Genomic DNA, 56,519 nt, shown 5'->3' on the forward strand with positions numbered 1-56,519 from the left:
TGAAGAATTGCCCGATATGAAAACGGGCCGGCAACACCTGCCGGCCCGCTTCAGATGAAAGGTTTGCGAATTCCGTTCAGTCGCGATCGCCACCGTGCTGGCGGCTGTCACGGCGGCCGTCGCCGTCAAAGTCGCGCGTGTCGCTCATGTCGCGCTTGTGCTGGCGTTCCGCGTAATGGTGGCGATCCCGCTTGCCGTGCTCGCCGGCGCGTTCGTGCGTGACCTGACCTGTTCCTGGCGCAGCAACGCGTTCGCCGTTGCTGGCTTGGGCCACCGTCGCGAGCCCGATAACAGCCGCCAGTGCGCCGAAAATGATGGTTTTCCGCATCGTCCGTCTCCTGTTTCCGCGCGGGCCGGCGATTCGGCCCAGGCAAGCCGGACCCTGCGCTTCGGCCGCTGACGGACGCCTGTTGATCCATGTCAGCCAATTGTCAGGTCGCGTCGGGCATGGTGCTTTGTCTCCCAAAGGACTCGCCACATTGCGTTTGCGGTACCCTGCCACGGTCCTGACAGCGGCTTTCGTCGTCGCGGCGCTGCTTGTCGCCGTGCCGCTGGCGCAGGCGCGCGATCACGACGACCGGCAACGCGACCAGGTGCGCCGCGCCGTCGAGGCCGGCGAGATCCGGTCGCTCGCCGACATCATCGCCGGCGTACGCGACAAACTGCCGGGCGCGATCGCCGGCGTCGAGATCGAGCACGACGACGGCCACTGGATCTACGAATTCCGCGTCATCGACGCCGGCGGCCGCTTGTTCGAGGTCTATATCGATGCCCGCAATGGCACGATCGAGCGGATCAAGGAGAAGTAATGCGCCTGCTGCTCGTCGAGGACGACCAACGCATCGCTGCCGACATCGAGCGCGCCCTCACCGCCGCCGGCTATGTCGTCGAGAGTGCGCGCGACGGAGAGGACGCCTGGTTTCGCGGCGACACCGAGGACTATGGCGCGATCATCCTGGATCTCGGCCTGCCGGGCATGGATGGACTCGCGGTGCTCAAGCGCTGGCGCGCGAACGGGCGGCAGATCCCGGTACTGATCCTGACGGCACGCGGCAGTTGGGCCGAACGCGTCGATGGCATCGACGCGGGCGCCGACGACTACCTGCCGAAACCGTTCCGCATGGAGGAATTACTGGCGCGGCTGCGCTCGATCGTGCGCCGTTCCGCCGGTCACGCCTCGTCCGTGCTCAGCGCCGGTGACATCACGCTCGACGAGCGCCAGATGAAGGTGAGCCTGCGCGGCGTGCCGGTGACGTTGTCGCCGCTCGAATATCGGGTCGTGGCGTATCTGTTGCGGCACAAGGGACGCGTCGTGTCGCAGCACGAGCTCGACGAGAATATCTACGGCCCTAATGAGGATCACGATTCCAACGCGCTCGAAGTACTGATCGGCCGGGTCCGCAAGAAGCTCGGCGCCGGCCTGATCGAGACCCGCCGCGGCTTCGGCTACCTGGTCCCGGAGCCGGGGCCAAAGGAATCGGCACCATGAGGGTCGGCTCGCTGCGGCTGCGGCTGATCGCCGGCGGCATCGTCGCGATCCTTGTCGCCTTGAGCATCGCCGGCTTCGGCTTGATCGTGCTGTTCCAGCGCCACGTCACCCGCACACTGACCGACGATCTCGAGGTTCATCTCAAGCAACTCATCGCCGGCATCGATGTCGATCCGCAAGGCGCTTTGACCATTACACGGCCGCCCGCCGATCCGCGCTTTTCCGATCCGCTGTCGGGGCTTTATTGGCAGGTCGCCGGCGCCGGCGGCCAGTTGCTGCGCTCACGTTCGCTATGGGACATGACGCTGAAGCTGCCGGCCGACGAATTGGCCCGTGGCGACATGCATCTGCACGAAGTGCCCGGTCCCGGCGGCTCGCGACTTCTGGTCGCCGAACGCAGCGTGGTGTTGTCCGGCGGCGGCGCGAAATCCTCGGCGCGCATCGCCGTTGCCACCGATCTCGGCCGCGTCACCGCCGCCACCACGGCGTTCGGTCGGGATCTGGCCGTGGCGCTCGGCGTTCTCGGGCTCGTCCTGGCGGCCGCGACGTCTATTCAGGTCGGCCTCGGTCTGCGCCCGCTCGACAATTTGCGCCGCGGCGTCGCCGATATCCGCGCCGGCCGGCGCCGCGATCTGCCGGCGTCGGTGCCGGCCGAGGTCCAGCCGCTGGTCGAGGAAGTCAACGCGCTCCTCGAAGCGCAAGCCGGCGAGATCGAACGCTCGCGCGGACGCGCCGCCGATCTGGCGCACGGTCTGAAGACGCCGCTGGCGGCGCTCGCCGCAGACGTCGTGCGCTTGCGCGCCAGCGGTCAGGAAGCGGTCGCCAACGATATCGAGGCGATCGGCGATGCCATGAGCCGGCACGTCGATCGCGAACTGGCGCGCGCGCGCGTGCGCGGCCGCGCTCGCTCGCGCACGGATGTGTCGACCGCGCTCGCGCCGTTGGTGCGCTCGCTGGTCGCGACGGTGGCGCGCACCCCCGCCGCGCAGCACTTGTCATTCACCGTCGACATTCCCGCCGGCGCGCTGGCGCCTTTCGACCGGACCGACCTTGCCGAGGTGCTTGGCAATCTGATCGAGAACGCGGCCCGCCATGCCCGCGAACAAGTCCGGATCACGGCGGACGCCGGCGCCAATGCCGTTATCGATGTCGAGGATGATGGCGCGGGCATCGCCGAGAGCGAATGGCCGCGCGTGTTGCAGCGCGGCGTTCGCCTCGACGAGCGCGGCGGTGCGGGTCTCGGCCTTTCCATTGTGCAGGATGTCCTCGCCGCCTACCGGTGGCGGCTCACGCTCGCGCGGTCACCGCTCGGCGGGCTCAAGGCGAGCATCATGCCCGACGAGGCGCAAGTCTAAACCAACCGCAAAATCCCCGGCGCGCGGGCACCGGGGATTTGCGTCGAACCGCGCAGTCTGTCGCCGACTCAGCGCGACATCAGGCCGACCATGCTGCGGTCGAACAGCATCATCAGCTTGCCGTCGTGCATGAAGAACACGGTGCCGCGCGGCACTTCCTGGGCGCGCGCCATCAGTTCGGCCGACGGCGCCTTCATCGTGGTGGTCATCGCCTTGCCCGTCATGTCGACGTAGTAGGCGTGGCCGGTGCCGAGGCCCCATTCGCTGGCGTCGGAAGCGTAAGCGGCGGTGCCGAGCGACAGCGCCAGGCCGGCCGCGATCACGGTCTTGGTCAGGATCGACATCATGTTGGTCCTTGTATCGAGGGGAAATCGCGAACCCGTCGCGACGTCATCGGTGGATGACGGCGCGGACCCTAGGGTGCCGGAGCGCGGCCGGATAATGCCGAGATGCTATGAATTCGATAGCCGTCCGGGGCCGGCCGCCGTGGTATCAATTGCGGCCGCGGCGACGACAGCCGGCGCCGGACTGACGAGATCGATCGTGGACGAACGCGACACATTGCCGGAGACGACGGCGCAGGCTTTGGCGCTCGTCTCCGCCATGCCGGGCGACCTGCGCGACCGGCTGATCGCTTATCGCGCGCACAGCGGGCGGCTCAATCCGGCCGCCGCCGCCGCTTACGACCGGCTGGTCGCGCACCTCGGCGCGATCTACACCGGCCAGGTCGGGCCGGCCGTCGGCGAGCCGATGCCGGATTTCCTGCTGTCGAACCAGAACGGCGAACTGCTTTCGCTCGAGCGCTTCCTCGACGACGGCCCGCTCGTCGTCAGCATCAACCGCGGCCATTGGTGCCCGTACTGCAAGCTCGACGTGCGCGCGCTGGCGGCCATCACGCCGGACATTCGCCGGCTCGGCGCGCAGGTCGTGTCGATCATGCCGGAGACGGCGCGCTTCACCAAACAGGCGATCGCGAGCAGTGCGTTGCCGTTCCCCGTTCTCAGCGATGTCGATCTTGGCTACGCGCTGACGCTCGGCCTGGTCTATTGGGTCGGCGAGGAAGTCAAACAACTCTACGACCAGCTCGGTCTCGACCTCGAGCGCTTTCAGGGCCACGCCGGCTTCTTCCTGCCGATCGCCGCCAAGTTCATCGTCGGACGCGACGGCATCGTGAAGGCGCGGCAGGTCGATGTCGATTTCCGTCAGCGCATGGAGCCGGCCGCTATCCTCGACGCCTTGGCGAAGCTCTGACCGTTCACGCGGACGGAGCCGGCCGTGCCACCGGCAGCAAGGTCGTCCAGTCGGCGGCGCGCAACAATTTCATCAGCCCGTTCGCCGCCGCCGAGCGGCTGCGCCCCGCCACGGCGTAGAGCGACACCGAGCGCCGCAGCCGGATGCCGTCCACCGCCACGCCGCGCAGTGCGGCATGGCCGCGCGCCGATTCCGGCATCAGCGCGATGCCGACATTGGCCTCGAGCAGGCTGAGCATGTCCTGGTCCGACAGGATGTGATCGCCGGTCTTCTGTTCGATGCCGGCGGTCCGCAACACGGCGTCGAGTTCGTCGGCCTGCTCGCAATAGGGCCGCGAGATCAGCCGCGCGTCCGCCATTTCGGCGAGGCTGACGCGGTTTCGCATGGCCAGCGGATGCGTCTTGCCGACGACCAGTTCGTAGCCCTCGTCGAACAGCGGCCAGGCATCGAGCCGCTCCCAGGTTTCGCCGAGGGGACCGGCGACCGCGAGTTCGGAGCCGCCGCTCTTGAGACGGTCGGCGATGGCTGGGCCGTCGCCGCGGAAGAACTGCAGTTCGAGGCCGGGAAACGCCTTGGCGAGTTCGGTCAGCGCCGGCACCAGCAGCGCCAGATTGACGGTGTGTGACAGCGCCAGCCGCAGCGGCGCCGTGGCGCCCTTCTTGTGGGAAGCCGCCAGCGACTTGGCGGCGACGGCGCTGTCGTGGCACTGCGTCAGCAGCGGCAGCATCATGCGGCCGAGATCGGTGAGATGGGTGAGCGCGCGCTCGCGAACAAACAGCGCGCCGCCGAGTTCGTCCTCGAGCCCCTTGATCGCCCGGCTCAGCGACGGCTGGGCGACATTGCAGTCGCTGGCGGCCTGGGTGAAGTTGAGCACCTTGGCGACTGCCAGGAAGTAGCGAACTTGGTGCATTTCCATCGAAAAACCCGCCGCCCGCCCGGGCTCGTCGCCCAGGCCAGAAAAACGCTGCGCCGCCCGGTTCCCTTTTATACCGCCTGCCTATGGAAACCATAGCCGGCCGGCATTGGCCGTACCGGCACGGGCGGCGCGATAGTCCGCCCTGCCCGCTGTCCGATACCCGGTGCCGCCATGACCCGCCTGACGCTCGCCGCCGTCAACGCCAGCCCGAACGCGCCGCCGGCGCCCGGCTGGTCGCACGATATTGCCCACGACATCCGCAATGCGTTGGCCGTGAGCACGCTGCACCTGGAAACCCTCGAGCGGCTGGCCGGGCCGGAGGGACGCAAGGCCGCCAGTGCCGCGCAGGCGGTGCTCGCACGCGCCGCCGCGATGTGCTCGGCCTCGCTCGCCGCCGGCCGGCGTGCCGACCGCGGCGCGCAACGCCGCGGCTTCGATCTGATCAAGGTCATTCGCGAGATCGCCGCCACACTGGCGCCGACCGCGCCGGCGGGCTTTCGCATCCTGACGCCGCCCGAGGCGCAATGCGTCGTGCTAGCCGAACCGGACGACATCTTCCGGATCATCTTCAACCTCGTGCACAACGCCATCGGTGTTGCCCGTTGCGGCGGCGCAATCGGCGAGGTCCGCATCGACATCCGACGCAGCGGCTCGAGCGTCGCGATCCATATCAGCGACGATGGCCCCGGACTGCCGGGCCCGGTTCGCGCCGCGCTGTTTCGGCGGCGGGACGGCGGAGCGGTGGCGGATCATGGTTTCGGCATTGCCATCGCGCGCGAGCTCGCCGAGCGCAACGGCAGCACGCTGCGCCTCGATCCCCGCGCCGGCGGCGCCGGTTACGTGTTCGAATTGCTGAGCGTCTGCGCCGTGGTGGCCATGGCGCCGGCCCGATAGCCGCGAGGACTGCCTGCCGGCTGCCCTACGGCGTTGCGACCACGAAATCCGTGCCGAGCCCGGTCTCGTCGCTCAGGCCGTTGTCCGACACGATCAGCGACGAGCCGGGCGTAAGCAGTTCGCCGATGCGGTCGACCGCTTCCTTCGGCATCTCGAAACGTTCGAGCGCGACATCGGGGCTTGGGGCATTGGCAAGATCGGCGGCGAGCTTGGCGCGGCGCTCGGTCTCGCGGGCGGACAGCTTCGCGGCGCGCTTGCCCTTCGACTCCGCCTTCGGCACGAAGCCGCTCGGAATGCTTAGCGCGGTCCAGCGCACCTGATCGTCCTTGATCTCCATCGCCGTGAAGATGTGTGTGCCCCACGGCTTGTCGGGCTCGGCGACGCTGACCGGCACGTCAAACAGCGGCTGGAAATCCTGGCGTACATAGAGCCGCCCGGTCTTGCGGCTGACGAATACCGATACCGGTCCCTTGCGCCTGGCGGTCTCGGCCTTCTTCTCGACCTTCGGTTCTCGCGCCGCGTCAGGCGCGGTCGCCGGATTGACACCGATGCTCGGCGCGGCGGCGTTCGTTTGCGCCTGCGCCAGCACGACCGGCGTCACCGCAACCGACCCGGTGGCGACGGGCACCTCGTCGGGCTGCTTTTCCGGTTTTTTGGGCACGAACAGCTGCGGGCTGGAAAACGCCACCGGCGCCACCGGATCGCGCGTGACGACGACGCGCGCGCCCAGTTTCGTGAAACCGAACAGGCTCGAGGCGAAGCTGCCCGGCATGCGGATGCAGCCATGCGAGGCGGCGTGCCCCGGCAACGGTCCTTCATGCAGCGCGATGCCGGACCAGGTGATGCGCTCCATATAGGGCATCGGCGCGCTGCTGTAGATGTTGGACTCGTGGTAGCGCGCCTTGGCGATGATGGCGAAGACGCCCAGCGGCGTCTCGTGGCCGGCGACGCCGGTCGAGACCGGGGCGGCGGCGATCTCCTTGCCGTCGGCGAACAAAGTCACGCGCTGCTTGGCGATCGACACGACGATGGCGATCGGTCCGGCTGGCTTGCCGAATTTTTTGGCATCCTTGTCGTATTTGGTGGAATGCGGGGCGCGGCGCCGCACCGGCGGCATCTCGTCAGGCATGACCATGGGCGGCGGCGGACTGAAGAAGCCCAGCGGATCGCCGAAGAAATCCGCCGCGGCCGGCTGCGGCGCCAGCACCGCGAGGCCGAAGGCGCCGGACAACACGAGGTAGGTCCAGCGCGCGGAACTTTTCAGCCATCCGAATTCCGACAGACTCACGCCCCGCTCCACTTCCATACGGTCCGATTCCCGTTTTCCCGCAAATGTGTTGACGCTTTGCTTCAATCCACGGGCCGGGCCTTCTTTGACCGTCACAGGCGCGTGAATGGCGCAACAATTCGGCTGTTCCGGCGCAGAGGTAACGGAAGGAACCTTAGCCCCCGCCCCTTCATTAGACCTGCACCAACAACGCAGGGGACGGAGACGGCCGCCATGAAGCAAACCCAATTTCCCAAAGAGCCGCGTAAGGACGAGGAACGCGACACCCAGAAAGCCATGGTCAAGGACGCGTCCAAGACCAACGAAGCCCGCCGCGACAAGGTCCACGGCGACGGCGATACCGTGGATCTCGATTCCAAGCCGCGTTAATCGAGGCCGAACATGTCTTATATGCGCTTCTGCCTGATGATCGCGGTCTCGACCGTGGTGATGTTCGGCATGATGTACCTGAATACTTACGAGTTCGACCACGTCATGTTCAGCCAGACGCGGACGTGGATGGCGGTGCTGATGGGCGCTGGCATGGCCATCATCATGATCGTGTTTATGTGGTCGATGTATCCGAACCCGCGCATCAACGCCGCCATCATCGGCGGCAGCGCCGTCGTGTTCGTCGTATCGCTGGCGCTGGTACGCAGCCAGGCGACCGTCGGCGACGTCAGCTATATGACGGCGATGGTACCGCATCACTCCATCGCTATCATGACCAGCCGGCGCGCCCACATCCGCGATCCGCGCGTGCGCAAGCTGGCTGACGGCATAATCGAGGCGCAGGTGCGCGAGATCGGCGAGATGAAGACCTTGATCGCCGATCTCAAGCGTAATCCGCCAGCGGACAACACGCCCGTCCTCCCGCCGGGGCAATGATCACGTCCGCACCCGCCATGAAGATCGCCACCTTCAACATCAACAACGTCAACCGGCACCTGCCCAACCTCACCGCCTGGCTGAAGTCGGCCAAGCCTGACGTTGTCTGCCTGCAGGAGCTCAAATGCGAACAGGGCGCCTTCCCGGCCGCGGCGCTGGCCAAGGCCGGCTACAAGGCGGTGTGGAAGGGCGAGCGCACCTGGAACGGCGTCGCCATCCTGTCCCGCGGGCCCGAGCCGGTGCTGACGCGTGACGAACTGCCCGGCGACAAGACCGACGCGCAAAGCCGCTACATCGAGGCGGCGGTCGACGGCGTCCTCATCGCCTGCATTTATCTGCCGAACGGCAATCCGCAGCCCGGGCCGAAATTCGATTACAAGCTGGCCTGGTTCAAGCGCCTCCACGCGCACGCGCGCAAGCTGCTCAAGTCCGGCGCGCCGGTGATCATCGCCGGCGATTACAATGTGGCGCCGACCGAGGTCGATATCTACCCGACCAGGTCATGGGACAATGACGCGCTGGTGCAGCCGGAAAGCCGCGCCGCCTATGCGCGTCTGGTCAAGCAGGGCTGGACCGACGCGCTGCGCGAACTCAATCCCGACGAGCGCATCTACACGTTCTGGCATTACTGGCGGAACAGTTGGCAACGCAATGCGGGCTTGCGCATCGATCACCTGTTGTTGTCACCCTCGCTGGCGCCGCGCCTGAAGGACGCCGGCGTCGATCGCGCCGTGCGCGGCAAGAAGGAGCCGAGCGACCACGCCCCGGTATGGGTGGAGATCAAGGACGCTGCGGCCAGAAGCAAGACGAAGCGCAAGAAGAAGCGCTAGCGGCGTCGGCCTTGCGGTTTGGGCGGTTACGACTTCGGCGTCGTATAGACAATATCGACCAGATCCTTGACCTGCTCATCCGACAACGGCTTGTCGATGAACTTGGCGCTGGTGGCACGCTGCATGACGTAGTCGAGGCTGAGCAAGGGACCGAAGCGCAGCGCCTCGCGCGGATAGAACGCGATGCCCTTCTCCGCCACATCGGGACTCACTTTGTTCATCTTGCCATACATCGCCGCTGCATCCGTGGGATGGGCGTAGGACCAATCGATGCAGCGGTCGAGCACTTCAAGGAATTTGCGCACCGTATCGCGATGCTGCTTGAGATAGTCGCCGCGCGCGATGATGACGCGGCCGGACACCTCCTTGAGCTTGGCCACATCGGCCCCGGTGAACAGCACCCTGATCTTGCCGGCGGCCACCTGGTCGAGCATCGACGGCGGGAACGCATAGCCGACGTCGATCTGTCCGGTCATCACCATGGTGAAGGTGGCATCCATCGCGCCGGTCGCCTTCGGCCTGATGTCGAGTTTGTGCTCGTTCTTGAAGTCGAGCAGCACGGCTTCGGTAGCGCCGCCCGGACGCGAGAAAGCGACGGTTTTGCCGTTGAGATCGGCCATGGACTTGATCGGGCTCGCCGCCGGCACATAGAAGAAGTTTTCGTCTTGGCCGATGCCTTCCGACGACACGATCTTGAGCTTGTGGCCATGCGCATAGGCGGCGATCACGGCGTCGATCCCGGGCGAGAAGCCGATATCGAGGCCGCCGGCGACCACGGCCTGCACGTTTTCGGAACCACCGCGGGTCGATGAAACCTCGACATCGAGCCCGGCTTTGGCGAATTCGCCGCGCTCCTGACAGAAGGCCGGCTGCGACGTGTCCCAGAGGCCGAGGCTGGTGGTGGCGACCTTCACCTTTTCCAGCGCCTGCGCCGAAGGAATTGTGAGCGCGGCCGCGACGGCGGCGATGACCAGGCCAGAAACTTTCATGGGGGCATTCCTCGTTGGGCGCGCGGCGTCACTCGACGCGCGCGGATGCTGACGCGGCCGGTCCGGCCTCCGGCCTCTTTGAAATTACACTACATATGTTAGTAATGTGCCATAGCTATTTTGCACGCGGCCATGCGCAGCGAACGGCGCGCCATGCTACCGTCGCTGGGGCGTTACACTCGATGAAAAAGGGGTGGGGCCAATGAGAGATCCCGCAACGGCCTCTCAATGACGGAAGCGACCTTCTCGGACACTCCGTCCAGGGGAGGTAACGTAAAGGCCTCTACATCCCCCGCCGCGCGCCGCCGGCCATCGCCAACGGCTCGAGGTCGCGCGCCGCCGGGTTCGGCACATAGAGCCCACGCTTCTCGGTCAGCGGCCTGAAGGCGTCGGTCAGGCCGACCACCGTCTCGGCGGCGCCGAGCGCGAGGTAGCCGTCCTCCGCGATCTGCCGCGCGATGCGGTTCAGAACCTGGATCTTGGTCGGCTGGTCGAAATAGATCAGCACGTTGCGGCAGAACACGACGTCGAAGCGGCCGAGCGGCGAAAAATCGTTGAGCAGGTTGAGCGTGCGGAACTGCACCATGGCGCGGATTTCCGGCGCGATCTGCCAGGTCTCGCCAACCTGCGAGAAATACTTGAGCAGGAGCTGGATCGGCAGGCCGCGCTGCACCTCGAACTGGCTGTAGATGCCGCTGCGGGCGCGCTCGAGCACATCGCCGGACAGATCGGTGGCGAGAATGTCGAAACGATACGCGGCGAGCGCCGGCTCCTTCTGCGCCAGCTCCCGGATGATCAGCGCCAGCGAATAAGGCTCCTGCCCGGTCGAGGCGGCTGCGCACCAGATGCGGATGCGTTTGTCGCGATCGTGCGCGGCGACCAGCGCCGGCAGAATGGTGTCCCGGAAATGATCGTACGGCAGCTTGTCACGGAAGAAGAAGGTCTCGTTGGTCGTCATCGCCTCGACGGTCGCAACCGCGAGCGGCGAATTCGGCATGACCCGAAGCTGCTGCACCAGATCGCCGAGCGAAGCGATGTTGTATTTGCGCGCCACCGGCAACAGCCGGCTCTCGGCGAGGTACTGCTTTTCGGCCGCAAGCACGAGGCCGGAGCGCTCACGCAGCATCTTGCGTAGGAAGTCGAAATCGTCCGGGGTCATGCGCGGTCCCCGGCAAACAGGCGGGACAGCTTCGGGCCGATGTCGTCGATCGGCAGCACTGCCGAACACAGGCCGGCCAGCGCCACCTGCCCCGGCATGCCCCAGACCACGCTGGTCGCCTCGTCCTGCGCAATGACGTGGCCGCCGGCATTGATGATGTCGTGCGCGCCGGCGAGTCCGTCGTGACCCATGCCGGTGAGCACCACGGCGAGCGCCCGCGCTCCCCAGACCTGCGCCGCGCTGGTGAACAGCGGATCGACCGCCGGCTTGCAGAAATTAATCGGAGCGCCGTTGCTGATCTCGATCACCGGCGCGCCGTTGCTCTGCGTCACGCTCATGTGGCGGCCGCCGGGGGCCATGTAGATGCTGCCGGCGACGATCTCCTCGCCATGCACCGCCTCGTGCACCGGACGCCGGGTCAGGCGCGACAGGTGTTCGGACAGGATCGCGGTGAAGGTCGGCGGCATGTGCTGGGTGATGAGCACCGGCGCCTGCGCGATGACGTTGTCGATGTTGGTCAGCACCTTGTTCAGCGCCTGCGGCCCGCCGGTCGAGGCGCCGATCAGGATGGCGCGCGGCGCCGTCAGCGGCATCGGCCGCAGCGTGATCGGGCCGTGCTGCTGCGCGTAATGCAGGGGCTTGGCCGCCGGCACGACCTGCGGCACCAGCGGCGGCGCCAGGATATGCGTCATCGGCTCGGCGGGCGGCGCCGGCGGCGCGGCGACCGGCTTGTGCGCGCGGCGGCCGAGACAGCGGATCTTCTCGATCAGGTCGCGATGGAAATCCGTCGCCGCGTTGATCTCGTTCTGGCTCGACGGCTTGGTGATGTAGTCGGTGGCGCCGAGCGCCAGTGCGCGCAGGCTGATCTCGGCGTTCCGCCGAGTCAGCGTCGAGGCCATGATCACGGTGACGCCGGGACGCTTGCTCAGCAGCTGCGGCAGCGCGGAGATGCCGTCGAGTTCGGGCATGTCGACGTCGAGCACGACGACGTCGGGCTTGACGCGATCGATGGCATCGACCGCCTCGCGGCCGTTGCGCAGCGACGCGATCAGCTCCAGATCCGGCTCGGCCTCGATCCAGCGCGCGAACAGGCCGCGCACCACGATGGCGTCGTCGACGATCATGACGCGCAGCCGGGCTCCGGCTGCGGTCGCCGCTTGGGCGGCTGAAAAGGCGGTCGTCATCGGGTCGGGCACGGTGTGACTCTGGATTGGAGAGAGGTCAGATGAGCCCGACTTCCTGGAACTTGGCCTCGACAATCTCCTTGTCGAACGGCTTCATGATGTACTCGTTGGCGCCGGCATGCAGCGCGCGCGCGATGTGCGCGACGTCGTTCTCCGTCGTGCAGAACACCACCTTGGGGCCGTCGCCGCCCGGCAGCCGGCGCAGCAGGCGCAGGAATTCGTAGCCGTCCATCTTCGGCATGTTCCAGTCGAGCAGGATCGCCTCGGGCAGCCGGCGGCGGCAGGCATCGAGCGCCTGTTCGCCATCCTCGGCTTCCTCGATGGTGAACTCGAGACCTTCCAGAATGCGGCGCGCCACCTTTCGGATGACGCTTGAGTCGTCGACGACCAAGCAGGTTTTCATGTCATGCCTCGTTTCGGGTTCGTGCCAATGTTCAGGTTCACGCGGCTGCGGCGCTGGTGTCGATAGCGAGCACGCGGTCGACATCGAGGACCAGCAGGAGTTGCTCTTCGAGACGGTAGATTCCGGACGACACGGCGGCGAGCCGCGGGTCGAGATTGATCGGATTGCGCTCCAGCGCCGCGGCGTCGAGGTTCATCACCTCGCCGACGCTGTCGATCAGAAGCCCGTACGACTCGCCGGCCAGTTCGACGCCGATCGCCATCGACGTTTCGCTGCGGCGCGACAGGCCGAGCCGGTAGGCAAGATCGACCAGCGTCACGATGCGGCCGCGCAGATTGATGAGGCCGCCGATCTCCGGCGACGCCAGCGGCACCTTGGTCAGGCGGTCGGGCAGGAACACGTCCTGCACGCGGCGGATCGGCAAGCCGAACAACTGGCCGCCGACCATGGCGGTAACATATTCGTTGAAGACCTGTTCGCTGTCGGTGTTCATGCTCGTGCTCTATGCCGCATCGCCGAGGCCGGCCTGTTCCATCAGCGCCGCGATCAGGCCCTGGCGGTCGAACTTGGCGACGTAATCCGCCAGACCGGCGCGGCGGCCGCGCTCGATCAGGTCGGGCGATACTTGTGACGACAGGGCGATCACCGGCATCTGCGCGCAGCGCGGATCGGCGCGCAGCGCCTCGGCCAGTTCGAAACCATCGACGTCCGCCATTTCGATGTCGGTGATGGTCACGTCGAAGACGCGGCCCTGGTCGATCAGCGCCAGCGCTTCCTGCGCCGAGCCGACGGCGGTGACGGCGTAGCCGGCCGCCTGCAGCACCGGGACCAGCATGTTGCGGAAGAACGGCGAGTCGTCGACCAGCAGCACGGTGTGTTGACGACGGCGTTGCGTCTGGTCCTTGCGCCGGAACCAGTCCTCGAAGGCGAGCGGCAGAAAATGCGCAACGTCGATGATCTCGGTGGCGCTGCCCTTGACGACGGCGGAGCCGAGCACGCCCGGCGTCGCGCTCGCCACCTGGATATCGAGATGGTCATCGACGATATCGACGATCTCGTCGACGACGAGCGCCATGGAACGCTGACCATCGGAGAATACCAGGAGCGGCTGCGCGCCTTCGCGCTTGACGCCGGCTTCGGTCATGCTGACCAGCGGCATCAACTGGCCGCGGTATTGCACCATGTGCCGGCCGTTCGACAATTCGATCTTGCGCGCGTCGATCTCTTCCAGCCGCGTGATGAGCGACAGCGGCACCGCCTTTGGCTGGCTCGAACCGGCGCGGAACATCAGCAGCGAGGTTGTGTCGTCGTCGGATTTCTCCAGCCGCTGCGGCTGGGTGCGCTCGGCGGCCGCCATCTGCGATACCACGGTGGAGCCGAACGAGCGGGCGACGCCATTGGGATCGACGATCATGATCACCGAGCCGTCGCCGAGGATGGTGTTGCCGGAGAACATCGGGATGTCGCGCAGCTTGCTCGACATCGGCTTGACCACGATTTCCTCGGTATGGAACACGCCGTCGACGACGATGCCGAAGGTCTGGCTGCCAACCTGGGTGACGACAATGAAGCCGCCGTCGATCTCGTCCTTGCCGTCGATGCCGAGCAGGCGCGACAGCCGCGCCAGCGGCAGCAGTTTGTCGCGCAGGCGCAGCACCGCGGTATCCTTGATGCGTTCGATGCGGTGGTCGCTGCCCTTGCGCGCCCGCACCAGTTCCACCACGGCCAGTTGCGGGATGGCGAACCGATTGCCGGCGACGTCCACGATCAGCGCGGCGATGATCGCCAAAGTGAGCGGGATCTTGATGGTGAAGCAGGCGCCCTGTCCGGCCACCGATTTGACGTCGATGGTGCCGCCGATCTGATCGATATTGTTGCGCACGACGTCCATGCCGACGCCGCGGCCCGACACGCTGGTGACGGTCTGCGCGGTGGAAAAGCCCGGCGCGAAGATGAACTTGTGAATCTGCGCGTCGTTGAGTTTGTCGGCGTCGGCTTCGCTGACCAGCCCCTTGGCGATCGCCTTGGCCTTGATGCGCTTGGTGTCGAGTCCGCGGCCGTCGTCGGAGAACTGGACGATGATCTGCCCGCCTTCGTGATAGGCGGCGAGCCTGATATGGCCCTGGGACGACTTGCCGGCGGCGCGGCGCTCCGCCGGCTTCTCCAGGCCGTGGTCGGCGGAGTTGCGCAGCATGTGCGTCAGCGGATCCTTGATCAGGTCTAGCACCTGACGATCGAGCTCGGTCTCCGCGCCCTGCAATTCAAGCTCGATCTCCTTGCCGAGATCGTGGCTCAGGTCGCGAATGATGCGGGGAAACTTCTGCCATGCATTGCCGATCGGCTGCATGCGCGTCTTCATGACGCCTTCCTGAAGTTCGGCGGTCACGTTGGACAACCGTTGCAGGGGCGCCTTGAATTCGGAATCGTCGTGGCGGCGAACGATCTCGAGCAGTTGATTGCGCGTGAGCACCAGCTCGGACACCATCGTCATCAATTGCTCGATGGTGTCGACGGTGACGCGGATCGATTGCGCGCCGGCCTTCGCCGCTTCGTCATCCTTGGTGAGGTCTGCCTTCGCCCGCTCTTCGACCGGCGCGGGCTTCGGCTTGCGGACGGGCTGCGGATCGACCGGCGTCTCGCGGAAAGCGCGCTCGAGCTCGTCAAGCGACACCTCGCCGGGGCGCAGCGGACGACCGAGCGCCTGTTCGGTGCTGCCGCTATGCACAGGCGCCGCAGCCGCCTGAACGCTGTCGGCGATGCGCTCGAGATCGGCGATCAGATCGGTATCGGCGCCATCCGGTTCGGCCTGATCGCGCTCCAGCGCCGCCAGGATTTCCTTGATCCGGTCGATGGTGGCGAGAATGACGGTAACGGCCTCTCGCGTTGCCGGAAGGCCATCGCGAAACTTGCCCATGAGCGATTCAGCGGCGTGCGCCAGCGTTTCGAGCCGCGGCAGGGCAAGAAAGCCGCAGGTACCCTTGATCGTGTGAACGAGACGAAAAATATTATTGAGAATGACCGCGTTGTTCGGGTCCTGCTCGAAACGCACGAGTTCGACGTCGACCACGTCGAGACTCTCGTTCGTCTCGGTCACGAATTCCCGCAGCAGGTCGTCCATGGACATTGGCCTTCGTCGACGGGCGAAGGCCCGCGCGTCAGCTTCCCGTCGGAAGCGCCGCCAGTTTGGTCGATGAAGGGTTTAATTTTGGTTTCGCAACTCTAAACGACGCGGCCGTTTAGACTTTGTTAACCACGGCAGCAGCGCGTTATTGGGCGCTGACCAGCACCGCATCGCCGTCCATCACCACCGAGGCCTTCAGGCCGCAGGCTTGGGCGAGCAGGTGAGCATAGAACGGCTGGATACGATGCGCATCGAGGCTATCCGGGCCGGTCTCGCCGGACAGCAGCGACGGCACGGTCGCAAGCACCTTGGCATTGGTGCCCGTGGCCCGGATCCGGAAGGCCATGCTGTCGCCCTCGCCCACCGGATCGACCGTGATCTGGCCGCCGCGCGGGATCGCCTGGCTGGCGATCAGCAGAAGGTTGAGCAGCAGCTTGACCCGGTTCTTCCCCATCAGCACGCGGGGGATATTCCACGCGATCTTGGTCTTGTCGTCTTCCAGGAAGCCGCGCGTGATCTTCTCGGCGTCGCCGGTGTCGATCTGCGAGCCGGCCGAGCCGGCCGCGCCGAAGGCGATGCGGCAGAACTGCAGCTTGGCCGAGGCGGTGTTGGCGCTCTTCTTGATGAGTTCGAGGGCGAATTCGCGGGTTTCCTCGTCCTTATCTTCGGCCAGAACTTCCAGGCCGTTGACGATGGCGCCGACCGGGCTGATCAGGTCGTGGCAGACGCGCGAGCACAGCAAGGCGGCGAGGTCGAGCGCTTCGATGGACGAACCTGACATGACTTTGGCCTCCGCGCGGCAAGGTTAGATCGATCGAGGCGGGCGAATCGCTGTTTCAGCAGCCCTCCGCGTGATACACCGCGCCTATCCCACCGCCAAGGACGCATCGCCCCCCGGACTCGAGCCACCACGTGCAGACCATCTCGCCGCAGCAGGCTGAAAAACTGATCGCTGCCCTCAGTGACATCGCGGCACGCGCGAGTGCCGCGATCCTCGCTATTCCGCTGTCCGCCGCCGAGCAGCGGACCAAAGTCGACCTGTCGCCGGTCACGGCGGCTGACGAAGCGGCCGAAGCGGTGATCCTGGACGGGCTCGCACGCGTCTGCCCGGGTGTCCCGGTCGTGGCGGAGGAAAGCGTCTCGCAAGGCCGGCTGCCGGACCGCCTCGGCGACAGTTTCTTCCTCGTCGACCCGCTCGACGGCACCAAGGAATTCATCGCCGGCCGCGACGAATACACCGTCAATATTGCCCTGATCACCGGCGGTACTCCGATCGCCGGTGTCATCACCGCGCCGGCCCGGGGACTGTTATGGCGCGGCGTCGTCGGAGGCGCGGCCGAACGGCTGCGATTGGCATTCGCCGACCCGGCCGCACAAGCCACCGAACGGCACACCATCCGGCCGCGGCCGGCGCCGCCGCGGCTGACCATCGCGACCTCCCGCAGCCACCTCGACAGCGCCACCCAGGATCTCGTCGCGCGGCTGCCGATTGGCGAACGTTACATGTGCGGTTCGTCGGTGAAGTTCTGTCACCTCGCCGAAGGGACCGCCGATATCTACCCGCGGCTGTCGCCGACCTGCGAATGGGATATTGCCGCCGGGGTCGCGATCCTGACCGCGGCTGGTGGCATCGCCGTTGCCGCCAACGGCGGCGCGCTCGCTTTCGGCAATCGCGACAGCAAATTCCTGGTGCCGGGCTTCATCGCCGCAGGCGATGCGCAGAGCCTGAAAATCCTGACCGGGCGCTGATCGCGCTCACCGCGCGATGCCGTGGGCGACACCCGGCCATTTCTGATTGGCGCGTTCGATGATGCGCGCCGGATCGGCGAGGAATTCGCCGCGCGCCGCGTCGTCATAAAACAAATACAAACGCTCGCCGCTGATCGTCCAGATCTCCGGATGACCGGCAACCGAGGCGCCGCGGCCGATCGCCACAGGATCGTAGCCGCCGAACTGCGGCGCGTAGATATCGGGGTGTTCGGCAAAGGCAGCGCGATTGCCGACATTGAGAAAACGCCAGACCACGCCACCGAGGCCCAATTCCAGTTCGGGCCGGCCGAGAACCGCGGCGCCGCGGGAGAAATAGGCGACTGGATCGAAGCCGCTGATCGCCAGCCCGCTGGCCGGGTTGACCACGACGGGTTCGCCACGCAGGTCGGAGGCGGCGTGTGCCGGCAGCCGCGCGCAGGGCAGCGTCAAAAGCGGCAACATGACGGCGCAAACCGCGATCGCCCGTCGCCAAAGCTTCCGTCGCTGCCGTGCTGCCGTCATAGTTCCAAGGGACATAAGGCCGATTCGAGACGCCTGTGCCGCCACCCTACGGGGGCTGGCGTGAGCATGAGGTTAAACGGCGGGGAAGGCTGAGCGCCCTGCCATTCATGGAGCCTTCGATGCGCACCACTTTGCGGTTAGCGGCCCTGACCTTCTGCCTTCTCGGTGCTGGAGCGGGCGGGGCTTCGGCCCAATATCAGGCGCCGCCACCGCCGCCGCAGCAGGTCCAGCCACAGCAGCAGCGCGGTGGCAGCACCTTTACCGTCGATGAAATCGTCGGTACCGGCCACCAGTTTTTCGGCACGGTGTCGCGCGGCCTCGCCCAGGTGGTGGAAAAGGCGGTCGGCCAGTGGGGCCAGCCGAACGGCTACATCCTCGGTCAGGAAGGCTCCGGCGCCTTCGTCGTCGGCCTGCGCTATGGCGACGGCACGCTCTACACCAAGAACGCCGGCGACCTGCGCGTGTTCTGGGAAGGCCCTTCGATCGGCTTCGACACCGGCGGCGAAGGCGCGCGAACCATGATGCTGGTCTATAACCTGCCGGCGACCGACGCTATTTACCAACGCTTCGCCGGCGTCGACGGCTCGGCCTATTTTATCGGCGGCTTCGGCATGACGGCGCTGACCGCCAACAACATCGTCCTGGTGCCGATCCGCTCCGGCGTCGGCCTGCGGCTCGGCGCCAATATCGGCTATTTGAAATTTACGCCGAAGGCGACCTGGAATCCCTTCTGAGGCCCGCCGGAACGCCTCTTTGTTAACGCCCGGAATGCTACGGCTTTGCGCCCGCGCGCGCGTCGGTTAAGGACGCCTGCGCGGGTTTAGGTTAATCTGTAGCATTGCTGGCATCCCTGCCCTTCCGGTGTCATGGTCGGATCGGGGAAGACCGGGCGAGGCGTTGCGTATGGAGGCGTCGTTCCATGATTGAGCCGATCATGTATTTCGGCATCGGGTTTCTCGTCGCGGCCCTCGTAGGTCTCGTCGTCCTTCCCCTTGTTCACAGCCGCGCCGTCCGTCTGACCATGCGCCGGCTCGAGGCCGCGACGCCGCTGTCGATGGCCGAGATCCAGGCCGACAAGGATCAGTTGCGCGCCGAATTCGCCATGTCGACCCGCCGGCTCGAAGTCGCGGTCGAAGGCCTGCGCACCAAGAGCACCAGCCAGCTCGCCGAACTCGGCAAGAAAGGCGATGCCATCAACCGCCTGAAGATCGAGCTCGGCGAAAAGACCGCCACGATCTTCGCGCTGGAAGCACGCGACAAGGCGCTGCGCGATCAGCTGCGCATCACCGAGGAAGAATTCGCCGTCAAGACCAGCGCCATGCTCGACGCCCAGCGCGCGCTGACGGAAAAGGAAGCCGAACTCGCCAAGCTGATGGCCGCGCTCGATGAGCAGGCCGGCGTCAACGAGGCGCAGAAGGTCGACCTCGTTTCGCTCAAGACCCAGGTCGATGCGCTGAAGTCGCGTCTCGACGACGCCAGCAGCGAACTGCGCACCGTCGAAGACCGCCGCGACGCCGAGCGCGTCGAGCTCAGGGCTGCGACGCAGGAGCTTTCGGAAGAACGCGGCAAGGTCGAAAACCTCGGCCGCCGCGTCGGCGAACTGGAAAAGGCGCTGGTGGCGCAGACCACCGAAGCCGAAATTCTCGGCCGCCGCGCCCAGGACATGGAAAACCGCCTCGGCGAGCAGACCCGCCTGCTGACCGAAAGCGAAATCGAGCTCAAGCACATGCGCGCCGACATGGAAGCCGCGCGCAAGACCGAGGCCGATCTGCGGACTGCGATCGCCGAACTCGACGCCCGCGCCAATTCGGCGACCCAGCAGCTGCGTGCCGAGAATGCCCAGCTCCTCGCCGAACTCGAGCGCACCCGCGACGAGCGCGACACCGTCACCCGCGACCTCAGCGCGCTCAAGCGCGAAGCCGACGAGATCTGGGCGTCCGAGCGCATCGAGAATTCGATGATGCGCGAGCGCATCAACGACGTCGCCGCCGAGATCGCGCGGCTGGCCTCGGCGCTGGAGGGTCCGAACTCGCCGATCGACGCCATCCTCGCCGCCGAGACCGCGCGCGACCGGGCGGTCATGACCGAGGGTCATGTTTCCGGCGACGCGCCTGCCGCCGGCAACCTCGCCGACCGCATCCGGGCGCTGCAGACCCAGGCCTCGCGTATGGCCAGCGCCGACGAGCCGAAAGTGCCGAACTGAACGGACAGGCTGTGGTCGGCCCGGATTCTCGCGGTTTTTCAGGGTCTTTGCGGCGCTCGGCTTGACACTGCCACACCGCATTCCTTATATCGCCCGGCTGAATGGCCGGGCGGTTAGCTCAGCGGGAGAGCACACCCTTCACACGGGTGGGGTCATAGGTTCAATCCCTATACCGCCCACCATTTGCACCACCGATAGATGAGACTGCCGAAGGCCCGCGGTGAGCGGGCTTTTCTGTTTTTCGCGGTCCGTCGTTGCAGTAAGCGCCGGCACACGCTGCCTGGCCGATCAAACCAGACGGCTCCGATCACCGGCAAAGGCCGCTTCGACCAGGGTCGTCATACTCGCGAGCTCGATCGAGCGCGGATTGTTCTTGATCAGGCGGGCGCTGCCCATGGCCTGCTCGGCGACCGTCGGAAGCTGCGCGCGCTCGACGCCGAGATCGGCGATGGTTTTCGGGATGCCGACCGAGGCGAACAGTTTCTCGACCGCATCGATCGCGGCGCCGGCCTGATCGGACACGGTGCCCTTGGCAGCGAGCCCCATGGCCCGGCCGATCTCGGCCAGATCCGCTTCGCAATGGCGGCGATTGAACTCCATCACGTAGGGCATCATCACTGCGACGCCGGCGCCATGCGGCGTGTGCGTCATTGCGCCAATCGGGTACTGCACGGCATGTGCGGCGGCGGTACCAGCAGTGCCGAAGGCCAGGCCCGCCATGGTCGCGCCGAGCATCAGCCTTTCCCGCGCGTCGAAGTCGTCGCCATTATCATAGGCGCGTTTCAGGCTGGCGGCGATATGAGAGATCGCCATCAGCGCGTGATTGTCGCTGAGCACATTCTTGCCGAGGAAGACATGCTCATGGACGATCGAACCGGTCGGCTCGCGACGCATCGTGGTGAAGGCCTCGATAGCGTGCGTCAGCGCATCGGCGCCGGACACTGCGGTCAGCCCCGGCGGACATGAATAGGTCAACTCCGGATCGCAGATCGCGGTGTGACTGATGATGTGCGGCGAGGCGATGCCGACCTTCACCGCGCGATCGGGATCGGTGACCACCGCCACCGGCGTAACCTCCGAACCCGTGCCCGATGTCGTCGGCAGCGAAATCAGCGGCAGCACGGGTCCAGGCACTTTGAACTCGCCGTAGTAATCCGAAATCGTGCCGCGATGCGTCAGCAGGACCGCCGCGACCTTGGCCGCGTCAAGGCAACTGCCGCCGCCTATGCCGATGACGAGATCGGCATCGATGGCCTTGCCGGCGTCGACCGCACTGGCAATGCACTCAATCGGCAGTTCGGCAACCGTGCCATCGAACACGCGCGCCTGCACGCCCGCCTGCATCAAGGCTTCGACAATGCGGAGAAATTCTGCATCGGCTCCAAGCCGCTGATCCGTGACGATCAGCGCCCGCTTGCCGAGCGCCGCGGCGTAACCGGGCAACGCCCGGCGCTGACCCGCACCAAAAACCAAGTTGCGGGGCGTCCGCAGCGTTCCGAACAGTGACAATTCCAGATCTCCCGATAGGCGGCGGCGCCGCTAGTCTTCGTCAACGAGTTGCTCGCGGCCCTTGCTGATCGATGGCACGACCGCGGCCCCCAGCGCGAGCAGCGCGACCGTCAGCAGCGCGAGCGTGAGCGGCTCGCTCAGGAAGGTCCAAACGTTGCCCTCGCTGAGAATAAGGCCGCGGCGGAGGTTGTCCTCCAGCATCGCGCCGAGGACGAGACCCAGCAGCAACGGCGCAAGCTCGAACTTCAGTTTGTGGAACACATATCCGGCCACGCCGAAGAACGCCACTTCCAGAACGTCCGATGGTCGCGAGTTCACGGAGTAGATGCCAATGCAGCAGAACAGCACGATCGTCGGAAACAGCAGATGATATGGCACCTTCAGGAATTTCACCCAGACGCCGATCAGCGGCAGGTTGATAACGACGAGCATCAGATTGCCGACCCACATCGAGGAGACGACGCCCCAGAACAGATCGGGATGCTTGGTGATGACCTGCGGGCCGGGCACCACGCCGTGCAACGTCATGGCGCCGCCAACCAACGCCATCACCGCCGTTGAGGGCAAGCCCAGCGTCAAGAGCGGAATGAAAGTCGTCTGTGCGGCAGCGTTGTTCGCGGACTCCGGACCGGCGACGCCTTCGATGGCACCCTTGCCAAATCGTTCCGGATGTTTGGAGAGCGCCTTCTCCAGCGCATAGGAGACGAAGGACGACAAGGTCGCGCCGTTGCCGGGAATAATACCGATAATGGAGCCGAGGACCGAACCCCGGGCGATCGCGCCGGCGGAATCCTTCATGTCCTTTCGGTTCGGCAGGAGGCTGCCGACCACTTGGCCCACAAACGGCTTGTGCTCAGGTGTTTCGAGATTGCGCAGGATTTCCGCGACGCCGAACAGTCCCATCGAAACGATGGCGACGTCAAAGCCGTCATAGAGAATCTGTAACCCGTAAGTGAGACGCGGTTCGGCGGTGATCTGATCGGCGCCAACGAGTGCCATCAGCACGCCGATGAACAGCATGCAGACGGCCTTGAGCAGCGAGCCGCCGGCAAGAATGATGGCAAGGCTCAGGCCCAGCACCATCAGCGCGAAGTAGTTTCCAGCGGTGAAGCTCAACGCCAGCTTTGACAGCGGGATCGCGGTGCCGGCGATGACGAAGGTCGCGAAGGTGCCAGCGATGAATGATCCGATTGCCGCGATGCCAAGCGCCTTTCCGGCCCGGCCCTGCCGCGCCATGGCGTGACCATCGAAAGTCGTCACCAGCGACGACGTCTCACCGGGCATGTTGACGAGAATCGCCGTGGTCGAGCCACCGTACTGCGAGCCGTAATAGATGCCGGCGAGCATGATCAGAGAGCCGATCGGCTCGGCGTTGTAGGTGAGCGGCATCAGAATGGCGATCGTCGCCAGCGGCCCGATGCCCGGCAGAACGCCGATCAGGGTCCCCACCAGGCAGCCGATGAGGCAAAGCAGAATGTTCTGCACCGAAAGAATGGTGGAGAAACCCATGTAGAGATTGTTGAACAGATCAATCACGCCGCAGCTCCGGCCATCCGAAGAAAATGACGTAAAGGACAGCGGCGAGCACGCCATAGGCGGCGTAGCCAACCCTCACGAGAGTGTCGATTCCCATTGATAGCGTCAGTGGATCCTGAATGAACCTCGGAAGCACCGGGATCGTGACGCTGAGCAGGTCCATGAAGACCAGAAGCATCGCCGCGGTCAGGCCGAAGGACAGCACAATCAGTTGCCTGACGTTCATCTCCGGCGTCGCGTTGCCGGCGACGAACACCGTGATCGGACCGACCACCATCAGCCCGAGTTGCGGCGTCGATAAGAAACCGAAATCGGCGCCGCGGATGAAGACTCCGAACAGCACGATCGAAGCAACCACGATCGCCGTGGGGCGAACTGCGACATAGAAGCGCTCTGCCGCCTCATTGCTCTGCAACAGGCCCTTAAGCAGAATTGCCAGACCCGCGACAAAGAGAATAACGGCGAGGCCCTTCGGCAGCGCGCCGGAGCCGATCCGGGATAGCGCGCCCGCGTCGAGTTCTGTGGCGCCCAGCCATATCGCGATGGCGAGCAGTATGATGGCCGCCCCGCCAATCACATCGATCCGCGCATAAAGAGGGACGGCGGCGGTGCGCCGTCCCTCCGTCGATTGAACCGTCATGGTGCCTCCCCGCCCCTCACCCAGGCGACTCTTACTTGGCCGCGACCTGCTCAACGAGTGACTTCCAGTTCTTAGTCTGGCGCTCCATGAATGCCTGGGTCTCGGTGGCGCTGAGGTCGAGCGTCTCAATCGCCACTTCGGCATAGCGGTCCTGCACGTTCTTGGTCTTGAGGGCCTCGCGCGTCTTGACGTTGAGGTACTCGACGATCTCGTTCGGCGTGTCCTTTGGCACGAACATCGCGACCCATGAGTCGATGACGTAGTCCTTGACGCCGAGTTGATCGATCGTCGGCACGTCGGGCAACGACGTCGATTTTTGCGCAGTGGTGATCGCTATCGGCGTCACGCTGCCTGCCTTGATGAAAGGCATGATCGAACCGCTGTCGGCAATGGTGGCCGATGCACGACCGGCGACGACATCGTTGATCGCGTCGACCGAACCTTTGTAAGGCACCAACGTCATGGCAAGACCGGAACGCAGCTCCAGCCCTTGTCGCGCAAGATTACCGACGCTGGTCCAGCTCGCGAATGTGAGCTTGCCGGGATTATCCTTGCCGTACTTCATCAACTCCGGAAACGTTTTGATGTTGAGGTTGTTCGCGACCACGAGAACATAAGGCGTATAGCCAATCATCGCGACCGCCTTGAGGCTTTCGAGCGGCTTGTAGTTGGCGGCCTTGTTGGTGAAGGGATTGATCGCGATCGTCGAAGCCACGCCCATCAATACGGTGTAGCCGTCCGGATCGGCGGCAATGCCTTGCTTGGTGCCGGGAATTCCGGCCGCGGCACCGTTGTTTTCGATGATGATGCGGTGGCCAATGATCGGTGCAATCGCCGCGCCCCAGATGCGGGTCTGCGTATCGGCACCGCCGCCAGCGGCGAACGGCACGATGGCCGTGATGTTCTTGGCGGGATACTGCTGCGCCGCGGCGACGCTGGCAAAGGCCGCGGTGACGCCGACGATCGCCGCCGCAATCACCATCTGCCGCGCTTTGTTGCCGCGCTCGCTAGTCGCGAAATTGGTCTGGTTCATCGTTGTTTCTCCCTGAGACTTTCGTATTGTTCCAATCGCGAGCTTGTTTTCGCTCGGTAAAATCGGTCAGCCGATGAGCCGCGATGCTAGAGCAAATTCTCGCACGGCCCATCGGCGCCGACATTCTGTTTCGGACAATGAAACATACGCCTCGCAATGCCGTCAGCGCTGCGCGCCCATCACGTCAAGCACCGCGCCTGTGACGAGAGACGCCTTGTCCGACAACAACCAGATAATGGCCTCCGCGACCTCCTCCGGCAGACCGGCCCGGCCGAGCGGATTCTTGGCGGCGAATTCCTTGACCCGATCGGCCTGCCCGGCCTTGGCGTGGATCGGCGTGTCGATCATGCCCGGCCGGATCGAATTGACCCGCACGCCATCGCGCGCCACCTCGACCGCGAGCCCTTTGGTCATCGTATCCACCGCGGCCTTGGAGCCGGCGTAATGGATGAAACGCCCCGGTGAACCGGTGAGCGCGCCGATCGAGGAGATGTTGACGATGCTGCCGCCCTTGCCGCCGAATTTCGTCGACATGCGCTTGATGCCTTCGCGGCAGCAAATCAGCACGCCGATCGCGTTGACCGCGTAAATATCCAGCGCTTCCTGGAAATCGTAGGTGTCGGCAGTGCGATGGTGCGGTCCGTTAACGCCGGCGTTGTTCACCAGGCCGGTAAGCGTGCCGAACGTCTTGTCGGCGGCCTCGAACATGCGGACGATATCGGCTTCGACACCCATATTGGCGCGCACCGCGATCGCCTTGCCGCCGAGCTTCTCGACGTCGGCGACGACGGCGTCGGCGAGCTCCTTCGAGCTATTGTAATTGACGACGACGCTGGCGCCGGCGGCGCCCAGGAGACGCGCGGTTGCGGCGCCGATGCCGCTGCTCCCGCCCGTAACGATGACAACTTCCTTCATAGATCCTCTGACTGTCGATATCGATAAAGTGGATGAAACGGATCAGCCTGGCTTCTGCCAGCTCAAGAGCGTGCCGCCGGTCTTGATCTTCTGCTCGCCCTGAAGAGCCGGCAGTGGATATTCGTCCTCATTGATGACAAAGCCCTTCTTCGACGCGAAGTCCATGCGCGGCGGACAGAAGATGTCATAGAGCGAGCTCGACGGTCCGTCCTGGCCGATGCAACGGCTGGTGTGGATCGCCAGCGCCGGAATAATGATGACCGACGGCGTCGGCATCTCGGCATGATCGTCCGGCACCCATGTGCTCAAGTCGGCGCCCCAATTGTAGCGCATATGGTGCATCCAGGTGCCTTCGAAGCAGAGCGAGCCCTGCTCGAAATCGTCATGCCAGTGCGGACTGAGCGAATTGGTCGGCCGCCGGGTGAAGAACTGGCCGAAAAGGTTGACCATCATATTGGTCGAGCGGAAGCAGCGCGGCTGGATGCGGTCGCCCTTTGGATCGAGATACTGCGCCAGCGGATAGTGACGCAGTTTGTAGCCGCCGACCGGCTCCGGCCACAGGTCGGGCGGCGCCAGTTCGGGCGCGCCATCGGCATAGACGTCCTTGTTAACCGCCAGCGCCATCACGTCGGCTGACGCCTTGGAAAAGATGCGCGCGACCTTGCCGGCGCTTTGCGCCGTCACTTGACTCGCGCCCGGCGGCACGATGGTGAGCGATTCTGGCTCGGCCTGGACCGTATCGCCGCCGGCCTTGATCGTCAGCGATGCCCCGCCCGGCGGCACGATCACCATGTATTCTTCCGGATTGTCGTCGCGCGCCAGTACAGCGCCCGGCTTCACCTCTGACATGCACACGGCGAAGTTGCCGCCGCGGGTGATCCAGGTCTGCGCCAAGCCGTCCTGACTGACCTGTTGCGGTTCCTGATCGCGGAACACGGACTTGGACGCCTGACGTTTCGATACACCGCTCATCGTGTTGTTTTTCCCTGCGCGGTCGACCGACGACGATGACCGGGCCTCGATCTTAGGTCGGGCGTCCGGCCCCGGCAGAGCCATTGCGGCCGAATTTCGCCTAGTGAAATGCGTGGGGCTTTGCCCCCGCCGCCGCCTTATCGCGGCCCGGCCGCACTGGTATGCTCTCGGCAAAGGCTGCTCCGACCCGCCTGCTTGGCGGTTCGCGGCGCTGCCGATGTGAATGGAGGAGACTGCCAGGTGAATAAGGCCGTTCGCGACCTCACACGTATCGAGCCGGTCGGCGAGGCCATGCCGGGCCTTGTGCCGCCGAACATTCACTGCCGTACCAATTCGCGGCGTGGCCACACCAACCCGCTCGATCGCTCCTATCCGCCGGTCAATGCCGTCTGTCGTGCCCTGCACGTGCTTAAGGTTGCGAATGAGAAGTCCATCGTGACGGTCAACTCGATCCACGCCGCGACGCAGATTCCGCGGCCGACCATCGTGCGGCTGCTCGAGACTTTAATGCACGAGGGGTATGTCGTTCGCGACAATATGTGCGGCGGCTATCGCGTCACCCAGAAGGTGCTCGAACTGTCGGCCGGCTACGGCGGTATCTCGCGCGTCATCGAGATCGCCCGCCCGCTGTCCATCGGCCTGACGCGCCAGATCAAGTGGCCGATCGGCCTCGGCGTTATCGATGGCGATGCCATCGAAATCGTGTACTGGACCGGCACCATCAGCCCCGTGGTGCACACCAATACCGTGCTCGGCAAGCGCCCCGACCTGTTCCGCTATGCGATGGGCCGGGCCTATATGGCGTTCTGCAGCGACGACGAGCGCGAGCGTCACATCGCGCGCATGCGCAAGGACATGCCAACGGAGTTCGGACCGCAGGAGGAAGCCACCTTCCGCCAGCATCTCAAGCGCGCGCGCAGCGCCGGCTACGCCATGCGCGATCCCCGCACCGAGCCGGCGCGCATGACCACATTCGCCGTGCCGCTCTTGGAAAAAGACAAGGTCGCCGCGGTGATGTCGGTGAGTTTCTTCACCTCATCGGTGCCGCAGAAGGACATCAGGAAAGCGGTGTTGAAGCCCCTGATCGAGACGCGGCTCAATATCGAACACGCCCTCGCCTTCATCAGCGACCGGCCGCACCTCGACGCGTCCGTACACCGCGAATACGACGTCCGGCTCTGAGGTTGTCAACACTTACTTGTCGAGCACCGGGTTCGTCGGCGGCGTGCCGCCTTCGAACAGCGGATCGAACTTGCGATACGTTACCTTCCAGCCAGCCTTGGTAAAGACGAGATGGTCGGTCATGTACGCAATCTGGATCGGCGGATGCGTCGGCAGAACCGGCTTGCCGTCCGCGGCGTACAGCATCATGAACCAGTTGCAGGTCGCCGTGTCCGGCGCGTCGCCAAAGAATGCCTTGAAGTTCTGCACCGAGTGCACGACGGTCCGGTCGCCACGATTTTCGCGCCAGGCATAGAACGCTCGAATTTTTTCGCGCCCCTCATAGGTGGTCGCCGAACCGACGAACTTGGCGTCCTCGGTGTAGTAGTCAGGCGCATTGCGCCCCCAGTTCCGGTCGACATCATGCCAGTAGTCGATCAGCAGAGCATGCAGCACCTGCGTCAATTTCAACCGATCCTCGTCGATACGCATCGTTCGCCTTTCGCGCCGTAGCCGCCTCTATATCCGCTTGATATCAAAGCGACCGAGGCGACCGTGGGCTAATGCGCACTTTTTCGATGAGCGAAACGGGGCGACAGTTACCTTCGCCGAACGCGCTTGACCGAGGTACTGAGCACGCGAAGGCCCGCCGCCAAACTGGGGAGGAATCAGGAGCGGTCGCCACATCCCCAATAAGCCATTGAGATCGTTGCGGTAGTAGTGACTCTGCATGGGGAGACGGCTGCGTCGTTCGCTAATCAGCATTCCTAGAAGGAGACGGTAAAGGCAAACGCGTCACGCCCGCAGACGCCTTCTACACTCTCCACAGGCACGACATGCGACGCGGTTGCTCCGGCAGGCAACGACAGGCGATAAGCACGCCCGCTGAATCGCCTAACGAGTGCCGTCAATGTCCGAATCGATCTTCCAACGCATCGCCACCGAACTTTCCGTCCGCGTCGAACAGGTCAAGGCGACGGTCGAACTGCTCGACGGCGGGGCCACGGTTCCATTCGTGGCGCGCTACCGCAAGGAAGTGACCGGTGCGCTCGACGATGCGCAACTGCGCACCCTCGACGAACGGCTGAAATACCTTCGGGAGCTCGAGGAGCGGCGCGAGGCCATCCTCAAATCGGTGCGTGAACAGGGCAAGCTCGACGCCGCGCTCGAGGCGCGCATCATGGCGGCCGACAACAAGGGCCGGCTCGAAGACATCTACCTGCCGTACAAGCCAAAGCGGCGCACCAAGGCGGAGATCGCCAAGGAGTCGGGGCTCGAGCCGCTCGCAGACCTGTTGTTGTCGGACCCGCAGACCGATCCGCAGGCCACCGCGGCATCCTACGTCAACGCCGATAAGCAGGTCGCGGATGTCGCGGCGGCGCTCGACGGCGCCCGCGCGATTCTGGTCGAGCGGTTCGGCGAGGATGCCGATCTCATCGGGACCTTGCGCGAAGCGTTTTGGGCACAAGGCCGTCTCGTCTCGAAACTGCGCGACGGCAAGGCCGAGGCCGGCGCGAAGTTTGCCGACTATTTCGACTACGCCGAATCCTTCACCAAGCTGCCGTCGCATCGCATCCTGGCGCTGTTCCGCGGCGAGAAGGAAGAGATGCTGAATCTGCAGTTCGAGGACGAGCCGGTGCCCGCGGCGGCAGGCGTGCCGAACGCCTACGAGCTGAAGATCATGAACCGCTTCAACGTTTCAGATCGCGGCCGACCCGCGGATCGCTGGCTGTGCGAGACCGTGCGCTGGGCCTGGCGCACCAAAATCCGCGCCCACATGAACATCGATCTGCGCCTGCGCCTGTGGAATGCGGCCGAGGAAGAGGCCGTCCGCGTCTTCGCCGCGAATCTGCGCGATCTCCTGCTCGCCGCGCCGGCGGGCCCGCGCGCCACGCTCGGCCTCGATCCCGGCTTCCGCACCGGCGTCAAGGTCGCTGTCGTCGATGCCACCGGACAGGTAGTCGCGACGACCGCCATCTATCCGCACGAGCCGCAGCGCAAATGGAATGAATCGCTGGCGACCCTTGGCAAGCTGATCGTCGAACACAAGGTCGAGCTGATCGCGATCGGTAACGGCACCGCCTCGCGCGAGACCGACAAGTTGGCAAGCGAACTCGTCAAGCTGCTCGGGCCGGAACGCAAGCTGTCGAAGATCGTGGTGTCGGAAGCCGGCGCATCGGTCTATTCGGCTTCGGAGTTCGCCTCGCAGGAATTGCCCGCCCTCGATGTCACCTTGCGCGGCGCGGTGTCGATCGCGCGCCGGCTGCAGGACCCGCTTGCCGAACTCGTCAAGATCGACCCGAAGTCAATCGGCGTCGGCCAGTATCAGCACGACCTCAGCCAGCACAAGCTGGCGCGCGCGCTTGATGCCGTGGTCGAGGATTGCGTCAACGCGGTCGGCGTCGATCTCAACACCGCGTCGGGGCCGCTACTCGCGCGCGTCGCCGGCATCGGCACCGGCCTCGCCGACAACATCGTCGCGCACCGCAACTCGAACGGCCCGTTCCGCTCGCGCAAGGGATTACTCGACGTGCCGCGGCTCGGCGCCAAGGCGTTCGAACAGTGCGCCGGCTTCCTGCGCATTCGCAACGGCGATGATCCAATCGACGCCTCGGGCGTGCATCCGGAGTCCTATCCGGTTGTGCGGCGCATCCTCGCCGCGACCAAAAGCAACATCCAGGTACTGATCGGCAACGCCGCCGAGCTGCGCAAGCTGGCGCCCAAGGACTTCACCGACGATACCTTCGGCCTGCCAACCGTCACCGACATCTTGCGCGAATTGGAGAAGCCCGGTCGCGACCCCCGTCCCGCCTTCAAGGCGGCGGAGTTCAAGGAAGGCGTTGAGACCCTCAAGGATCTCAAGCCCGGCATGATCCTCGAAGGCGCGGTGACGAACGTCGCGGCCTTCGGCGCCTTCGTCGACATCGGTGTGCATCAGGACGGCCTGGTGCACATCTCGGCGATGTCGAGGACCTTCATTAAGGATCCGCGCGAGGTGGCCAAGCCTGGCGACATTGTGCGCGTCAAGGTGCTGGAGGTCGATGTGGCCAGAAAGCGTATCGCGCTGAGCCTGCGTCTCGACGACGAGCCCGGCGCGGCGCGGCCGCAAGGCGCCAAGCCGTCCGAGCGCAACGACAAGGCGGTGCGGGCCTTTACGGCGCGCAAGCCGCAGGAGCCCGCTTCCGGCGGCGCCCTTGCCGAGGCCATGCGTCGCGCAGCGGAAAAGAGTACGGGGCGCCGCTAGCGCCCCGGGCCGCCGTACCGATTTACCAAGCGAATCCTTGCGCGCCGACGCAACCAAATCCGGCCGAGCGCCGTTGTTCCATCCGGAAATGCCGGCTGCCTCGCGCAGCGGCTATGGCCATTTGGCCGCCGGGGGTCCCTTTGAATATTCGTAGCAGCAATCAGGAGCAGGCCGAGGTGCCGGCCAAGAACGGGCATAAGCCGCTCGCGGAATCCGACGATTCGACGTACTGGACCTTCGCTTCCCAGATCGCGATCTGCGGCATTTTCCTGATCGCTCTGGTCGCCGCGCTTGATCTGGCGCGTCCAGTGATGCTGCCCGCGACCTTCGCTTTGGTCATCGGCCTGATGCTCGGGCCTCTGTCGGCGCGCGCCGACCGCCACGGGGTGCCGACGCTGGTCACCGCCATCGTCCTATGGCTGCTCGTCTTGGTCATCTGCTACGGCGTGATCGCTCTGCTCGCCACGCCCGTGCTCGACTGGATCGGCAAGGCACCCGAAATCGGCCGCATCATCAAGGCGCGTCTGCATTTCCTCGACGGGCCCATGTCCGCTTTGCGCGACCTGCGCAGCGCTTTCCTGCCTGAGAACGAACGAAGCCAGGCTGGCGTCGATATAGCCAACTTCGTGCAGCCGGCGCTCGCAATCGCCACGCCGGCGCTCGGCCAGACCTTTATCTTTTTCGGTATGCTGTTCTTCGTGCTGCTCGGTCGGCTGCGGCTGCGCCGCGCGCTCGTCACGGGTTTCGACGACCACGATACGCGGCTGCGATTCCTCAAGATATGGAATGCTATCGAACACCAACTGACGAGTTATCTGAGCGTCGTCGCTGTGATCAATCTGGCGGTCGGCCTCGGCGCCGCCGCAATCGCCTTCGGCGTCGGCCTGCCCAATGCCGTCGCTTGGGGAGTGCTCGCGTTTATCCTCAACTTCATCCCGTATATCGGCGCGCTGATGATGCAGATCATCCTGCTCAGCGTCGGCCTGGTCACCTTTCCAACCTTGCCGCAGGCCCTGCTGGCGCCGCTGCTTTATCTGGCGTTCACCACGCTGGAAGGCCATTTCATCACACCGGCTGTCATGGGCCGGCACCTCACGCTGGTACCCTTGATCGTATTTCTGTCGTTGGTTTTCTGGACCTGGCTGTGGGGCCCAGCGGGGGCGTTCCTGGCTGTACCGCTACTGATCGTGGGGCTGGTCGCTCTCCAGCACATCTTCCCGAAGGATAGACCGGCACTACCGGAGTAGTGCGGCCTTTCGTGATGGAACCTTCGCCCCGCCGTTGCGTTGGGCCTCCAAATATCATCCACGATTACCGAGGGGTAAGTCATGTCGACCCGTAGTAAAGTTGCAGCTTCGACGACCGAAGAAATCGAAGCCATCAAGGAACTGATGGGCGATCTCGAAACCCGTCTTCGCCGCATTGGCGGCAGCGCCAAGAGCGAAGTCTCGGGCGGCGCCAGCGATATCTCCGACTTCGTCAATGAGGCGCTGGCTGGCATCATGGACCGCGTCCGCGAGGGCGCCGGCGCGGTATCGGAAACCGTCGCCGACAAGGCTTCCGCCGTCGGCAGTGACGCGTTGAAGAAGGTCGTCAACGAAGTCGAAGCACGCCCGCTCACCATGCTGGCGATCGCGGCTGGCATCGGTTTTCTGTTCGGGATCGCCAAACGATAGAGTGCGAGCCATGCGGCTCACGGACCTCGCGGAAGCCACAATCGGCCCCATCGTCGGGCGCGTCGTCCGACGCGCGGTGCTGTTTGCATTGCTCGGCATCTTAGTGATCGTAACGCTGTATTACGCTAGCGCGGCGGGCACCGTCGCGCTAGCGCTCGAATACGGACCTGTCTACGCTTACCTCATCATGGCCGGTGTCTATGCGCTGGCCGCCATCGCGGTGCTGATCGCGATCCTGACAACGCGAAACAAATCACTGCCAATTCAAGACAGAGCGGCCACCGCGCTTTCCTCGCCGCGCAACATGCAGATCGCGGCGCTCGTCGAGGCGGTGATGCTGGGCTATACGCTGGCGCGCAAGAGCGGCGGCAAGGGCATTCTCTAGGCCTTGGAACCGCGTGCCGCCGGATCGCGCGTCATGTTCTTGGCCCCCAATTCATCAAGGTAGGACTGCCAGTTCGCCGCGTAATCGCGGCCGAGGCTGTACAGATAGTCCCAGCCGTAAATCCCAGTCGAGTGCATATCGTCGAAGACAAGGCGCACGGCATAGTTACCCACCTGCAGCACTTCCATGATCTCGATATTGCGCTTGCCGCCGACCGTCTGGCGTTCGGCTGGAGAATGCCCCTGCACTTCCGCGCTCGGACTGTTGACGCGCAGATATTCAGCCGGCAGGTCGAAGCGCTGGCCATCCTCGAAGGCTACCGTGAGGGTGTTGCGGTCCTTGTGCAGGCGCAATTCGGTCGGCCAAGCAGGGCTGTCGGTCTGGCTCATATTGCAAACCTAGCAAGCAGTCGGGCAGATGCCTAGGTGGCAACCTTCAGCGCAGCCATGCCCCGTCGAACTTGGAGCGCGAGCGTCAAAGCGCTAGGCTATGCCTTTGTGGCATAAGACCGGTAGGGTGTTCATGGAGCTGCGCGAATTGCGAAATTTCATTCAGGTCGCTCGCGCCGGCAGCGTCAACCGCGCCGCGCAGGAATTGCGTCTAGCTCAGCCCGCGCTCAGCCGGCAGATCCAGAAGCTGGAGCATGAACTCGGCGTCCCCTTGTTTGCGCGACACGGCCGCGGCGTTCGCCTCACCGGCGCCGGAACGCAACTGCTCGAGCGAGCCGAGGCGATTACTCAATTGGTTCATGAAACGCGTGAGGAAATCCGCGAGGACCGCGCGCCGACCCGCGGTCGTCTCACGCTGGGCGTGCCGCCGGCTGCCGGCCGCCTGCTGATTGCCGCCTTTGCCGGACGCTTCCAGATGGCCTGGCCGCAGACGACGCTGCATATGCGTGAAGGCGTGGCCAGTTCGCTCTTGGAATGGGTACTCGATAAGCGTCTGGACGTCGCGCTTCTGCATAATCCACCGCATCTGGAAACCCTCAATATCAGGCCCGTCCTGACGGAACGCATGATGGTGATTGCGCCAGCCGCCGGCGCCAAAGCGCGAAACCATCCGAAGACCTATCGCATCCGAGATTTGGGCGACTTGCCTTTGATCCTGCCCAACATGGCGCACACCAACCGCCGACTGGTGGAGCACGCAGCGCTGGAGCACGGCGTGCGGCTGCGGATCAAGATCGAAGCCGACAGCGTCGCCTTTGCCAAAACGCTGGTCGAGAATGGACTCGGCTACACCATCCTGACCTATGCCGCCGTTCAGGACGAACTGGCGCGCGGCACGCTCGTCGCCTATCCGATCATTCGACCGATGCTGCAGACCCGCGTGAGTATCGTCACGCTACTCGAGAAACGGGCCCAAAAGTTCACCGAAGAGGCGAGCGCGCTGCTTCACGATGTCTGCCGCGACCTGGTACGGCGGAAGCGCTGGGAAGGCGCGCAACTCGTCTGACGCGGCACCGTTGCGCCACCTTCGAGGCCAGCAGGCCTCCCACCTGTCATGCCGAGATAGTATCGGTCGCGAACTTTCAACGCGCGCACCGCCGGGCTAGGCTTTCAGCGACGAAAGCACGTCTCTCGTCAGGCAAGCCGTCGCCGTCCTGACGGCAGGCAACACAGAAAAGCGAACAATTACTGAGGAGGAATGCCGCAATGGGCCGTCGTGTCCTTTTGGCAGCGCTGTTGACGCTGCTATCCCCCGCGCTCGCATCCGCGCAGGGCTTTCCCGACCACGCCATCAAGCTGATCGTGCCGTTCCCCGCGGGCGGACCGAACGACGTCATTGCCCGCGTCGTTGGGCAGCGCATGTCCGATATCCTCAAGCAGCCGGTGGTCATTGAAAACCGCGGAGGTCAGGGCGGCGTGCTCGGCACCAACTTTGTCGCCATGGCCAAGCCCGATGGCTACACCATCGCCGTGAGCAGCGCTGGCGCGCTGGCGATCAGCCCGCACATGGAAAAGGTCGCCTACGACACGCTGAAAGACCTGCAGCCGATCACTTTGGTTGCCAAGGTGCCCGAAATGCTGGTTGTCGCCACCAATGTGCCCGCCAACAACCTGAGCGAATTGATCGCGCTGGCGAAATCGCAGCCAGGCAAGCTCAACTTTGCCTCATCCGGTCCCGGCAGCCTGCCGCATCTGGCCGGCGAGTTGCTCAAGCTCAAGGCCAAGATCGATATCGTTCACGTGCCATATCGCGGCGCCGCGCCGGCGGTGAACGATCTCCTCGGTCAGCAGGTCCAGATGGTGTTCCTGGATCTGCCAGTACTGCTGCCGCAGGTGAAGGCCGGCAAGCTGCGGGCGATCGCCGTCGGCGCCGAACAGCGCGTACCCAGCGCTCCCGATGTGCCGACCACGGCGGAAGCTGGCCTGCCGGGCCTGCTGACCGAGAACTGGTACGGCATGGTCGCCCCGGCGAACACGCCGCCGGATATCGTGGCCAAGCTTAACAAGGCCGCGGTCGAGGCGATCAAGGATCCCGCCGTCATCGAGAAGCTGACGAGCCAAGGCGCCATTCTGGTCGGCAATACGCCGGATGAATTCCGCGCCTTTATCGAAAGCGACATTAAGAAGTGGGCGGATGTTATCAAAGAGGCCGGCGTGAAGACGTCGCTCTGACGTTTCCACGCGATTGAGGGGTCCGACGCAGTCGTCGCCGGACTCCTCGACCGATCGCCCGCCGCTACCTTCCTTCCCTCACCATGTCCTGACTATCAATGCTTCTTCCGACCGAGAAATTCGTCCTTCGCTCGACGTTGACATCGCCCTTCGGCCGCAAGGTTCGCATGGCGATCGACGTGCTCGGCCTCGCCTACCGCGTCAGCATCGTGCCGGCCGACACGCTGGATGAAGGCGATACACTGCGTGAGCAGAATCCGCTCGGCAAGCTGCCTTGCCTGTTACTCGCCGACGGTACAGCGATCTATGACAGCCGCGTCATCATCGAATTTCTTCAGGAGCTCACCGGCAGCAACAGGCTTGTGCCGGCGCGAGGCCTTGAGCGCTATCAGGTGCTGACACGCGCGGTGCTGGCCGACGGCATCACGGACGCGGGCTTGCTCATGGTGTATGAAGGTCGCTTCCGCCAGCCCGGCACTTTTTCCGAGCGCTGGCTTTCGCACCAGCGCGGCAAGATCGGACGCGCCCTTGCGATCTTTGAAAGCGCGCCGCCGCCGTCCGACAATACCGATATTGTCAGCATCGGCCTGACATGCGCGCTCGGTTATCTGGATTGGCGCAAGCCGATCGAATGGCGCGACCGGCACCCGCGGCTGGTGGCTTGGCTGGCCGCCTTCTCCGCGCACGAGCCGGCCGTCGGCCGCACAAGCGTTCCGACCGCGTGAGCGCCCCGATGCCGGACGGAACCGCAGCGGCGCCAACGCATAACCCCAACCCTCGCAAGCCGAAACTTACATTGCCGCGTGGCGCCTGCGACGCGCATTTCCATGTCGTCGGCCCCGGCGCCCGCTTCCCGTTTGCACCAGGCCGCAAGACCATTCCCGCCGACGCTCCGAAGGAAGCATTGTTCGCCCTGCATGATTTTCTCGGCATCGAGCGAGGCGTAATTGTCAACACCGCGATGCACGGCGCCGACAATGCCGTAACGCTTGACGCCCTCGCCGCCCGGCCCGGGCGCTATCGCGCCGAGGCGCTTGTACCGCTCGATATCACTGATTTCGAACTGAAGCGGCTCGGCGCCGCCGGCTTCTGCGGTGCGCGTTTTCATTACATGAACCATCTGGCGCATAGCGCGCCGATTAACGACGTCATCGCGTTCGCCAAGCGCCTGGCCGACATCGGCTGGCATCTGCAGATTCACATGGAGCCCGAACTCATCGGCGACTACGCCGCCGCGCTCCACCGCTCGCCGGTGCCCCTAATCGTCGATCACATGGGCCGCGTCGATGCCGCGCTCGGTCTGGCGCAACCCGCCTTCGAGAACCTGCTGCACCTGCTGGACGACCGCAATATCTGGGTGAAAGTCAGTGGCTGCGACCGCGCAAGCAAGACCGGCCCGCCTTATGCCGACGCCGTGCCGTTTGCGCGGAAGCTCGTGGCCGAGTTTGGCGACCGCGCCGTCTGGGGCACCGACTGGCCGCATCCCAACCACCAGCCACCGATCCCCGACGATGGCGAACTGGTCGATTTGCTTGCGGAGATCGCGCCGACGCCGCAGGCCTTGCAAGCGCTACTGGTGGACAATCCGCAGCGCTTCTACCACTTCGCGCCGCTCGAATAACCGAAGGAGCCACCATGGCCGGACGCTTGCAGGATCGTGTCGCGATCGTCACCGGCGCCGGATCGGTCGGGCCCGGCTGGGGCAATGGCCGCGCCATCTGCGTGCGCTTTGCCGAGGAAGGCGCCAAGATCTTTGCCGTCGACCGCAATATCGACGCCACCGCCGAGACGGTCGAACGCGTCAAGGCCGTCGGCGGCATCATCGAGGTCATGCAGTGCGACGTCACCGACAACGCCTCTGTCAAAGCCGTTGCCGATGCCTGCGTGACACGCTTCGGCCGCATCGACATTCTCGTCAACAATGTTGGCGGCTCGGCGGCCGGTGGACCGGTCGAGATGTCGGAAGAGGTGTGGGACGCGCAGATCGATTTCAATCTGAAGAGCGGGTTTCTCACCATGAAGCACGTGCTGCCGGTAATGGAAGCGCAGCAGCAAGGCGCCGTGGTCAATCTCGCCTCCACCTCGGGACTGCGCTATACCGGCGCGGCGCAGGTCGCCTATGCCGCTACCAAGGCCGGCGTCATCCAGATGTCGCGCGTCGTTGCCGTGCAATACGCCAAGAAAGGCATTCGGGTGAACACCGTGGTGCCCGGCCAGTTGCACACCCCGATGGTCGAGGGCCGACTGGCCAAACAGCGCGCGGGCGGCGATGTCGAAGCGCTGCTCAAGCAGCGGCTGGCGCGCATACCGATCGGCTTCATGGGTGATGGCCGCGACACCGCCAACGCGGCGCTCTATCTGGCCTCGGACGAAGCGCGCTTCGTCACCGGCACGGAGATCGTCGTCGACGGCGGCATGACCGCGCGCTGCGACTGAAGTTCAGCGCTCGACGAAGGCCTTTTCGATGACGAAATGGCCTGGCTCGTTGCTGCTGCCTTCGGCGAGACCGCGACCGTGGAAATTCGCGCGCAGTTCGGCAAGCATGCTCGGACTGCCGCAAAGCATCGCGCGATCCTGCGCAATATCGAGCGGCGCCTGGCCGATGTCGGCGAACAGCTTGCCGCTATCGATCAGATCGGTGATGCGGCCGCGGTTACGGAAGGGCTCGCGCGTCGCGGTCGGGTAATAAACAAGCTGGCTGCGGATGAGCTCGCCGAAGTTCTCATCGGCGCGCAACGTCTCGACCAGCTTCTCGCCGTAAGCGAGCTCGGCCACCTGACGACAGCCATGCACCAGAATGATTTGCTCGAAACGATCGTAGATGTCCGGGTCCTTGATCACACTGGCGAAGGGTGCCAGTCCCGTCCCGGTGGACAGCAGGAGCAGCCGGCGACCGGGCAGCAGATTGTCAGCGATCAGCGTGCCGGTGGCCTTGCGTCCGACCAGGACGGTGTCGCCCTCGCGGATGTTCTGCAGCCGCGAGGTCAGCGGCCCGTCCGGCACCTTGATGCTGAAGAATTCGAGGCGGTCTTCGTGGTTGGCGCTGGCCATACTGTAGGCGCGCAGCAAGGGACGGCCGTCGACTTCCATCCCCATCATCGTGAACTGGCCGGAAACAAAGCGGAACCCGGGATCGCGGGTGGTGGTGAAGCTGAAGAGCGAGTCGGTCCAGTGGCGAACCGACAGCACTTGTTCCTTGTTGAAGGCGGTCATTCCAAGTCCGACTCAGAGGAGGATCAATCAGGCGCCGGAACCATATCCGAATGAAATGCTGCGATGCAACATTGGGGCGAACCGATCCTGCGCATCGGACGCACGCGCCTTTGCATGCCTTACCCCAGGAGCCACGGCTCCAGATGATGGCCGCCCCCTACCCCAGCACTACTTTTCGAAGGCCGGTTCGATCGGCACCCGGTAGCCATTCACCAGGCGGTTGGTCTCGTTGGCCATGCCGACCACGGCCATCAGCTCGCCGAACATTTCCGGGGTCATGCCTGCCTTTTCCGCCGCAGCGCCATGACTGGCGATGCAATATCCGCAACCATTGGTGACGCTGACGGCGACGTAGAGCATTTCCTTGACCAGCGGATCGAGCGCACCCGGAGCCATGATCTCCTTGACGCTTTCCCAGGTCCGCTTCAGCGTCTTCGGGTCGTTGGCGAGGTACTTCCAGAAATTGTTGACGTCAGGGACGTTGCGCGAGGTCTTGATGTCGTCGAACACCGCGCGCACCTCCGGCGAGGCGTTCGCATATTCGATGGGCTTCGGTTTGCTCATTATTCAGTTTCCTTATGCCTTCTGGTCCCTCGGCTCGACTACCGGAGGCCGGCCGCAACCTCAGGGTGAACTGATATCGCTCCGGATGATATTGCACGTTGATATAGCGGCAGCGGCGCCAAACGCGGCGGGCAGGACTATTTCAACACTCCGGCTGTCCAGAATCCAGCCGGCTCACTTCACTGGTCGCTTTTCCAGCTTTCGAGCCAGTGTTCGCCGGTGCATTCCGAGCCGACGCGCTGTTTCCGAAATATTGAAGTCGGTATCGACGAGCGTCTGGTGGATCCGCTCCCATTCGAGCGTCTTGATGGAAGTTGGCCGCTCGATCACCGTTACGTCGGCGCGCCCAGCCGCCTTGTGGAAAGCCGCCTCGATGTCGTCAGTACTCGAGGGCTTGGCGAGATAATGGCAGGCGCCCAGCTTGATCGCCTCGACCGCCGTCGTGATGCTGGCAAATCCAGTCAGAACGACGATCAGCATATCGGGATCGAAGGCATGCAAGGTCTCGACACAGGCAAGGCCCGAGGCGCTCGCCAGCTTGAGATCGACGACGGCATAACCCGGCGCCTGATCCTTCAGAAGCTCCTTGAGGTCGTCGAGGCCGGTCGCCATCAATACGCCGTAGCCACGCCGCTCGAATGATCGCCGCAGGGTCCGCGCAAAGCCTTCGTCGTCTTCGACGACGACAAGGAGTCGGTCACTTTCCACGGCTGCCCCCGATCTCGAGCGCCTTGAGCGGCAAGGTGACAGTCACGGTCGCACCGCCGCCAAAGCGGTTGCGCGCCCGAATTTCGCCGCCGAGCTTGCGCACGACATTGACGACGAGGAATAGCCCAAGCCCGCCGCCCGGCCGCCCCTTGCTCGAATTATAGGGCTTGCCGATATCGGCGAGCATTTCCTGCGGAAAGCCCGCGCCGTCATCGTTGACGCTGAGCACGAGCGCATCGCCTTCACGCGTGGCCACCAACTCGATGCGTTGGGGCGACGCTTCAATCGCATTATCGAGAATGTTGAAAACCACTTGCTTGAGCACGGCGTCGGACACAATCGCAACGTTATCGCCGAAGCGATTGTCGAAGGCCAGCGCCGGCCCAGCGCGCGCCGCACGCCATTCGTCGACCAGCTCCGAGAGGAATGCGTTGACGGTGGTCGGCACCGAACCTTCTCCGCGCGTTTCGCCGGCCGACAGCAGAATCCCCGTGACGATGCTCTTGCAGCGGCGCAGCGAAGCTTCCATTTCGGCAATGTCGTCGGCGATGTCTGGATTCGATGTCAGCGCCGGCATACGCCGCCAGTCGCTGACGATAACGGACAATGAGCCGAGCGGCGTTCCGAGTTCGTGAGCGGCACCGGAGGCCAACAGACCCATGCGAACGATGTGTTCTTCCTCGGCAGCGTGCTGACGCAAGGCCGCCAGTCTCGAGTCACGTTCGCGCAGGTTCCGATTGATACGCGTGACGAACACAACGACGAGCACGGCGTCCAGCACAAAACCGATAAACATGCCAACGGTGTAAAGACGGAACGCGTGATCGGCACCGAAAGCAGCCAGATCGAGCGGCCGATGGGACGTCGCCAGCCCGGCGAGGCACGCACCGGTCAACGCAACCAACGACCAGCTCGATCGCGAGTTGAGGAGCACGGCGCCGAGGGTGACCTGCAGCAGATAGAGTGAAGTGAACGGGTTGGTTGTGCCGCCGCTCAGATAAAGTTGCGCGGTCAACGCCGCGACATCGAACGTCATGGCGATGAAGAGTTCGCGATTGCTGACGTCCTTGCGCCGCCGGATACGAAGGATGCTTCCGAGATTGAGCAGCACAAGGCCACCGATCACCCCCAGCATCGGCAGCAGCGGCAGGGGAACATCGAGGCCGTGGCGAACGAAGCCGATGGTGGCGATCTGCCCCAGCACCGCGGTCCAGCGCAGCTGTACCAGCAGCGCCATGTTCTTGCGGTTAGTGGTCGCTTCCGCCGCGGGGGCGACGCGACGCTGCGGCATTGCCGTCGCAGGGACGGCATCCGACGTTCCGCTTGATGTCCGATCGAGCATCCAAGGCACCGCGCTCAAGGCAGACGGCCTGACAAGTCCGCAATAAGGAGAGGTCTACCACAGCCATTTAGGCGGTGTTTTCGAGATCGCCACTCTTGTTTTGCGAGGTAGCACGTCCAGCCCGCCAGCATGGCCGCCAGCCCAAACCAGGTTAGGGCGTAGATCAGGTGGTTATTCGGAAACGACACGACCGTGAGACCGCCGGCCGGTCCGCCAACCGCGCTAGCGTCTGCGTCGATGAAAAACGGCGCGACGTCGGTCAGATCGCGGGCTGAGGCGATGGCCCGCACGTCCCGGGAGAACCAGCGGTCAGCCGCCGGATCGTTCGAGCGCAGGAAGGCGCCGCCCGGTTCCGTCACGCGCAGCAACCCCGTCACGTCGACGTTTCCCGCCGGCAGGCCGATGCCGCCACGGCGATCGGCGGGAACGAAGCCGCGATTGACGAGAACGATAGCGCCGCCTGTGGTTCGCAGCGGCGTCAGCACCCAAAAACCGCCACCGAGGGCGGTGACGGCCTTCACGAAAGTGTCTTTGTGGGCGATGAACCGGCCACGCACGCGAACATGCCGGTAGGCGTCGTCCTGAGCATTAACCGACGGCCATTGTTGCGGCGCCGGGATCGCCCCCGGCGCCGCGTGGATGCGACGGTCGACTTTATCGATGAGGTCCAGCTTCCAGGCGCGCCGCTCAACCTGCCATATGCCGAGCGACAGAAAGACCGCAATGCCCGCGAGCGACAGCCCCGACCACACGATCAACCTTCGGTTCACGGCAACTGCCTCATGTCGTGCACCGGCATCATGTTGACGTTGAGGTGGTACATGACCCAGAGCGAACCGCTCAGCGCGATGCCAAGAACGACCAGCGTGAAAATCAGCGCCAGCATGCTCCAGCCCTCTTCGGCGCTAGAGGTCATGTGCAGGAAGTAGATCATGTGCACGACGATCTGAACGCCGGCGAAAATCATGACCACGATCGCCGTCGCGGTCTTGTTGCCGATGACGCCGCTCATCACCAGCCAGAAGGGAATGGCGGTCAGGATCACCGACAGGACGAAACCGGTCAGATAACCGCGCAACGAAATGTGGACGCCACCGTGCTCGTCATGGTGCGCCGTGTGCGGATTCGCGCTCATCGCAGCATCCCCAGAAGATAAACGAAGGTGAAAACGCCGATCCAGACGACGTCGAGGAAGTGCCAGAACATGCTCAGGCACATCACACGGCGGCGGTTGGCGGAGGTCAGACCCTTGATGCCGATCTGCACCACGAGCGTGAACAGCCAGACCAGGCCGAAGGTGACGTGCAGGCCGTGCGTGCCGACCAGTGTGAAGAACGACGACAGGAAGGCACTGCGCTGCGGCGTCGCGCCTTCGTGGATCATGTGCGAGAACTCGTAGAGTTCGATGCCGATGAAGCACATGCCGAACACGGCGGTGACGAGCAGCCAGAACTGCGTGCCGAACACCTTTCCCTGCTGCATCTGCAGCATACCGAAGCCGTAGGTAATCGACGACATCAGCAGCATGCCGGTGTTCACGGCGACCAGCGACAGATCGAACAGATCCTTCGGCGCCGGCCCGGCGGCATAGTTGCCGCCGAGCACGCCGAAAGTGGCGAACAGGATCGCGAAGATGAGGCAATCGCTCATCAGGTAGATCCAGAAGCCGAGCATGGTGCTGTGCCCCTCGGCATGGGCATGTTCGTCGGCCAGGTAAAATACCGGCTCGGCGGCCAGCGGCGTCGCGACGGGGGCGGTCATGCATGGGCTCCCGGCGCCGCCAGGGCGCGGCTGCGCGCCGCCTCGACGCCCGCCACGTGGTCGGCCGGAATGTCGAAGTCGCGGTGATAGTTGAAGGTGTGGCCGATGGCGACCGCGAGTATGGCGACGAAGCTCGCCGCCGCCAGCCACCACATGTACCAGATCAGCCCGAAGCCCATCGCGGTGGCGAGGCCGGCGAGGATGATCCCGGTGCCGGTGTTGCTCGGCATGTGGATCGGCTTGAAGCCGCCAAGCGGCCGTTCATAGCCGCGCCGTTTCATGTCGTGCCAGGCATCGAGCTCGTGCACCACCGGCGTGAAGGCGAAGTTGTAGTCAGGCGGCGGCGACGACGTCGCCCACTCCAGCGTCCGGCCCTGCCAGGGATCGCCGGTCACGTCGCGCAGCGCCTCGCGGTTACGGATGCTGACGTAGATCTGCACGAGGAAAGAGCCGATGCCGAGCAGGATCAGGAAGGCGCCGAAGGCGGCAATGATGAACCAAATCTGCAGCGACGGATCGTCGAACACGCGCAGCCGCCGCGTCACGCCCATCAGGCCGAGCGCGTAGAGTGGCATGAAGGCGAAGTAGAAGCCGACGACCCAGAACCAGAACGATAGCTTGCCCCAGAACGGATCGAGCTTGAAGCCGAAGGCCTTGGGGAACCAGTAGGCGATACCGGCGAACATGCCGAACAGCACGCCGCCGATGATGACGTTGTGGAAGTGCGCCACCAGGAACAGCGAATTGTGCAGCACGAAATCGGCTGGCGGCACCGCGAGCAGCACGCCGGTCATGCCGCCGATGACGAAAGTGAGCATGAACGCCAGCGTCCACATCATCGGCAGGTCGAAGCGGATGCGGCCGCGATACATCGTGAACAGCCAATTGAAGATCTTGGCGCCCGTCGGAATCGAAATGATCATCGTCGTGATGCCGAAGAATGAATTGACGCTCGCGCCCGAACCCATCGTGAAGAAATGGTGCAGCCAGACGAGATAGGACAGAATGGTGATGACGACGGTGGCGTAGACCATCGACGTATAGCCGAACAGCTTCTTGCCCGAGAACGTCGAGGTTACTTCGGAGAAGATGCCGAAGGCCGGCAGGATGAGGATGTAGACCTCCGGGTGGCCCCAGATCCAGATGAGGTTGACGTACATCATCGGATTGCCGCCGAAGTCGTTGGTGAAGAAGTTGGTGCCGACATAGCGATCGAGCGACAGCAGCGCGAGCACTGCCGTCAGCACCGGAAACGACGCGACGATCAGCACGTTGGTGCACAGCGCGGTCCAGGTAAACACCGGCATCTTCATCATCGTCATGCCGGGGGCGCGCATCTTCACGATCGTGCAGATCAGGTTGATGCCGGACAATGTCGTGCCGACACCGGCGACCTGCAGCGCCCATATGTAATAATCGACACCGACATCCGGGCTGTAGCCGATGTTCGAAAGCGGCGGATAGGCAAGCCACCCGGTCCGGGCGAATTCGCCAACGAACAGTGACATCATCACCAGCACCGCGCCGCCGACGGTCATCCAGAAGCTGAAATTGTTGAGGAACGGGAATGACACGTCGCGCGCGCCAATCTGCAGCGGCACGACATAGTTCATCAGGCCCGTCACCATCGGCATCGCCACGAAGAAGATCATGATGACGCCGTGGGCGGTGAACACCTGATCGTAGTGGTGTGCCGTCAGATAACCTTCCGAACCGTTGAATGCGATGGCCTGCTGCAGGCGCATCATGATCGCGTCGGAGAAGCCGCGCAGAAGCATAATAATGCCGAGCACCATGTACATGATGCCGATGCGCTTATGGTCCACCGTGGTGAACCACTCCTTCCAGAGATAACCCCAGAGGCGGAAATAGGTCAGCACACCGAGGAGTGCGGCGCCGCCGAGCGCGACGACGATGAAAGTGACGACGACGATCGGCTCGTGCAGCGGCAGCGATTCGAGGGTCAGACGGCCAAACACGGCCTTCACCAGATCGATGTGATCGAACATGTTCTGCTCAGGAGTTCTTTTCAAGTCGGGGGATGAGATAGGTTGCGCGTTCGAGCGGCGGCAGGCTGACCCGAGCAAGGTCGGGTTTGGGCAAGCCTGCGCCGACCACCGGCCCGCTCGGTAGCCGGGGCTTTGCGTCCTGCGGACCTTCGCCCCCTAACTCGGCAATGTCGCAAATGCCGGCGACGTAAGCTGGGCCGGGACCGAACACGGTGCCGCGGCGCGCCTGTTTGTCGTAGGTCAGCGGCATGGTGTTGTTGATGCCGGCCATTCCGAGGCCGCCCTTGGCGTCGATCGCCATCATTTCGCTCATGCACATCTTGCCCGGCTCGACGCACATATTGAGGATGGCTCGGTAGAGATCGGGATCAACCTTGGCGAAGCTGCGCGCCGGGACGTTCTCGCTCGGCCGCTCGAGCTGCATATAGGCCTCGCGCGAGAGGTCCCCGCCGCCGGACTTGGCCTTGGCGACCCACGCGTCGAAGCCGCGTTTGTCGAGTCCGTGGAAGGTGAAGCGCATGCCGGAGAAGCCGGCACCGCTGTAATTCGCTGAGAAGCCCTCGAATGTACCGGGCTCGTTGATCACGGCGTGGAGCTTGGTCTCCATGCCGGCCATCGCGTAAATCTGTCCGGCCAAAGCCGGAATGTAGAACGAGTTCATCACCGTCGCGGACGTGATGCGGAAACTGATTGGCCGGTCGACCGGCGCGGCCAGATCGTTCACCGTCGCGATGCCGTATTCGGGATAGATGAACAGCCATTTCCAATCGAGCGCGACGACATTCACCACCAATGGCGCCGTCTTCGCCGGGACGGGTTGGTTGGACGACACCCGATCAAGGCTGCGATAGGGATCGAGCAGGTGCGTCCCCATCCAGGTCAGCGCGCCGAGGCAGATGATGATGAGGAGCGGCGCGGCCCAGATCACGAGTTCGAGTTGCGTCGAGTGATCCCAGTCCGGATCGTAGTCGGCGGCGGCATTTGAATGGCGATAGCGCCACGCGAAGAAGATGGTCAGCGCCATCACCGGCACGATGATGAGGAGCATCAGGATGGTCGAAATCGTAACAAGGTCAGCCTGCTGGCTGGCGACGTCGCCGGCCGGCCTGAGCACCACGAAGTTGCAGCCGCTTAAAAAAGCGGCGAGCGGTAACACGACCAACGATTTGAGATTTCGCACCATGACCTGCGCGCCTTCTTGCGGTAGCGCATGCCGTAGCTGCGGTGCAGCACGAGGCACATTGGACAATTTGTCCAATGCCGCATCGCAGCAAAATCGCTGAATACGCCCTTGGAAGCGCGTTTCAGCGCGCAGGTAATCCGAAAGTCTAAGGCGATGGCACAGACGGTAACGGCCGCGGAACGGGACGCGAGGCAACTACACGCACGCCATACCGGGGCGACCCCAACTGACATTGCGGTCGGCGTGGTGATCGGTCGGACCTCGGAATTTTTCGACTTCTTCGTCTATGCGATCGCTTCCGTCATCGTCTTTCCGCGTCTTGTGTTCCCGCATGCCGATCCGTTGACAGGAACGCTGTATTCGTTCGGCGTTTTCGCGCTGGCGTTCATTGCGCGACCGTTTGGCACCGTGATTTTCACGGCCATCGATCGGCGGCATGGCAGAGCGGTCAAGCTGACGCTGGCGCTGTTTCTGCTCGGCACCTCGACGGTCGCCATCGCCTTCCTGCCCGGTTACGACACGATCGGCGCCGCGGCCATCTGGCTGTTGGCGTTGGCGCGCGTTGCTCAGGGCGTGGCGTGGGGGGGCGCGTGGGACGGCCTGGCATCCCTGCTTGCGATCAATGCCCCGCCGGACAAGCGCGGCTGGTATGCGATGCTTCCGCAACTTGGCGCGCCGCTCGGTCTGATTGTCGCGAGTGTGTTGTTTGGGTTCTTTGCCGGGCGTCTGTCGGCCGACGACTTCTTCAGCTGGGGCTGGCGCTATCCGTTCTTCGTGGCTTTCGCCATCAATGTGGTCGCCCTGTTTGCGCGCCTGCGCATGGTGGCGACGCCCGAATACGCTTATCTCTTCGAAAGCCAGGATCTCGAACCATCGCCGATTGTCGAGACCATTCGTCACGAGGGCCGCGACATCCTGGTCGGCGCCTTCGCGCCGCTTGCGAGTTTCGCGCTGTTCCACATGGTGACGGTGTTTCCGCTGTCCTGGATCTTTTTGTTCACCAAAGAGGGCCCGGCGCGGTTTCTGATCATCGAGGCCATCGGCGCCGTATTCGGCGTCGGCGCCATCGTGGCCTCGGGCGTCATTTCCGATCGCATCGGCCGGCACAAATTGCTGCTCGGCTCTGCCATCGCGATTGCCGCGTACAGCGGCTTCGCACCTCAACTGCTTGACCGCGGGGTTGCGGGCGAAGCGACCTACATGATCCTGGGCTTCGTGCTGCTCGGACTGTCCTTCGGGCAATCGTCAGGGGCGGCCGCGGCGCAGTTCGCCAATGCGTATCGCTACACGGCGTCGTCCCTGACAGCCGATCTCGCATGGCTGTTCGGCGCAGGCTTCGCGCCGTTGGCGGCACTCGTCCTCGCCGGTAATTTCGGCCTGATATCGGCAGGCGCCTATCTGTTGTCCGGCGCTGTATGCACCTTGATCGCACTCGTCGTACTCGGGCGCGCCGGCACGGCCGCCAAAGATCAGTTCTGACCTGCGCAGGGAAATACGGAAGCTGAGGAATCTGCCTCCCCCGCCCTTCACGCGCAGCAACGCCCCGGCTGACGCCGTCGAAACGCGAGACTTGGCAGATCAAAGGAGAGACGGGCGTGGCGCTCCCTAGGGGACGGGACGCCAGCGGTCCTAACTGGCCATAAACCATTATATCTATTAGTTTTTTTATGCCGCTAGAGATGCCGCTAAGATGCGCCGCTAGCAACTGCCGCTAACTTGCTCCCGGAAGGCCCTTCATGACCAGGAAAGTGGACTACCTATTTTTGCGGAAGGGCTCTCAAAATTGGCATCTTAAGCTCCAGTATCCGGGCGATCTCGGCCAGAAGATCGGGCGCAAACGAATTGAGAAATCTCTCGGCACACCTGACCGTGCCCAAGCCGAGATACTTGCCCTCCCCTACATCCAAGAACACAAGATGCACCTACTGCATGGGCACAAGGACTTTCGGATCGTCTGGAAGCATCGGTTCGAACCGGGACGTCAGCACGTCGGTCCCGCCGGCGAGCGCATCATCGCGACCGATCGAGAGCTGATCTATCTTGATCCTCAAGGAGTGATCACGAAGAGAGCTCCTAACGGCGATCACTTCATACCCGTTCCGCCGTTGCTGGAACAGAAGGCCGCAGTGCGGCGTGAGCAACTGCGCCGCCGGGGCGTGAGGAATTCCGATGATTCGATCATCGATACGTATCTAAAACATGCAAACGTGACCGGCTATAACGAGCGGGAGGCTCGTGCTGTTTGGTCCCTCTATAAGGAGCTCACAAATGGCAAACCCCTTCGGGAGGCCACGAGGGAGGATGGACGGAAGATCGTCCAATACTTTGAGGACAACGGATTAAAAAGCGCGACAATTCAGAAAAAAGTTGGCTGGTTGAATGCCGCGATCAATCTAGCGATCGGAGAGACAAAGCTATCATTCAACCCATTTTCAGCGATCGTTCCGAAACGCACGGACAGCGAAAGACGCCTCCCTCTCAGCGAAGCTGACATGAAGTTGGTCAGGGCCGGCATGGAGCAACTGGATCGCCGCGATCAACTGTTGCTACGCTTTCTGGCAACCACGGGGGCTCGGCTGTCGGAAGCATTTGAAATCGAGAGCGAACTGATGGAAAGAGGGTGCCGTTATGTCATTATCGGAAGAAAAACACCGCAATCGCATCGCCGCGTACCGCTCCCTGCCGCGGTTCTCCCATTCCTTCCGCGTCAGATCGATGGTCAACAATTCCAAGGTACTGCAAGGTCAGCGTCAAAGCGCTTGAACCGATTCTTAGATGACATCGGGATCACCGACCCTCGGAAGGTAATTCACTCTCTTCGTCATCGGGCTCAGGACAGATTAAGGGCCGCAGGATGCCCGATAGACTACCGTTGGGCCCTGTTGGGACACGAGGAGAAGACGGTAGCCGAGGGCTATGGCCTGGGTTTTCCTGTGCCCGCGCTCAAGCGCTGGATCGACAAAATCGGCTTTTAATCTCTCTGAACGCCCAAACTAACTCTATTGCACCACTCACGCGTAACTCGTCGACTATCGAAGGCCCCATGAGCGACCTCAAACAATTTGCGGAAGGCACCTTCAAGGCCGCCCAAAGTCCCTCGGCGTGGCTGATGAGCGCCGAAAGGCTGCGGGATGGCGCTGAGGCCATCTTCACGCATGAACAGCCCTATGAGCTTGCCTACCTCCGAGCCCACGACGTGGCGACCAAGGAGGCGGTCGCGATGGCCTACAGCGAGGGAAAGGACGCGGGTATCGTCGAGATAAAGGCGCGAACGCCGAACTACCCGGCGGCGCAACTCCTTTACGCCTATGCCCTTGAAAACTTGCTCAAGGGCATCATGGTTTCAAACGACCCTACCCTCGTTTCCGGGGGCAAGCTGAACCCCAAATTACAGACGCATGATCTGGTGAAGCTAGCCAAGGCCGCGGGCTTTACACTCCACGCGCAAGAGATTCCAATTGCTGAGGCGCTGGCGAAGCTCTCGGTGTGGGCTGGCCGCTATCCTGTCGCGCTCTTTCAGAACAGCTTCGTCACCGCGCCCAATGCGGATGCGCTGCTCGACTATGGCTCACAGCACCCGACGTTGCGTGACCTCTTTGACCGATGCCACGCCGCCCTTGCCTCACAGCTCACCAAGCCGTTTTCGACGCGCTTTGATTCCATCGTCGTATTCCGCCAACCCGGTACCTGACCGCTCTTTCGGTCTCGGTTGCAAATCAAACCGGACGAGGCCCGCGCCAATGAGTGGGGACAATCCGTTAAGGCCAACGTGAAACGGCGCACGTCTAACACCTTGACGGACAGCGCCTACAAGCCTGCTTTCTGCACGATGGAGGCCTAACCTTGGGCTGAGACTTCAGGCTCGGCTGCTTTGCGCCTACACCCGGTCTAGCGAAGCGGGATGCGTCCAAACTTCAAGGTTGAATTACATCCGATCCTTTTGCAACGTGTTCCCATGCTAGGTCCTGACATCGACTTTTCCAAAATTCGGGCGCACCGCGGTTCTCAAGATCGTGGGTTCGAAGAGCTTTGTACGCAGCTCGCGTTCCTAGAGCCCCGAGCGACAGGAGCCGAATTCTTCCGTAAAGGCACAGGGGCCGATGCGGGTATCGAGTGCTTCGTCAAAGACCGCAGCGGGACGGAGACAGGTTGGCAAGCGAAATTTTTCTTCTCGTTTCAGAGTTCACAGGTCCAGCAACTCGACGAATCAATTCAGCAGGCGCTCTCGAAGCACCCGGCCCTCACGAAATTCGTCGTTTGCCTTCCGTTCAATTTGAAGGACGCGAGGCGTTCGAAGAAGCACAAGACCGAATGGGATCGGTGGCGGGAATGGGTTACTCATTGGAAAGCCGAGGCTCGCAAGAAATACAAGCGAACACTGAACATTGAACTGTGGGATGCGGCAGGCTTGACCGAACGGCTGAGCCGCCGCGATGCGCGCTACGAAGGGCGCATCACCTTCTGGTTCGATGAGGCTGTGCTGACGCAGGGCTGGTTTAGGCAAAGGTTCGAAGTCGCCAGAGCAGGCTTAGGCGAACGCTATACCCCCGAGACCAATGTCGAACTCCCCATCCGCAAGAGCGTCCTCGCCTTCTGCCGCGATCCGTTCCTGAACAATTTTCTCGAAGGATGGAACGGAAAGATTGACGAGCACGCCACGGACACCATTGACGCCTTTCGCAGGCTTAAGGATACGGACCTAGATGCTGTCGCTGCGGACCTTGATACGAAGGCCGATGCATTGCTGGCACTGTTGGCGCGGTGCTCCCCAGACCCGGGCACAACTATCCCGGTTGATGATCTGGTATCGCGAGGAGCCGCACTTCTCCGGTCCGCCTCGACCGCCTCTTCCGCTATATGGAAATACAAAGCGCAGGACAAGGAAAGCGATGCCGTTCGATCCGCCGAATATTATGCACGCCAGCTTTACAGCAAGCTACATGACTTTCTCGATGAGCTGTCGGGTGAGAACTGGGCGATAGCCAACACAAGGGAGCTGCTTCTTTACGGCGATGCGGGTGTGGGAAAATCGCATCTTTTGGCGGATGCCACGAGTCACCAAGTCGAGCGCGGCAGGCCAGCACTTCTTGTTCTTGGCGGCACCTTGCGCGACGCCGATCCTTGGACCCAGATTATTGAGCAATTGGGCCTTCAAGGCATTTCGACGGACCGCCTTTTGGCAGCACTTGATGCGGCTGGTCAGGCCGCCGGGTGCCGCGCCGTGGTATTTATCGACGCGATCAACGAGCGCCACGGCATCGACCTCTGGTCCACGCGGCTCGCTCCTTTTCTCAAATCGATCGGGCCATTTCCGCATGTCGGCATCGTCGTGTCGTGCCGGACGACCTACCTTCCGCACATTGTGGATGCAAATAGCGAGCTGAAGAAGCTTCACCGCATTGAACATACGGGCTTTGCGGGCAACGCGGCGGCCGCCAACTATTACCTCGACGTTCGCGGCATCATCCGCATGTCCGCTCCAAGCTTCGTCCCCGAGTTCAACAACCCTCTATTCCTCAAGACATGCTGCGATTTTGTCATCCTGTCGGGGCAGAAGGAGATTCCACGAAGCTTGCGCGGCATCGTCTCGATCTTCGAGTTTTACAGCGACGCGGTGGCACGGTCGATCCAGCACCGGATGAAGCTCGATCCTTCGCAAAAGATTGTCAGACGCGCCTTGGCTGCCCTGGCCGAAGCGTTTGAAGCAGGCGAACGAGGCTACACGGAGCTGGTAACCGCTATCGCCGCGATGGAGGCAATACTCCCTTCAAGTGGCCTCGAAGAACGCAGCTTGCTCCGCCAGCTAGAAAGCGAGGCCGTTATAACCGTAGAGCCCGTACAGGACGATGACGGCACGCTCGTCGAGCAAGTGCGGTTCACCTTCGAGCGGTTCAGCGACTACCGCATCGCCAGCCGCCTGCTTGAGCGGCATTTCGACAAAGCCGATCCCGCCGCGTCGTTCTCCGCCGGGACACAACTCCGCGCTTATATTGAGGACGACAAGGCCTACGCGCGCGCGGGCGTCATCGAAGCGATGAGCGCGCTTGTTCCCGAACTGTCGGGGGTCGAGTTACAGGATGCCGTTGGAGCCACCAAGAGAGCTACCTACCTTCTGCACGAGGCTCTGCTCACGAGTGTTCTCTGGCGCAATCAGAAACATTTCACGCAGCGCACTCTTGATTTGTTGACGGATGCCTCCCGCGTCTCCGGCGAGAACGAGGTTCTCAACACCCTAATCGCCATCGCCACGGAGCCAGACAATCAATTCAACGCCCATTACCTCCATGGCAGGCTCTGGAAGCTTTCGATGCCGGATCGTGACAAAGCGTGGACCACGTATCTCATCGATCGTCAGAGCGACGAAAGCAGCGCACTTGGAACGCTCACGTCTTGGGCTCTTCAGAACGGGTTGGGCAACATCGAGGAAGGCCGGGCGGAGTTAGCCGCCATATGCCTTAGCTGGGCCTTTACGACCACAGTGCGTTCCGTACGCGACCGGGCGACGAAGGCCCTCGCCTCCTTGCTTTCCGTTCGCCTACATCTTGCCGCAACGCTGGTGAACCGGTTTGCCGGTGTGAATGATCTGTATGTGCTGGAACGTGTACTTGCCGGTGCCTACGGGGCAGCCTTGCAAGGCCTGACAACGGACGGTTTAGCGACGCTGGCGTCCGCTGCTTTCGAGGCCATCTTCGCCGTTGACCCTCCGGTGCAGCATCTCCTGATCCGCGATTACGCACGCGGGATTGTCGAGCTTGCCGCTCAAAAGGGTGTGCTTCCGCCCGAGATAGATCTTGCGAAAGCACGGCCACCCTATAAGAGCCCATGGCCTATCGAAGAGGTCCCCGAAGCGCTAATCGAAACTTACAAGCAGGACTATGGAAAGGGCGTCTTTAGCGACGAGATCGTCAGCTCAACGGTCAATGATGGCGATTTCGCTCGCTACATCATCGACCGTGCCGTGGATGACTGGAGCGCCTTCCCGATTTCTCTGGCCGGCTTTACGAAGGAGGACCTTTTCAAGCGGTGGAGCGATAAATGCCTTTCGGTTGGCGATGAAGCCGCGGCCTCTCTTGCGGCGTTGATGGATACCGCAATCGAATTGAAGACACTGGAGCCGAGCGATCCTTTTGCCCGCCTGCGCGTAGTCTTTGTCTCGCCTGACGATGACCCTCAGGAGAAAGAAGAAGACACGCGATCCCCCGAGTTGCGCGCCGCCGAAGAAAAGCGGGACAAGATTGAGGACCGCCTGCGCTCCCTGGTCGGTGAAGAGCTGTGGGCGGACTACGACCAACAAGCGCGCCCCTACCTGTTTGGCGCGAGCCGCGAGGGCGGATGGTGGCCGCCGCGCTTTGATACGCAGCATGCACGGCGATGGGTGTGCAAGCACGCCCACGAACTCGGATGGACGCCTGAGCGTTTTGGCGATTTCGAGCGCAATTTGCGATCCGACCATAGCCGGACCAATCACAGCATTGAGCGAATCGGCAAAAAGTACCAGTGGATCGCACTCTACGAGCTTCTGGCACGCATCGCCGATAATCAGATGTTCATCAACGGATACGGTGACGATCCGAGGACCTACAACGGTCCCTGGCAAATCGGGCTGCGTGACATCGATCCATCGTTACTGGCCTCTTCAACGAAAGACGATTCATGGCGGCAATGGGAACCGCGCTGGTGGATGCCGCTCGACCTGACACTGCGCTCCATTAGCCCCGCCTCGCGGTTGCGCTGGCTCAACGGCCCAGACGATTTCTTAAGAGACGAACAATTGATTGATGTCGCCGATCCAAAGACGGGCCGGAAATGGACTGTTTTGAATGAAGTCGTGGCCTGGCACCAATGGGCTGTGAATGACGGCGACCGCGTACTCGAACGCACGGCTTGGTTTCGGTTGCAATGCGTGATCGTCAAAGCCGAGGACCGCGACAAGCTTATCAAATTGCTATTGGGGAAGCTTGTCACGGACGAGCATGATCTTCCGTATTTCTCTCTTCCGTGGACATCATTCGTCGGCGAGTATCCCTGGCACCCGCTTTTTGAGGAGGCCGAACGGTCGTCGCTATTTACGCTACCGCCTACAGCAAAGCCCGTTATGGCTTCGTACAGAGTGGAGACGGGCGGTTACGATTACTCGATCGAAGAGTCTTTCTCACTCGACTTGCCGAGCCCGGAACTGATCAAGGGTCTGGACTTGCACCTTTCGAATGGACGCAAGCTTTCCTATGAAGACACCTCTGGGACGGTTCGATTCTTCGACCCTTCCGTGGAAGAAGAAGGGCCGAGCGCCGCGTTGGTCGATGCCGAAGCCTTTGACGCCTATCTTAAACGCGAAGGAATGGCCGCCGTGTGGGCCATCGGCGGAATGAAGAGCGTGCATGCCGGAAGCCGTAACCGCGAAGGTTGGGGCGGTGAGCGCCTCTATTCAACGCTGCTTTGGCGCGAAAAGGGTTCTTTCGAACGTGGGGATCATACCGAATACCGTCGGCCCAGCACGAACCAGCTAAGAGCTTTCTTGGCCGGAGAGACCCCAGAAGAGATCGCCCTGATCATGGCCGCTCAGGCGAAGGACGCGGGCGACGATTTCGTGCCGGTCAAGCGCGACAAGGCGGCGAAAATCGCCTCAAGACCTCCGCTTCGCGCCCCTAAGGCTACCTCAAAAATGACGAAAAAGACCGCGAACGGCAAATCTGCCCCGAAAGCACTTGTCCGTAAAAAGAGAGCAAGGAAGAAACGCCTTTAAGGTCGCATTCTAAGCCAGGAAGCTTTCGCTCTTGGCGGACGAGTGCGAGTCGACGCTAATCCGGCGACGTCCAATTTACTCTGCATATAATCGGGGTTCATCTCTCGCGAGCAGAAGTTGTTAAGGCTGGTGGTCCTTGACCTGCCTCTTGAGTTTCTACATCGATATTTCGGACTTTAAATATCAGGTTCGATAATTGAGCGGAGGAGTATCACCAAACGTGCCCATGTACGCTTCAATTAACATTGTTTCAACGGTCCGAAACGCTCGCCCGGTATAAAGCAACGCCACAGCAAGCTTCTCTTGTGGAAAGTCCAAAGTCGGAATACGGCGGAGTGAAATTATAGCGTCGTGGGTAGGACGCCGCACTCGCATCTGGTTTAAACGTTCGTGCAGCCTGCCGGCGCAGCCGATGTAGAGCGTCCCTGACAGGTCTTGTTTGCAAACTCGGTTCAGTAAAGCCGGCTCGTTGAGCTTCCCAGGCGCGGCAAGGCCTATTAGGCGATAAACACCACGAAAGTCGTGAAACTCTCCACTAAAGTAGCCCGCAGACAGGAGATAGTGATGCCATCGAAGCTCTGAGCAAATTTTCTCCCAGGGAGGCAGCCGATTTAGAGGTATGCGTTGAAAGCTATCGCCTTCTTTCGCAGCGCTCACGGCATCCCAATACTCTTCAAGCTGACTGACTGTGATGCGTTCGTTTGACATTCATTGTCCTACCCGTACCAAACTATTAACTTCAGTTCCGGTCGGAATATGAACCTTTTGTTCAAGCACGAGCGACCAGCCCCCTCCGTCGGGCCTCAGCCGCGCTTGCACGTTCTAGAGCCTTTGCGAGCAATGCGCGAAGATCGTCGATAGACTCTGGACCCCATTTACCATCACGATGGAAGACATCACGGCTGTGATCAGCGATCAATTCGGCACGGATGGAAATCTCAAAAAGCAGGTCTCGGATCGGCTCCACTACCTCGTGGCCTACGCACGAGCTTGCACGAGTTTGCCAGGCATCGATCGCGGCTGCGGTCATGCCAGCGAGTGGCGCGACTTCTCCAAATGCTTCGTTGATGTGCGTTAGGAACTC

56 protein-coding genes and 1 tRNA gene (1 of these 57 cut by a window edge) are annotated in these 56,519 nt (G+C 63.2%); 26 read left to right on the forward strand and 31 right to left on the reverse strand.

The window, feature by feature from the left end; all coding sequences use genetic code 11:
* Positions 1-76: 76 nt before the first annotated feature.
* Positions 77-328 carry a hypothetical protein gene (locus ASD45_RS14705; RefSeq protein WP_056912164.1) on the reverse strand — a complete coding sequence of 84 codons (252 nt, stop codon included), beginning with the start codon at positions 326-328 and terminating at the stop codon, positions 77-79.
* A gap of 151 nt (positions 329-479) precedes the next feature.
* Between ASD45_RS14705 and ASD45_RS14710 the strand changes: the two genes are divergently transcribed.
* From ASD45_RS14710 to ASD45_RS14720, 3 genes are read left to right on the forward strand one after another with little or no spacing between them, the layout of a single operon-like run.
* Entirely contained in the window at positions 480-809 is a 330-nt protein-coding gene (locus ASD45_RS14710) for a PepSY domain-containing protein (protein ID WP_056912165.1), read from the forward strand.
* Positions 809-1,489 (forward strand): response regulator transcription factor, encoded by a 681-nt coding sequence (locus tag ASD45_RS14715; RefSeq protein WP_056912166.1) that lies wholly within the window; start codon positions 809-811, stop codon positions 1,487-1,489. Before ASD45_RS14710 ends, ASD45_RS14715 begins: the two co-directional genes overlap by 1 nt.
* On the forward strand, positions 1,486-2,844 hold the full coding sequence (locus tag ASD45_RS14720; protein ID WP_056912167.1) for a sensor histidine kinase: 1,359 nt from the start codon (positions 1,486-1,488) through the stop codon (positions 2,842-2,844). The genes ASD45_RS14715 and ASD45_RS14720 overlap by 4 nt, the downstream gene beginning before the upstream one ends.
* A 68-nt stretch (positions 2,845-2,912) precedes the next feature.
* Here ASD45_RS14720 and ASD45_RS23550 read toward each other — a convergent pair whose 3' ends face one another.
* Positions 2,913-3,188: a hypothetical protein gene (locus tag ASD45_RS23550; protein ID WP_156380863.1), complete on the reverse strand. Its 276-nt coding sequence runs from the start codon at positions 3,186-3,188 to the stop codon at positions 2,913-2,915.
* A gap of 199 nt (positions 3,189-3,387) precedes the next feature.
* Between ASD45_RS23550 and ASD45_RS14730 the strand changes: the two genes are divergently transcribed.
* Entirely contained in the window at positions 3,388-4,095 is a 708-nt protein-coding gene (locus ASD45_RS14730) for a peroxiredoxin-like family protein (protein WP_162249432.1), read from the forward strand.
* Positions 4,096-4,099: 4 nt separating this feature from the next.
* On the opposite strand, the gene ASD45_RS14735 is transcribed toward ASD45_RS14730, so the two are convergent.
* The gene (locus ASD45_RS14735; RefSeq protein WP_056912169.1) at positions 4,100-5,011 is read right to left on the reverse strand and encodes a LysR family transcriptional regulator; all 912 of its coding nucleotides are present in this window, start codon (positions 5,009-5,011) and stop codon (positions 4,100-4,102) included.
* Positions 5,012-5,182: 171 nt separating this feature from the next.
* On the opposite strand from ASD45_RS14735, the gene ASD45_RS14740 reads away from it, so the two are divergent.
* The gene (locus ASD45_RS14740) at positions 5,183-5,905 is read left to right on the forward strand and encodes a HAMP domain-containing sensor histidine kinase (RefSeq protein ID WP_056912170.1); all 723 of its coding nucleotides are present in this window, start codon (positions 5,183-5,185) and stop codon (positions 5,903-5,905) included.
* Between the two features lie 25 nt (positions 5,906-5,930).
* Here ASD45_RS14740 and ASD45_RS14745 read toward each other — a convergent pair whose 3' ends face one another.
* A complete protein-coding gene (locus ASD45_RS14745; protein WP_162249433.1) occupies positions 5,931-7,193 on the reverse strand; it encodes a L,D-transpeptidase in 1,263 nt (420 codons plus the stop codon).
* Between the two features lie 213 nt (positions 7,194-7,406).
* Between ASD45_RS14745 and ASD45_RS23810 the strand changes: the two genes are divergently transcribed.
* From ASD45_RS23810 to xth, 3 genes are read left to right on the forward strand one after another with little or no spacing between them, the layout of a single operon-like run.
* Positions 7,407-7,562, forward strand: coding sequence for a hypothetical protein (locus ASD45_RS23810; protein WP_164488359.1), 156 nt, complete (start codon positions 7,407-7,409; stop codon positions 7,560-7,562).
* A 12-nt stretch (positions 7,563-7,574) separates the two neighbouring features.
* Positions 7,575-8,060, forward strand: a complete 486-nt coding sequence (locus tag ASD45_RS14750; protein ID WP_056912172.1) for a DUF305 domain-containing protein — start codon at positions 7,575-7,577, stop codon at positions 8,058-8,060.
* A gap of 17 nt (positions 8,061-8,077) precedes the next feature.
* On the forward strand, positions 8,078-8,890 hold the full coding sequence (xth, locus tag ASD45_RS14755) for an exodeoxyribonuclease III (RefSeq protein ID WP_056912173.1): 813 nt from the start codon (positions 8,078-8,080) through the stop codon (positions 8,888-8,890).
* A 26-nt stretch (positions 8,891-8,916) separates the two neighbouring features.
* Here the strand turns inward: xth and ASD45_RS14760 are convergent, their stop codons facing one another.
* From ASD45_RS14760 to ASD45_RS14790, 7 genes are all read right to left on the reverse strand, one after another.
* On the reverse strand, positions 8,917-9,879 hold the full coding sequence (locus tag ASD45_RS14760; RefSeq protein ID WP_056912174.1) for an ABC transporter substrate-binding protein: 963 nt from the start codon (positions 9,877-9,879) through the stop codon (positions 8,917-8,919).
* Between the two features lie 283 nt (positions 9,880-10,162).
* On the reverse strand, positions 10,163-11,038 hold the full coding sequence (locus tag ASD45_RS14765) for a protein-glutamate O-methyltransferase CheR (RefSeq protein WP_056912175.1): 876 nt from the start codon (positions 11,036-11,038) through the stop codon (positions 10,163-10,165).
* Positions 11,035-12,222 carry a chemotaxis response regulator protein-glutamate methylesterase gene (locus tag ASD45_RS14770; RefSeq protein WP_056912176.1) on the reverse strand — a complete coding sequence of 396 codons (1,188 nt, stop codon included), beginning with the start codon at positions 12,220-12,222 and terminating at the stop codon, positions 11,035-11,037. Before ASD45_RS14770 ends, ASD45_RS14765 begins: the two co-directional genes overlap by 4 nt.
* Before the next feature lie 37 nt (positions 12,223-12,259).
* Complete coding sequence (locus ASD45_RS14775) at positions 12,260-12,625, reverse strand: response regulator (protein WP_056912177.1); 366 nt, start codon at positions 12,623-12,625, stop codon at positions 12,260-12,262.
* Positions 12,626-12,662: 37 nt separating this feature from the next.
* Positions 12,663-13,118 carry a chemotaxis protein CheW gene (locus ASD45_RS14780; protein ID WP_056912178.1) on the reverse strand — a complete coding sequence of 152 codons (456 nt, stop codon included), beginning with the start codon at positions 13,116-13,118 and terminating at the stop codon, positions 12,663-12,665.
* A gap of 9 nt (positions 13,119-13,127) precedes the next feature.
* Positions 13,128-15,743 (reverse strand): chemotaxis protein CheW, encoded by a 2,616-nt coding sequence (locus ASD45_RS14785; RefSeq protein ID WP_056912179.1) that lies wholly within the window; start codon positions 15,741-15,743, stop codon positions 13,128-13,130.
* A 148-nt stretch (positions 15,744-15,891) separates the two neighbouring features.
* Positions 15,892-16,527, reverse strand: a complete 636-nt coding sequence (locus ASD45_RS14790; RefSeq protein WP_056912180.1) for a histidine phosphotransferase family protein — start codon at positions 16,525-16,527, stop codon at positions 15,892-15,894.
* A 131-nt stretch (positions 16,528-16,658) separates the two neighbouring features.
* On the opposite strand from ASD45_RS14790, the gene ASD45_RS14795 reads away from it, so the two are divergent.
* The gene (locus ASD45_RS14795) at positions 16,659-17,495 is read left to right on the forward strand and encodes an inositol monophosphatase family protein (RefSeq protein ID WP_056912181.1); all 837 of its coding nucleotides are present in this window, start codon (positions 16,659-16,661) and stop codon (positions 17,493-17,495) included.
* Positions 17,496-17,501: 6 nt separating this feature from the next.
* Here the strand turns inward: ASD45_RS14795 and ASD45_RS14800 are convergent, their stop codons facing one another.
* On the reverse strand, positions 17,502-17,957 hold the full coding sequence (locus ASD45_RS14800; protein WP_244485376.1) for a YHS domain-containing (seleno)protein: 456 nt from the start codon (positions 17,955-17,957) through the stop codon (positions 17,502-17,504).
* Positions 17,958-18,136: 179 nt separating this feature from the next.
* Between ASD45_RS14800 and ASD45_RS14805 the strand changes: the two genes are divergently transcribed.
* From ASD45_RS14805 to ASD45_RS14815, 3 genes are all read left to right on the forward strand, one after another.
* The gene (locus ASD45_RS14805) at positions 18,137-18,751 is read left to right on the forward strand and encodes a DUF1134 domain-containing protein (protein WP_056912803.1); all 615 of its coding nucleotides are present in this window, start codon (positions 18,137-18,139) and stop codon (positions 18,749-18,751) included.
* A gap of 185 nt (positions 18,752-18,936) precedes the next feature.
* Positions 18,937-20,220 (forward strand): hypothetical protein, encoded by a 1,284-nt coding sequence (locus ASD45_RS14810; RefSeq protein ID WP_056912182.1) that lies wholly within the window; start codon positions 18,937-18,939, stop codon positions 20,218-20,220.
* 107 nt (positions 20,221-20,327) lie between these two features.
* Positions 20,328-20,402 (forward strand) — tRNA-Val (locus tag ASD45_RS14815).
* Between the two features lie 106 nt (positions 20,403-20,508).
* Here the strand turns inward: ASD45_RS14815 and ASD45_RS14820 are convergent.
* From ASD45_RS14820 to ASD45_RS14845, 6 genes are all read right to left on the reverse strand, one after another.
* A complete protein-coding gene (locus tag ASD45_RS14820) occupies positions 20,509-21,729 on the reverse strand; it encodes an iron-containing alcohol dehydrogenase (protein ID WP_056912183.1) in 1,221 nt (406 codons plus the stop codon).
* 30 nt (positions 21,730-21,759) lie between these two features.
* Positions 21,760-23,265, reverse strand: a complete 1,506-nt coding sequence (locus ASD45_RS14825) for a tripartite tricarboxylate transporter permease (RefSeq protein ID WP_056912184.1) — start codon at positions 23,263-23,265, stop codon at positions 21,760-21,762.
* Positions 23,258-23,959, reverse strand: a complete 702-nt coding sequence (locus ASD45_RS14830) for a tripartite tricarboxylate transporter TctB family protein (RefSeq protein ID WP_162249434.1) — start codon at positions 23,957-23,959, stop codon at positions 23,258-23,260. Before ASD45_RS14830 ends, ASD45_RS14825 begins: the two co-directional genes overlap by 8 nt.
* On the reverse strand, positions 23,937-24,938 hold the full coding sequence (locus ASD45_RS14835; RefSeq protein ID WP_056912186.1) for a tripartite tricarboxylate transporter substrate binding protein: 1,002 nt from the start codon (positions 24,936-24,938) through the stop codon (positions 23,937-23,939). The genes ASD45_RS14830 and ASD45_RS14835 overlap by 23 nt, the downstream gene beginning before the upstream one ends.
* Positions 24,939-25,100: 162 nt before the next feature.
* Complete coding sequence (locus ASD45_RS14840; RefSeq protein ID WP_056912187.1) at positions 25,101-25,853, reverse strand: SDR family oxidoreductase; 753 nt, start codon at positions 25,851-25,853, stop codon at positions 25,101-25,103.
* 42 nt (positions 25,854-25,895) lie between these two features.
* Positions 25,896-26,825, reverse strand: a complete 930-nt coding sequence (locus ASD45_RS14845) for a hypothetical protein (RefSeq protein WP_056912188.1) — start codon at positions 26,823-26,825, stop codon at positions 25,896-25,898.
* 240 nt (positions 26,826-27,065) lie between these two features.
* Here ASD45_RS14845 and ASD45_RS14850 point away from each other — a divergent pair, with 240 nt between their 5' ends.
* A complete protein-coding gene (locus ASD45_RS14850; RefSeq protein WP_056912189.1) occupies positions 27,066-28,007 on the forward strand; it encodes an IclR family transcriptional regulator C-terminal domain-containing protein in 942 nt (313 codons plus the stop codon).
* A gap of 12 nt (positions 28,008-28,019) precedes the next feature.
* Here the strand turns inward: ASD45_RS14850 and ASD45_RS14855 are convergent, their stop codons facing one another.
* Positions 28,020-28,478, reverse strand: a complete 459-nt coding sequence (locus tag ASD45_RS14855; RefSeq protein WP_056912190.1) for a nuclear transport factor 2 family protein — start codon at positions 28,476-28,478, stop codon at positions 28,020-28,022.
* Between the two features lie 418 nt (positions 28,479-28,896).
* Between ASD45_RS14855 and ASD45_RS14860 the strand changes: the two genes are divergently transcribed.
* The 4 genes from ASD45_RS14860 to ASD45_RS14875 all read left to right on the forward strand — a co-directional run bounded on the left by ASD45_RS14860 (position 28,897) and on the right by ASD45_RS14875 (position 33,291).
* The gene (locus tag ASD45_RS14860) at positions 28,897-31,230 is read left to right on the forward strand and encodes a Tex family protein (RefSeq protein ID WP_056912191.1); all 2,334 of its coding nucleotides are present in this window, start codon (positions 28,897-28,899) and stop codon (positions 31,228-31,230) included.
* 140 nt (positions 31,231-31,370) lie between these two features.
* On the forward strand, positions 31,371-32,477 hold the full coding sequence (locus ASD45_RS14865) for an AI-2E family transporter (protein ID WP_162249435.1): 1,107 nt from the start codon (positions 31,371-31,373) through the stop codon (positions 32,475-32,477).
* A gap of 81 nt (positions 32,478-32,558) precedes the next feature.
* Entirely contained in the window at positions 32,559-32,906 is a 348-nt protein-coding gene (locus ASD45_RS14870) for a hypothetical protein (RefSeq protein WP_056912193.1), read from the forward strand.
* Positions 32,907-32,916: 10 nt separating this feature from the next.
* Positions 32,917-33,291, forward strand: a complete 375-nt coding sequence (locus ASD45_RS14875; RefSeq protein ID WP_056912194.1) for a hypothetical protein — start codon at positions 32,917-32,919, stop codon at positions 33,289-33,291.
* Here ASD45_RS14875 and ASD45_RS14880 read toward each other — a convergent pair.
* Positions 33,288-33,680, reverse strand: a complete 393-nt coding sequence (locus tag ASD45_RS14880; protein ID WP_056912195.1) for a DUF971 domain-containing protein — start codon at positions 33,678-33,680, stop codon at positions 33,288-33,290. The two genes, ASD45_RS14875 and ASD45_RS14880, sit on opposite strands and share 4 nt — an antisense overlap.
* 148 nt (positions 33,681-33,828) lie before the next feature.
* Between ASD45_RS14880 and ASD45_RS14885 the strand changes: the two genes are divergently transcribed.
* The 5 genes from ASD45_RS14885 (at position 33,829) to ASD45_RS14905 (ending at position 38,348) form a co-directional block, all read left to right on the forward strand.
* The gene (locus tag ASD45_RS14885; protein WP_162249436.1) at positions 33,829-34,746 is read left to right on the forward strand and encodes a LysR family transcriptional regulator; all 918 of its coding nucleotides are present in this window, start codon (positions 33,829-33,831) and stop codon (positions 34,744-34,746) included.
* Positions 34,747-34,946: 200 nt separating this feature from the next.
* A complete protein-coding gene (locus ASD45_RS14890; protein WP_056912197.1) occupies positions 34,947-35,912 on the forward strand; it encodes a tripartite tricarboxylate transporter substrate binding protein in 966 nt (321 codons plus the stop codon).
* Between the two features lie 98 nt (positions 35,913-36,010).
* On the forward strand, positions 36,011-36,637 hold the full coding sequence (locus tag ASD45_RS14895) for a glutathione S-transferase N-terminal domain-containing protein (RefSeq protein ID WP_056912198.1): 627 nt from the start codon (positions 36,011-36,013) through the stop codon (positions 36,635-36,637).
* Positions 36,638-36,645: 8 nt separating this feature from the next.
* Entirely contained in the window at positions 36,646-37,533 is an 888-nt protein-coding gene (locus ASD45_RS14900) for an amidohydrolase family protein (protein WP_056912199.1), read from the forward strand.
* Positions 37,534-37,547: 14 nt separating this feature from the next.
* Complete coding sequence (locus ASD45_RS14905; protein WP_056912200.1) at positions 37,548-38,348, forward strand: SDR family NAD(P)-dependent oxidoreductase; 801 nt, start codon at positions 37,548-37,550, stop codon at positions 38,346-38,348.
* A gap of 3 nt (positions 38,349-38,351) precedes the next feature.
* Here the strand turns inward: ASD45_RS14905 and ASD45_RS14910 are convergent, their stop codons facing one another.
* The 9 genes from ASD45_RS14910 to cyoA form a co-directional block, all read right to left on the reverse strand.
* Complete coding sequence (locus ASD45_RS14910) at positions 38,352-39,125, reverse strand: ferredoxin--NADP reductase (RefSeq protein ID WP_056912201.1); 774 nt, start codon at positions 39,123-39,125, stop codon at positions 38,352-38,354.
* A gap of 168 nt (positions 39,126-39,293) precedes the next feature.
* A complete protein-coding gene (locus ASD45_RS14915; RefSeq protein WP_056912202.1) occupies positions 39,294-39,689 on the reverse strand; it encodes a carboxymuconolactone decarboxylase family protein in 396 nt (131 codons plus the stop codon).
* 174 nt (positions 39,690-39,863) lie between these two features.
* Positions 39,864-40,397 (reverse strand): response regulator transcription factor, encoded by a 534-nt coding sequence (locus ASD45_RS14920; RefSeq protein ID WP_056912203.1) that lies wholly within the window; start codon positions 40,395-40,397, stop codon positions 39,864-39,866.
* Positions 40,387-41,688, reverse strand: coding sequence for an ATP-binding protein (locus ASD45_RS14925; protein WP_244485378.1), 1,302 nt, complete (start codon positions 41,686-41,688; stop codon positions 40,387-40,389). The genes ASD45_RS14920 and ASD45_RS14925 overlap by 11 nt, the downstream gene beginning before the upstream one ends.
* 65 nt (positions 41,689-41,753) lie before the next feature.
* A complete protein-coding gene (locus ASD45_RS14930) occupies positions 41,754-42,497 on the reverse strand; it encodes an SURF1 family protein (RefSeq protein ID WP_244485381.1) in 744 nt (247 codons plus the stop codon).
* An 8-nt stretch (positions 42,498-42,505) separates the two neighbouring features.
* On the reverse strand, positions 42,506-42,874 hold the full coding sequence (gene cyoD, locus ASD45_RS14935; protein ID WP_056912205.1) for a cytochrome o ubiquinol oxidase subunit IV: 369 nt from the start codon (positions 42,872-42,874) through the stop codon (positions 42,506-42,508).
* Positions 42,871-43,500 (reverse strand): cytochrome o ubiquinol oxidase subunit III, encoded by a 630-nt coding sequence (gene cyoC, locus ASD45_RS14940; RefSeq protein WP_056912206.1) that lies wholly within the window; start codon positions 43,498-43,500, stop codon positions 42,871-42,873. The genes cyoD and cyoC overlap by 4 nt, the downstream gene beginning before the upstream one ends.
* Entirely contained in the window at positions 43,497-45,509 is a 2,013-nt protein-coding gene (cyoB, locus tag ASD45_RS14945) for a cytochrome o ubiquinol oxidase subunit I (protein WP_056912207.1), read from the reverse strand. The genes cyoC and cyoB overlap by 4 nt, the downstream gene beginning before the upstream one ends.
* 7 nt (positions 45,510-45,516) lie before the next feature.
* Positions 45,517-46,689: a ubiquinol oxidase subunit II gene (gene cyoA, locus ASD45_RS14950; protein WP_156380954.1), complete on the reverse strand. Its 1,173-nt coding sequence runs from the start codon at positions 46,687-46,689 to the stop codon at positions 45,517-45,519.
* Between the two features lie 156 nt (positions 46,690-46,845).
* On the opposite strand from cyoA, the gene ASD45_RS14955 reads away from it, so the two are divergent.
* The 4 genes from ASD45_RS14955 (at position 46,846) to ASD45_RS14970 (ending at position 55,435) form a co-directional block, all read left to right on the forward strand.
* Positions 46,846-48,171 (forward strand): MFS transporter, encoded by a 1,326-nt coding sequence (locus ASD45_RS14955; RefSeq protein WP_056912209.1) that lies wholly within the window; start codon positions 46,846-46,848, stop codon positions 48,169-48,171.
* A gap of 257 nt (positions 48,172-48,428) precedes the next feature.
* Complete coding sequence (locus tag ASD45_RS14960) at positions 48,429-49,667, forward strand: tyrosine-type recombinase/integrase (RefSeq protein ID WP_056912210.1); 1,239 nt, start codon at positions 48,429-48,431, stop codon at positions 49,665-49,667.
* Between the two features lie 68 nt (positions 49,668-49,735).
* A complete protein-coding gene (locus tag ASD45_RS14965; RefSeq protein WP_056912211.1) occupies positions 49,736-50,383 on the forward strand; it encodes a hypothetical protein in 648 nt (215 codons plus the stop codon).
* A 210-nt stretch (positions 50,384-50,593) separates the two neighbouring features.
* The gene (locus ASD45_RS14970) at positions 50,594-55,435 is read left to right on the forward strand and encodes a hypothetical protein (RefSeq protein WP_156380867.1); all 4,842 of its coding nucleotides are present in this window, start codon (positions 50,594-50,596) and stop codon (positions 55,433-55,435) included.
* A 183-nt stretch (positions 55,436-55,618) separates the two neighbouring features.
* On the opposite strand, the gene ASD45_RS23555 is transcribed toward ASD45_RS14970, so the two are convergent.
* Both ASD45_RS23555 and ASD45_RS23560 read right to left on the reverse strand, forming a co-directional pair.
* Complete coding sequence (locus ASD45_RS23555; RefSeq protein WP_156380868.1) at positions 55,619-56,143, reverse strand: hypothetical protein; 525 nt, start codon at positions 56,141-56,143, stop codon at positions 55,619-55,621.
* Positions 56,144-56,204: 61 nt separating this feature from the next.
* Positions 56,205-56,519 carry the 3' portion of a hypothetical protein gene (locus ASD45_RS23560; protein ID WP_156380869.1) on the reverse strand. 54 nt of this gene lie beyond the right edge of the window, so only the last 315 of its 369 coding nucleotides appear in the window; its start codon lies off the right edge, out of view — the gene reads right to left on this strand; its stop codon occupies positions 56,205-56,207.

It is taken from the genome of Pseudolabrys sp. Root1462, from assembly GCF_001426945.1.
In the GTDB taxonomy this organism is placed as follows: Bacteria; Pseudomonadota; Alphaproteobacteria; order Rhizobiales; family Xanthobacteraceae; genus Pseudolabrys.

What these genes read in the sequence shown, in the direction of transcription:
- ASD45_RS14780 (WP_056912178.1), bottom strand. Translation starts at nt 13,118, where the DNA reads ATGAACACCGACAGCGAACAGGTCTTCAACGAATATGTTACCGCCATG.
- xth (WP_056912173.1), top strand. Translation starts at nt 8,078, where the DNA reads ATGAAGATCGCCACCTTCAACATCAACAACGTCAACCGGCACCTGCCC.
- ASD45_RS14840 (WP_056912187.1), bottom strand. Translation starts at nt 25,853, where the DNA reads ATGAAGGAAGTTGTCATCGTTACGGGCGGGAGCAGCGGCATCGGCGCC.
- ASD45_RS14765 (WP_056912175.1), bottom strand. Translation starts at nt 11,038, where the DNA reads ATGACCCCGGACGATTTCGACTTCCTACGCAAGATGCTGCGTGAGCGC.
- ASD45_RS14910 (WP_056912201.1), bottom strand. Translation starts at nt 39,125, where the DNA reads ATGACCGCCTTCAACAAGGAACAAGTGCTGTCGGTTCGCCACTGGACC.
- ASD45_RS14760 (WP_056912174.1), bottom strand. Translation starts at nt 9,879, where the DNA reads ATGAAAGTTTCTGGCCTGGTCATCGCCGCCGTCGCGGCCGCGCTCACA.
- ASD45_RS23555 (WP_156380868.1), bottom strand. Translation starts at nt 56,143, where the DNA reads ATGTCAAACGAACGCATCACAGTCAGTCAGCTTGAAGAGTATTGGGAT.
- ASD45_RS14785 (WP_056912179.1), bottom strand. Translation starts at nt 15,743, where the DNA reads ATGGACGACCTGCTGCGGGAATTCGTGACCGAGACGAACGAGAGTCTC.
- cyoB (WP_056912207.1), bottom strand. Translation starts at nt 45,509, where the DNA reads ATGTTCGATCACATCGATCTGGTGAAGGCCGTGTTTGGCCGTCTGACC.
- ASD45_RS14965 (WP_056912211.1), top strand. Translation starts at nt 49,736, where the DNA reads ATGAGCGACCTCAAACAATTTGCGGAAGGCACCTTCAAGGCCGCCCAA.
- ASD45_RS14900 (WP_056912199.1), top strand. Translation starts at nt 36,646, where the DNA reads ATGCCGGACGGAACCGCAGCGGCGCCAACGCATAACCCCAACCCTCGC.
- ASD45_RS23550 (WP_156380863.1), bottom strand. Translation starts at nt 3,188, where the DNA reads ATGTCGATCCTGACCAAGACCGTGATCGCGGCCGGCCTGGCGCTGTCG.
- cyoC (WP_056912206.1), bottom strand. Translation starts at nt 43,500, where the DNA reads ATGACCGCCCCCGTCGCGACGCCGCTGGCCGCCGAGCCGGTATTTTAC.
- ASD45_RS14915 (WP_056912202.1), bottom strand. Translation starts at nt 39,689, where the DNA reads ATGAGCAAACCGAAGCCCATCGAATATGCGAACGCCTCGCCGGAGGTG.
- ASD45_RS14880 (WP_056912195.1), bottom strand. Translation starts at nt 33,680, where the DNA reads ATGAGCCAGACCGACAGCCCTGCTTGGCCGACCGAATTGCGCCTGCAC.
- ASD45_RS14860 (WP_056912191.1), top strand. Translation starts at nt 28,897, where the DNA reads ATGTCCGAATCGATCTTCCAACGCATCGCCACCGAACTTTCCGTCCGC.
- ASD45_RS14925 (WP_244485378.1), bottom strand. Translation starts at nt 41,688, where the DNA reads ATGCCGCAGCGTCGCGTCGCCCCCGCGGCGGAAGCGACCACTAACCGC.
- ASD45_RS14750 (WP_056912172.1), top strand. Translation starts at nt 7,575, where the DNA reads ATGTCTTATATGCGCTTCTGCCTGATGATCGCGGTCTCGACCGTGGTG.
- ASD45_RS14960 (WP_056912210.1), top strand. Translation starts at nt 48,429, where the DNA reads ATGACCAGGAAAGTGGACTACCTATTTTTGCGGAAGGGCTCTCAAAAT.
- ASD45_RS14835 (WP_056912186.1), bottom strand. Translation starts at nt 24,938, where the DNA reads ATGAACCAGACCAATTTCGCGACTAGCGAGCGCGGCAACAAAGCGCGG.
- ASD45_RS14740 (WP_056912170.1), top strand. Translation starts at nt 5,183, where the DNA reads ATGACCCGCCTGACGCTCGCCGCCGTCAACGCCAGCCCGAACGCGCCG.
- ASD45_RS14790 (WP_056912180.1), bottom strand. Translation starts at nt 16,527, where the DNA reads ATGTCAGGTTCGTCCATCGAAGCGCTCGACCTCGCCGCCTTGCTGTGC.
- ASD45_RS14890 (WP_056912197.1), top strand. Translation starts at nt 34,947, where the DNA reads ATGGGCCGTCGTGTCCTTTTGGCAGCGCTGTTGACGCTGCTATCCCCC.
- ASD45_RS14715 (WP_056912166.1), top strand. Translation starts at nt 809, where the DNA reads ATGCGCCTGCTGCTCGTCGAGGACGACCAACGCATCGCTGCCGACATC.
- ASD45_RS14705 (WP_056912164.1), bottom strand. Translation starts at nt 328, where the DNA reads ATGCGGAAAACCATCATTTTCGGCGCACTGGCGGCTGTTATCGGGCTC.
- ASD45_RS14875 (WP_056912194.1), top strand. Translation starts at nt 32,917, where the DNA reads ATGCGGCTCACGGACCTCGCGGAAGCCACAATCGGCCCCATCGTCGGG.
- ASD45_RS14855 (WP_056912190.1), bottom strand. Translation starts at nt 28,478, where the DNA reads ATGCGTATCGACGAGGATCGGTTGAAATTGACGCAGGTGCTGCATGCT.
- ASD45_RS14775 (WP_056912177.1), bottom strand. Translation starts at nt 12,625, where the DNA reads ATGAAAACCTGCTTGGTCGTCGACGACTCAAGCGTCATCCGAAAGGTG.
- ASD45_RS14905 (WP_056912200.1), top strand. Translation starts at nt 37,548, where the DNA reads ATGGCCGGACGCTTGCAGGATCGTGTCGCGATCGTCACCGGCGCCGGA.
- ASD45_RS23810 (WP_164488359.1), top strand. Translation starts at nt 7,407, where the DNA reads ATGAAGCAAACCCAATTTCCCAAAGAGCCGCGTAAGGACGAGGAACGC.
- ASD45_RS14870 (WP_056912193.1), top strand. Translation starts at nt 32,559, where the DNA reads ATGTCGACCCGTAGTAAAGTTGCAGCTTCGACGACCGAAGAAATCGAA.
- ASD45_RS14955 (WP_056912209.1), top strand. Translation starts at nt 46,846, where the DNA reads ATGGCACAGACGGTAACGGCCGCGGAACGGGACGCGAGGCAACTACAC.
- ASD45_RS14970 (WP_156380867.1), top strand. Translation starts at nt 50,594, where the DNA reads ATGCGTCCAAACTTCAAGGTTGAATTACATCCGATCCTTTTGCAACGT.
- ASD45_RS14845 (WP_056912188.1), bottom strand. Translation starts at nt 26,825, where the DNA reads ATGAGCGGTGTATCGAAACGTCAGGCGTCCAAGTCCGTGTTCCGCGAT.
- ASD45_RS14800 (WP_244485376.1), bottom strand. Translation starts at nt 17,957, where the DNA reads ATGTTGCCGCTTTTGACGCTGCCCTGCGCGCGGCTGCCGGCACACGCC.
- ASD45_RS14810 (WP_056912182.1), top strand. Translation starts at nt 18,937, where the DNA reads ATGATTGAGCCGATCATGTATTTCGGCATCGGGTTTCTCGTCGCGGCC.
- ASD45_RS14735 (WP_056912169.1), bottom strand. Translation starts at nt 5,011, where the DNA reads ATGGAAATGCACCAAGTTCGCTACTTCCTGGCAGTCGCCAAGGTGCTC.
- ASD45_RS14720 (WP_056912167.1), top strand. Translation starts at nt 1,486, where the DNA reads ATGAGGGTCGGCTCGCTGCGGCTGCGGCTGATCGCCGGCGGCATCGTC.
- ASD45_RS14805 (WP_056912803.1), top strand. Translation starts at nt 18,137, where the DNA reads ATGCGCACCACTTTGCGGTTAGCGGCCCTGACCTTCTGCCTTCTCGGT.
- ASD45_RS14770 (WP_056912176.1), bottom strand. Translation starts at nt 12,222, where the DNA reads ATGACGACCGCCTTTTCAGCCGCCCAAGCGGCGACCGCAGCCGGAGCC.
- cyoD (WP_056912205.1), bottom strand. Translation starts at nt 42,874, where the DNA reads ATGAGCGCGAATCCGCACACGGCGCACCATGACGAGCACGGTGGCGTC.
- ASD45_RS14895 (WP_056912198.1), top strand. Translation starts at nt 36,011, where the DNA reads ATGCTTCTTCCGACCGAGAAATTCGTCCTTCGCTCGACGTTGACATCG.